We start from the raw sequence: 56,512 nt of genomic DNA, 5'->3' as shown, positions 1-56,512 counted from the left end.
TGTCGGTGCGGCTAGCCGCGTGGTCCGGTGAAGCGGCTGACCACCTTGGCGCCGAAGTACACGATCGCCACCAGGATCACCAGGGTCAGTGCACCGCCCCAGACCTGGTCGAAGGCACCGGGGCCGTTGTTGTACTGCTGCACCATCATCAGCGGCAGCGACTGCTGGTTGCCCGCAAACGGGTCCCAGTTCATCGCCCGGGTCGCGCCGACGAGGATCAGCACCGGGGCCGATTCACCCATCACGCGGGCGATGGCCAGCATGACGCCGGTGATGATGCCCGACATCGCGGTGGGCAACACGATCCGCGCGATGGTCTTCCACTTGGGGATACCCAGCGCGTAGGACGCCTCTCTCAGGTCCTGCGGAACGATCTTGAGCATCTCCTCGGTGGAGCGCACGACCAGCGGGACCATCAGCAGCACCAGCGCGATCGCGACCAGGAAGCCCATCCGGGGCAGGCCCAGGGTGGTCCGCCAGACCGCGTAGACGAACAGGGCGGCGACGATCGACGGGACACCGGAGAGGATGTCCACCATGAAGGTGGTGAACCGGGCGAGGAACGACTTCCCGTTGCTGTACTCCACCAGGTAGATCGCGACGAAGATACCCAGCGGGATCGAGATCACCGCGGCCAGTGCGGTCTGCACGATGGTGCCGACGATGGCGTTGGCGGCACCGCCCTTGCGCTCGGGCAGGGTCCACCAGTCGACGTCGAGGATGGGGCCGATACCGCGGGCGACGAGCGTCACGATGAGCCATACCAGCGGGACGAGGGCGACGACCAGGGCCAGCACCACCAGCACCGACACGGACTTGTCGGTGACCCGGCGCCGCAGCGACATCGGGGTGAAGCCGGGTGGCCGGCGCTTGACGGGATCGTGTGCTTGATCGGTGGTCAGGGTCATGTCGCTACTTCCTTCCGGCGACCACCGCGCGTGCCGCGGCGTTGACGATGAAGGTCAGGACGAAGAGGGTGAGGCCGGCCGAGATGTAGGCACCGGTCTTGGCCGGCGAGTCGAACTCGGCGGCGTTGTTGGCGATCTTCGTGGCGAAGGTCTCGCCGCTCTCCATCAGGTTGAAGTTCATCGGGCCCACCGTGGAGATGATCAGCAGCAGGGCCATGGTCTCACCGAGCGCGCGGCCGAGGCCGAGCATCGCACCGGAGATGTAGCCGGAGAAGCCGAAGGGCAGCACCGCGATCTTGACGACCTCGAACTTGGTGGCACCGAGCGCCAGGGCCGCCTCGCGGTGGCCGACCGGGGTCTGGGTGAACACCTCACGGGTGACGGCGGTGATGATCGGCAGGATCATGACGGCCAGGACGATGCCGCCGGTGAGCAGCGTGCCGCCGGTGGACATGTTGGCCACCTGCGACGGTTCCTGGAAGAACGGCAGCCAGCCGACGTTGCCGACCAGCCAGTTGTTCAGCGGCACCAGGGCGGGGCCGAGCACGAGGATGCCCCAGAGGCCGTAGACGATCGAGGGCACCGCGGCCAGCAGGTCGACGGTGTAGGAGATCGGTCCGACGAGACGCTTCGGTGCGTACTCGGTGAGGAAGATCGAGATTCCCAGGGCCACCGGCATGGCCAGCAGCAGGGCGATCACCGAGACGACGACCGTGGCGTAGAACAGCTGCGGGATACCGAACTTGAGGCTGTCGCCGCTGGTCTCCCAGGGACCGGTGTAGGTGAAGAAGTTCTCGGAGTTCTTGGCCAGCGACGGGATCGCCTGCGCGAGCAGGAACACCGCGATCAGGAAGATCACGAGGGAGACCACGAATCCCGAGCCGACCGCGAGGGTCCGGAACACCTGGTCACCGACTCGGTGGTGCACGCTTCGATTCAGGGTGGCTTGGTTGTCGTCAGGCGGAGGCGGGCTCTGTGTGGGATCCCCACCTTGGGTCACCCCACCCTTGTCCAGCGTGGTCATGTGTTCCTCTGTTGGTTGTGCCTTGGTCATCAGATGCGCCCGTTCATCTTGTCCGCAGGTGACGATCGTCGCCGTGGTCCGTCCACGCCGGTGGCCGGCGACCCGTAGGGGTCGCCGGCCACCGGCGGGACGTCACACATCAGGACCCGGTCAGAGCGTCGACGGTGCCCTGCAGGGTGTTCTTGTAGGCGGTCGGCAGCGGGACGTATCCGAGGTCCGCCAGGCCGTCCTGCCCCTGGTTGAGGATCGTGGTGAACGCATCCTTCAGCGTGGTACTGATGGCGCTGTCACTGTATCCGGTCGAGCAGACGATCTCGTAGGTCGTCAGCAGCAGCGGGTAGGCACCCGGGGTCTTCGACGCGAACAGCGCCGGGGTGTCGACCACGAGGTTCTTGCTACCCGGGTTGGTGAACTTCACGGCGTCGAGCGCCGCGCCGGCCGACTCGGAGGTCAGCTTGACCGGTCCGGCACCGAAGTCGATCGCCGCGACACCGAGGTCGTTCTCAGCGGCGAAGCCCCACTCGACGTAGGTGACCGCGCCGGAGGTCTTCTTCACCGTGTCGCCGACACCGGTCGACTTGGAGGCAGCCGAACCGCCGGTTCCCTTGAACTCCTTGCCCGCCCCCTTGGTCCATGCCTGGGGGGCCGACGCGGTCAGGAACTTCTGGAAGTTGTCGGTGGTGCCCGACGAGTCGCTGCGGTGGACCGGGACGATGGCCAGGTCCGGCAGGGTCTTGCCCGGGTTGAGGGCGGCGATCTCCGGGGCGTTCCACTTGGTGATCTTCGAGTCGAAGATCCCGGCCAGAACGGTCGGGTTGAGATTCAGGTCCGAGACACCCGGCACGTTGTAGGCGATCGCGACCGGTCCGGCGACCAGCGGGATGTGCCAGGCGTCGTTGCCCGAGCAGCGCTCCTTGGCCTTGACGGCCTCCTCGTCGGACAGCGGCGAGTCCGAACCCGCGAAGTCGACGTCGCCGGCGATGAACTTCTTGACTCCGTCACCGGAGCCGCTGCCGGTGTAGTCGAGGACGATATTGCCGTTGTTGGTCAGGACATCGGCGAAGTGCTGCATGGCCTTCTGCTGTGCGGTCGAGCCCTCACCGCTGATGGTCCCGCCGCTGTCGCCGCCGCTGTCGCCACATGCAGCGATCAGCGAGACAGCCGCAACTGCGGCCGCGGCCGACAGAGCACCCTTCCGGTTGATGTTCACGCGTGTGTCGCCCTTTCAGTTCATTCGAGTCGGGACAGCACAATGCTGTCCGCAACGACCGAATTGACGCTAGGTCGACGCGATGGCCGACCTCTCTACCCCGGGTTAACCAGAGATGAATTGGGGGTTGACGATCGGGGAACCGACCTCGCGACATGCGATTAGGTAAGGCTTGCTAAACTCGCCGGGAGCATCATGGCGAGACAACAGAGCGGACAAACCGCACCAGAGCACGTGCGCAGCACCGCCGTCGACCGGCATCACAGTCGGTTGCGCTCGGCCTTCGTCCTCGGCCCGGTCGACGTACCGACCGTCGAGCAGGCACGTGATCGGTTGTGTGCCATGGCCGCCGCCGGACCGCACACCAGGGTCGGACTGCATCCCCGCGCCGACCGGCGGATCTGGGAACACGACCGTGATGCAGATCTCATCGTGGTGACCGAGGCCGACGACCCCGGAGACGATCCGCTACGTCTGCTCGACGCGGTCCGCACCGACGGCACCGAGCCGCTGCGGGTGGCATTCGGCGGTGACCACGTCGCCGTCGACTTCGATCACGGACTCGGCGACGCCGGAATGCTGCACACCCTGTTCGACGTCATGATGGGTGTCACCGATCCCGCCGATCCCGGTTCCTGGCAACGTTTTCGGCATCGGGTCCCACCGCTGGCCCTGGCCGCGGCGCGGGTCGGCGCCGATCCGCGCCGGCTGATCGCCCTGGCCCGGCTGCTCCGCAAGCAGCCCGACCTGCCGCAGGCGGGTGAGCCGGCCTCGGAGTCCGGCGCGATGCCCGGTCCGGTCCTGGCCTCGCTGCGGCCCCGGGGTGCGGGCGTGGGGATCGACGCCGACACCCTCACCGCGGTCCGCGCGGCGCGCGACACGACCATGCCGGGCGTGAGCCTCTACACCCTGACCACCGTCGCTCTCGTCGATGCGCTCACCGAGGCGGGCGTACACCTCGCCCCCACCGTGACCGCCCCCTTCGACGCCCGGGTGTATCTGCCGAAGTCCTGGGACACCCTCGCCAATTTCTCTGCGGGACTGGCTTTCCCGGTTCCCGCGGGCAGTGACCCGGCGGATTTCCAGAACGCATTGCGTACCGCGGCGGAGATCGGGCGACCGGTGGCGAACCTCCTGATCACCACCGTCAAGACACTGCGGGCGGGTACCTCGCCGGCCCACCTCGCCGAGGCCGCGCCGGCCCCGGCGACCGGTACCACCGACCTGTTGCACTCCAGCGTCGGGTACGTGCCGCGTGCGGGCCGGTGGCGCTGGCTCGACGACGACCGCGCCCAGGTGCTCGCCGTCGCCGATCCGCCACACCGGTCGGGGTTGACCGTCACCTCGGCCCTGGTCGGCGGGCGGATGTGCCTCGCCGCCGCCTTCCATACCGAACACCTTGCCGCCGAGACCATCTCGCGGGCCCTGTCCCGGGTTCCCGACCATCTGCTTCGGCTGTCCGGGGCACGCCCGGAACCGACCGCCAACGATCCCACAGGAGGTACCGGCGAATGACCCGCTGCCAGGTCGCGATCATCGGAGCGGGGCCGGCCGGCCTGACCCTCGCCCACATGCTCGCCCGCCAGGGCATCGACGCCGTGGTGATCGAGGCACGCTCGGAGGAGTACGTGCGGGCCCGCGTGCGCGCCGGGGTGATCGAGAACTCCACCGTCGACGTCCTCACCGACCTCGGCGTGGCCGACAGGCTGCACCGGGAAGCACTGGTACACAACGGTTTCTATCTCCGATTCGACCGGACCACCCATCACCTCGACTTCCATCGGTTCGACGGGCGGCATGCCTATGTCTACGGCCAGGCGCAGATCGTCGCCGACCTGATCGACGCCCGCAAGGCCGCGGGCCTGCCGCTGGTGTTCGAGGCATCCGACGTCACGATCGACGGCATCGACACGGCGACCCCGGAGGTGTCCTACACCGTCGACGGACGCCGGGAGCACATCGTCGCCGACGTCGTCGCGGGTTGTGACGGGTTCCACGGGATCTCGCGCACCCTGCTGCCTGCCGACGTCCGCACCCTGGAGCGGGTGTATCCGTTCGCCTGGCTCGGCATCCTCGCCCACACCACCCCGGTCACCGAGGAGGGCATGTACTGCGCCCACCCCGACGGGCTGTCGGTGCACAGCATGCGCGGCGAGCACATCACCCGGCAGTACCTGCAGGTTCCGGCCGACACCGACCTCGCCGACTGGTCCGACGACCGGATCTGGGCCGAGCTCAAGCACCGCAGCGCCTCCGACGACCACCCGGAACTGGAGACCGGCGAGATCTTCGACCGGAGCCTGGCCCCGCTGCGCAGCGTGGTCACCGAACGGATGCAGACCGGGTCACTGTTCCTGCTCGGCGACGCCGCCCACATCGTCCCGCCCACCGGCGCAAAGGGTTTGAACCTCGCGGTGTCGGATGCCTGTGTCCTGTCCCACGCCCTGGGGCAGTTCTACCGCAGCGGCGACCGCTCGTGGCTGGAGTCCTACACCGACACCGCACTGCCGCGGATCTGGGCGGCCCAGAACTTCTCCTGGACCCTCACCTCGATCCTGCACCGCTTCACCGACGACCCGTTCGACGAGGGCCTGCGTCGTGCACGGCTGCGCCGCTGGGCGTCCTCCGACGCCGAACAGCAGGCCCTCGGCGAGGTCTACGTGGGACTGCCCTTCCCTACCCCGTGGCGGCCGGAACAAGGGTGATCCCTTCGAATCGGGCTGCAGTCAGCGGTATTCCGTCGATGTCGAGCCCGATCACCCGGGACAGCACATCCCGCGCGCCGGCGAGGTCGAGTTCGGAGGTGCGTCGTCCGGCGGCATCGGTGACCACCAGCCGGTAGACGCCCGGATCGTCGGCGTCACCGAGTGTCCAGCGCACACCGTCGACGACGAGGGTGCAGATCAGCGACCGGGTGAACCGTGATCGCGGAGAGGTGCTGTGCCACCAGGCCATCGCCTCGAACTCGACGAGGTCCCGACAGCGATCCTCCAGCACATAGGCGGCCGAGCCGACGTCGACCCGGAGATCGGTCTCGGATGTGAGATCGATGGGACGCCAGACCATCTCACCGCCGAAGCCGACGTCGACCAGCAACGGCGACCGGTGGCCGAACACGATCAGCGCCATATGCCCCAGGGGCGGACCGAGCCGGTCACCGGCGTCGACCCGGGCGCCGATCGCCGCGACGTCCACCCCCAGGGCCTGCAGGGCCAGCAGCAACAGCCCGTTGAGGTCATAACAGCAGCCACCACGCCGGCCGTACAGCAGCCGGGAGACGATCCGCTCGGGGTCGACCTCGTACGGAATCCCCAGGTGCACATCGAGATTCTCGAACGGAAAGACCGCGTGATGGGCGGTGGCGATGCGCTGCACCTCATCGGGCCCCACGCGTTCGGGGCGATCCAGTCCGATCCGCGCCAGATAGTCGGAGATCGGGAACGGGGCGGAAATGTCTGATTCGAACACTCTAAAAGGATAGGCTAACCTGCGTAGGTATGGCTCCTGAGGTCTTCTGGTACATCAATCCCGCCGACGGAGAGGTCCCCTGGGAACCCGGGCACCGCGTGACGCCCTCGTTGTCGACGCTCGTCGAGCAGGCACGCAACCTCGACTCCCTCGGCTTCGACGGAGCGCTGACCACCGCCCGCGAACCCATCGCGCTCGTTCCCGGCACCCGGGATCTGCGGTTCCTGATCCCGGTCTACCCCGGTGTCACCCCGCCCGCACTGCTCGCCGAGCAGGCGCAGGTCTTCGACCACTATTCGGGTGGACGCCTCATCTACAACCAGGTCAACGGTGCCGATCCGGTCCTCGCCCGTTACGGCCAGTTCACCTCCAAGGAGCAACGGTATCGGCTGTCGGCGGAGTACTGGCGGCAGGTGAAGCGGCTCTACGCCGACGAGACCGACGCCTACGACGGCGAGTACCTCTCCTACGGCCCGCGCTACAAGCCCGCGATACCGGGCCCCCGGCAGCCGGGCGGGATCGAGGTCTGGGGCACCGGGGCGTCCCCGGAGGGCATCGAGCACGCCGCCGAGGTCCTCGACGCCTACCTGGCGTTCCTGTCCACCCCCGACCAGCTCGCCGGATTGTTCTCACGGGTCCGTGCGGCCACCGCCGAACGGGGCCGGACCGTGCGGTTCGGCGCCCTGGCCAGCGTGATCGTCCGTGAGACCGAGGAACAGGCCTGGGATCGGTTCGCCGAGCAGCTCGCGGCCACCTCCCCGGACACCGTCCTGGCCACCGCCGACCGCAATCTCCGCAGCTTCGGTTTCCCCGGCCTCGACGAACTCGTCGCCGACGACCCACAGGTGCAGGCCCGGATCGACGCCCTGCGCGCCGGCCGCATCCCGGACATCGACTCGCTGCGCTTCGGTCCCAACATGGCCGCCGGGCTCACCACGTGGACGGCGGCCGAGCCGCCCTTCGACATCGCGGGCAAGGGCACCGGGACCTATTTCGTCGGCAGCGCCGAGAACGTCGCGGCCACGATGAACGCCGTCGCCGAACAGGCCGGGGTGGACATCTGGTTGCTGTCGGGGTGGCCGTTGGCGTCGGAGGCACGACATGTCGCCGAACTGCTGATCCCCCGGTTGCGCTGAGCGACCGCCGTTCCCGGATCAGGCCGGGCGCACCGTCGCGATCACACCACGGTGATCCGATCCGGGCAGCGCCACGGTCCGGAACGACGTCGGCTGCGGTCCGCCACGGGTGAGGATGTGATCGATCGCGATCAGCGGCGGCAGCGTCGAATTGGCCGGGTAGGTGGGCGCGAATCCCGCTCCGACCCGCTCGGCGGCATCGATCAGCCCCGGGGTGTCGGAGGTGACGTCGAGCAGGTCGCGGTAGCGGCTGTGATCCCACGTCGAGTTCATGTCCGCACCGATGATCAGCGGCAGCCGTTCGGCGGTCAATCGCTCACTGAGACGGTCGAGTTCGGCATACCAGCGCCATGCCTCCTCCGGCCACGGCGGCAGCGGGTGCAACGCATACAGTGCGTGGGTGCCGTGTCCGGGGAGCTCGATCTCGGCCCGGATGTTGCCGAGCCGATACCCTTCGAGCAGTTCGCCGTCGGTGATCGGATACCGCGCGAACACCCCCACCCCGCGACCGTCGGGCCCGGGCGAGGTGAACGAATACGGCAGGGTGGCAACGAGTTCGGACGCCTGAATCCGTTCGAGCGCCGCCGGGGTCAGCTCCACCACGGTGAGCACGTCCACCCGGTTCTCGCGAACCGTGTCGGCGAGTGCGGCGGTGTCGGCGCGACCGAGGTAGACATTGGCCTGCATGACGACGAGATCGCCGTCGGCAGGCGAACTCTCGCCGATGTAGAGCGGTGCCTGGGTGACGATCCCGACCGCCAGCACCAGCACCCCGACGATCCCGAGCACCCAGCGCCGGGCCACCAGCAGGATCACCGTCCCCACCGCGCCGACGACGATCAGCACCGGGGTGAACGCGGCCACCCGGCTCGCCGTGGTGGAGACCCACGACGCATAGTGGGCGGCCACCGCGAGAATCCCGACGCAGACCCCGGCGACCCCCACGAGGGTCGCCGCCCAACCGACCACCGCACGCAGGCCCGAACGCTGCCCCGCCGGTGCGACCCCCGGATCAGCCATAGGCGACGTCGACGGCGTACCGGGTGAACCCGAGTCGCTCGTAGGTGTGTAGTGCGGCGGTGTTGTCCCCCTCGACGTAGAGCAGGACCTCGTCCACACCGCGTTCGGCGAAGTAGTGCAGACCCGCCAGGGTCAGCAGCCGTCCGAGCCCGCGGCCCTGCGCCGCCGGATCGACGCCGACGATGTAGACCTCACCGAGCCCGGGGCCCTGACGCTTGGTCCAGTGGAAGCCGAGCAGGGTGTCCGGGTCGGCGGCATCGAACGCCAGGAACAACCCGGCGGGATCGAACCAGTCGGCGGCCGTCCGCTCGGTGATCTGCCCGAGGTCCCAGCCACCCTGTTCCGGATGCCAGTCGAATGCGGCGTTGTTGACCCGCAGGATCTCCGCGTCGTCGGCCGGACCGGCATACACGCGCAGCACCACGTCGTCGGCGACGACGATCGGGCCGAGCCCGGCCGAACCGCCGGTTCGCCTCAGCTGCAACAGTTCTCGACGCTTACCCAACCCCAGGGAGGCGGCCAGCGCGACCGCTCCGGGAAGGTCGCCGTGCGCCCACGCCCGTGGACCGTCACCGAGTTCCCCGGCGACGGCGAATGCCGCGGTCAGCAGCGCACGACCGTGACCGGCGCGGCGTGCCGCGGGATCGACGACCGCCTCGATCATCGGCGGCTCGCCGTCACGACCGGGCGTGACGTTGGCGTATCCGGCCGAGGACACCACGTGCCGCACCGTGCCCGGCGGGGCGTCGACGGCGTGCACCGACTGCTCGGACAGGGGTGCGACGCCGTCGGCGGCGGTGGCGGCGTCGACGACGCGGTGGACCCACGCCCTCTGGTCTGCGGTGAGTGCGTCGAGCACCACCGGCGCGTCAGTGGGCACTGAACTCCTCGTCGAAGGACTCGTCGTCGGACAGACCGGCATCCTCGGGCGCATCGTCGGCAGCGGTGTCACCGGCGTCGGCCCGACCGCCCCGCGAGGCGGGTCGCACGGCCTTGTAGCCCACGTTGCGCACGGTACCGATCAACGACTCGTGGTCGGCGCCGAGTTTGGCGCGCAGACGCCGGACGTGCACGTCGACGGTACGGGTACCGCCGAAGAAGTCGTATCCCCAGACCTCCTGCAGCAACTGCGCGCGGGTGAACACCCGACCTGCGTTCTGCGCCAGGTACTTCAGGAGTTCGAACTCCTTGTAGGTGAGGTCGAGCGGACGGCCACGCAGCCGCGCCGTGTAGGTGCCCTCGTCGATGACCAGCTCACCCAGGGTGACCTTGCCCGACATCTCCTCGGTGCTGACCCCGCGGGTCCGCACCACCAACAGTCGTAGACGTGCATCGAGTTCGGCCGGTCCCGTTCCGGGCAGCAAGAACTCGTCGAGACCCCAGTCGGCGTTCACCGCCACCAGGCCACCCTCGGTCAACACCGCAGCCACCGGAACCGCCGATCCTGTACTGCCCAGCAGGCGACACAGCCCGCGTGCAGCGGCGAGATCGGACCTCGCGTCGACGATCGCGACGTCGGCGTTACCGGCCTCCATCAGCGACGACACCTCGGTCGGTGCGACCCGCACCGTGTGTGCCAACAGCGACAACGACGGCAACACCGATTCCGGATTGGGGTCTGCGGTCAACAGCAGGAGATCCACGAATCACTCCGATCTTCTACGCTCCGCTTCGGTTATCCACCCCGTCCGACCGGCCTCGACGCTGAGGCGAACGATCAGCTCGCACCCACTCGGCGGATGTTTACGCCGCCTTACCAACGTGTGCGCGATAGATGACAGAATAACCGCAATGCCGGGACACGCTGTTAACAAGGCGGAGCCGCACGGCCCCGCCGCCGATGCCACTGCCCCGCCGCCGACCCCACCACGACTGCGCCGCGCCGTTCTCGTCGCAGTGGCCGTCGTGGTGGCGGTGTGTGCGGGCGGACTGGTCGCCGACACCGTCGCCGCCTCTCGCGCCGAACACCGACTGTCCGAATCGCTCGCCGCGTCTGACCTGCCCGGTTCCGCCGGTCTGCCCTATCACCCCGAGGTCACCCTCGGCGGTTTCCCGTTCCTCACCCATGCCCGTGACGGCGAGTTCACCGGCGCCACCATCACCGCCCGGGGCGTGCCCGCCCCGGGCTGCACCCACACCGGCGGTGATGTGCCGGGCTGTTTCGCGGAGCTGGGCGTCACCCTCGGCCCGTTCTCGGTCGGTGACGGTTTCGACATCGGCCCCGGATCGGTGATCCGCACCTCATCGGTGCAGGCGTACTCGTTGCTGAACTCGGTGAACCTGGGCCGCTTCCTCGGAATCCTGGATCTGACCGTCAACACCCCGGCCGCCGCCGACCGGGTCGGTGGCGGTGGGCCGCAGTTCGGCAACCTCGAGCGGACCTCGGGTGTGGTCCTGGCCGGGACGGTGGCACTCCCGCCGGGGTCGGCCCCGGCAGCCGACGGCCGGCCCACCCCGCAGAACTCGCCGTCGGCGTCGGGCTATGCCGGCCCCACCGTGCGGGTCAGCGTCAGCGTGGACCTGTCGGTGGTCGACGGCCGGCTCCATCTGCAGGCCGTCGACTTCTACCGCGGCCCGGAGGAGCATCTCGACGTCCCCGATCTCGACGCGCCGCTGCGCCAGGCGGTCCTCGACCGCTTCACCGCAACCCTCCCGCGGCTGCCGATGCCGTGGGATCTGCCCGCCACCGGCGCCCACAGTGCGGGTAGCGATGTGGTGCTCGAGGCCCACGCCGATGCCCGTGACCTGCAGGTCGACCGGTTCGCCGCCCCCTCGACGGCCACCGTCACACCCTGATCGGCCCGCCGCGCGCGAAAGGCGGGCCCACACGTCGAGCCACCGCGATCGCTGCTGTAGGCTGGCCTCCATGCAACTGCGCCGTGAGTTCTTGCTCACCCGCCGCCGGGCGATCGACTTCTGTCGTGTCGCCGACTGTTGTTGTCGCTAGACGGTGATCGTGGCGCATTCCTGCCGGCGCGTTCACCGATAGATGCCGGCCGGCGCCAGCGCACCCTCACAGGCCTCCTGTGCCCCGAGCGAACGTCATCCGTCATCTTCCGCCGAGGTCCTCGGCTCCTGACGCCGAGATCCTCATCTCTCGTTCCCACCCCTTGAAAACCCATTCCGGGAGGAAAACCCATGGCACGTTCCGACGTCCTGGTCAGCGCTGATTGGGCTGAGCAGAACCTGCACACCGACAAGGTCGTTCTCGTCGAGGTCGACGAGGACACCAGCGCCTACGACGGCGGCCACATCGAGGGCGCCGTGAAGATCGACTGGAAGACCGATCTGCAGGATCCGGTTCGTCGTGACTTCGTCGACCGCGAGCAGTTCTCCAAGCTGCTCTCCGAGCGCGGCATCGCCAACGACGACACCGTCGTCCTCTACGGCGGCAACAACAACTGGTTCGCGGCCTACGCCTACTGGTACTTCAAGCTGTACGGCCACGACGACGTGAAGCTGCTCGACGGCGGCCGCAAGAAGTGGGAGCTCGACGGCCGCCCGCTGTCGACCGAGTCGGTCGCCCGCCCGGCCACCGAGTACAAGGCCGCCGACCCGGACAACACCATCCGCGCGTTCCGCGACGAGGTCGTCGACGCCATCGGCGTGAAGAACCTGGTCGACGTCCGGTCGCCCGACGAGTTCTCCGGCAAGATCCTCGCCCCGGCCCACCTCCCGCAGGAGCAGAGCCAGCGCGCCGGCCACATCCCGACCGCGATCAGCGTGCCGTGGAGCAAGGCCGCCAACGAGGACGGCACCTTCCGCTCCGACGACGAGCTCGCCGAGCTCTACAAGGAAGCCGGTCTGGACGGGGCGAAGGAGACCATCGCCTACTGCCGCATCGGTGAGCGCTCGAGCCACACCTGGTTCGTGCTGCAGGAGCTGCTGGGCCACAAGAATGTCAAGAACTACGACGGCAGCTGGACCGAGTACGGCTCACTCGTCGGCGTTCCGGTCGAACTGGGAGAAGGTAAGTAATCATGTGTGCAGCACCCAAGCAGGGGCAGAACCTGCCCGCAGGCGTCGACGTCGAGAAGGAGACCGTCCTGACCGGACAGGTCACCGACTCGGCCGGCAGCCCCGTTGCCGGTGCCTTCGTCCGGCTGCTCGACTCGACCGGTGAGTTCACCGCCGAGGTCGTCGCCAGCCCGACGGGTGATTTCCGCTTCTTCGCCGCCCCCGGCACCTGGACGCTGCGTGCGCTCAGCTCGGTCGGCAACGGTGACACCACCGTGAGCCCCGAGGGCCCGGGCGTGCACACCCGCGACATCACCGTCGCCAAGTAAGGCATCACCGAAGGTCCCACAGGGCCCCGATCACCATCCCGGTGATCGGGGCCCTGTGACGTTCACGGCGTCGTGCATCACAGTCGTGGTCACCGCCGGCGCCAAACGGGTGGCCGTGGTGAGCGGCCACGAGCCGGAGCGGTAAACTGTCCGACGTGGTCATCTTCTTCGAGGTTCTGCTCGCACTGGCGTCGGTCCTGATCATCTGGTTCGCGCTCTACGTCCTCTACCGCCTGGTCACCGACGAGTCGTGACCCTTCCCTCCGAAGGGCCCCGACCCGACCCGGACGACGCCACCCCGGCGTCCCGGCGGTCGGGTGACGAGGCGATCGGTCAGGCCGAGGCACGCGCCGTCGAGTCCGGCAGCCGCGAACGCAATCTGCCGACCTGGGACGACATCCCGCTCCCCCCGGACACCGCCAACCTGCGTCTGGGCGCCGACCTGCATCCGGGTCTGCTCGCCCTGCTGCCGATGGTCGGTGTGTGGCGCGGTGAGGGCGAGGCCAACGATCCCGAGTCCGGCGAGGACTATCACTTCGCCCAGCAGATCGTGGTCAGCCACGACGGCCAGAACTTCCTGAACTGGGAGTCGCGGTCGTGGGTGATCGACGAGGACGCCAACTATGTGCGCCCCGACCTGCGCGAGACCGGGTACTGGCGGATCGGTGAGGACGACACCATCGAGCTGCTACTGGCACACGCCGAGGGTTCGGTGGAGCTGTTCTACGGGACACCGCTCAACCAGACCGCGTGGGAACTGGCCACCGACGTCGTGATCAAGTCCGAATCCGGCTTCCGGACCGGCGGCGCCAAACGTCTCTACGGTCTTGTCGAAGACGGCGACCTGGCCTATGTCGAGGAACGCGTCGACTCCGACGGCGACCTCATCCCGCGGCTGTCGGCCAAATTGCGCCGCCACGTCGGCTAGACCGGCCCACCCGGCCGGTCGTCGGCGACGAAATGCAGGGGGCGGCGCACCTCCAGGACGGCATCGTCACCAGCAGGCAGGCTTACACCGCGGCCGGCGACCGGTCGACGGAACCGTTGTACGCGTTGTGGATCCCCAACGGTGAACGCGTCGTATCGGACGATCACCGGTCCACCGAAGTCGCTGATCGCATGCAGCGCCACCAGCAGTGCCCCACCGAGGACCGCCGGGGCGATCCCGGGCCCGGTGGTGCGCAGGAAGGCCACCACGGTGTGCAGCCGAGGGTGCGGGCCACATCCTCGGCCGAACGCCCCGTCCCCGACAGCGCCGCAACGGCCGGGAGCATGACCAGCGGATAACAAGTCATGGTGAGGATCAGCACGGCGGCACCGAATCTCTCGAACCCGGGAATCAGCCGGCCCCAGGCGAATCCGGCGATATAGGAGGGGATCGCGAGCGGGGCGGCCGGCATCGTGACCCAGATCGGTCGGCCCCGGGAGACACCGCGGCTCACCCCCACCGCCAGGCCCACCCCGATCAGCACCGACAGCACCGTCACGGTGAGCGCCAGCCGGGCCGTGTTGGTGACCAGATCGAGGGTCCGCGTCCGGAACACCGCGGCTCGCACGGTGTCACCTCCGGCACCGCCCGCGCGGATCACCAGGTACACCACGACGAGCGTCACCAGCATCGCCACGGCGATACCGGTGACGCCCGCGAGGACTCGGATGCCCCGGTCGGCACGCGACCCCGACGAGACCGAGTACCTCAGACCGCACCCACCTCGGTGAGCATCCGTTCGGTCCCCGCGACATCGGCGAGGTCGTCGAGATCGACGGTCGGCGGATGCAGATCGGCGAGCAGCGGCGGGATGCCGGCCACCGGGATCGGGATGTCACCGGTGATCGCATACTCGCCGACCTCGGTGGTGAAGTACTTCTGGTTGTCGGCGGTGAACATCGCCCGGACGAAGTCGAAGGCCTTCTGCTTGTTCGGCGAGCTCTTGAGCACCGCGATGCCTGCGACGTTGACCAGCGCTCCGGGGTCGCCGTCGGCGAAGAAGTGCAGGCGCGAGGCCACCGCGTCGATCCCCTTCTCCTCCACCTCCTGCACCCAGTAGTAGTGGTTGGTCAGTCCGGTCGCGACGGTCCCGTCGTCGACCGCCTTGACCAGCGGCCCGTTGCCGTCGAATGCCTTGGGCTCGTTGGCCATGAAGCGGGTCAGCCAGTCGCGTGCGGCGTCGTCACCGCGGATCAGGCGCAGTCCGGTGACGAAGGACTTGAACGACGGGTTGGTCGGCGCATAGCCCACCTGGCCGCGGAAGCGCGGATCGAGCAGACCGTCGATCCCGGCGGGCAGGTCGGCGGCCGGCACCTTCGACGGGTTGTAGAGCAGCACGCGTGACCGTGCCGACGTGGCCGCCCAGCCATCCGACTCCGACCGGTAGGTCGCCGGAACCCGGTCGACGATGTCGGCCGGCAGCGGTTCGAGCAGCCCGGCCATCGCGAGGGCGCCCAGTTCGCCTGCGTCCTGCGCGAAGAACAGGTCGGCCGGGGAGTGCTCCCCCTCCTCGAGGATCTGTGCGGCCTTCTTGTCGTAGGCGGGGGTGACGGTCACGCCGACGTCGACACCCTCGACGAGCGGACCCACCAGGGACTCCGACCGGCCCGAGTACAGCGTCAGCGAGCCGTCACCGTCGCCTGTCCCGCCGCCCTCGTCCGACCCGCCGCTGCAGGCGACGGTTCCCGCCAGCACCACCGCCAGCACTGCGGCCACCAGGCCCGCTCGTCTGGTTCGCTTCATCGAATCCCACTCCCATCGGTCAATTCGGACAGCGCGATGACAGTAAAGAGAGCCTTGCCTCACACGAGGTCCCGGCGCTCAGGACGTTTCAGCGTTCTCACAGGCTCGCTGTGAAGCAGCAGGTCAGGCGAATACCTGCAGCACGTCGACGACGACCGGCCGGCGGCGGTGACGAGCCGCCTGCACATAGTGCAGGCCCGGACCGGGTGGGATCGGGATGCGCTCTCCCGGTCGGGCGACGACCAGATCGAAGGCTCCGCCGATACCGGTCATCAGCACCGCGACGCGGGCGCAGCCGTCGTTGTGGACCACCACCATCCCCCCGACGTCGGTGTAGTGCACACCCACATCGGCCAGGCACAGGCGGTGATCGTCGCGCCCCGGCCGCGGGGCGGTGCCGGGGGTCCAGAACTCGTCGGCCCCGGGCATCTGCGACCAGTCGACCGCCTCCGGCCGAGGCGGGTGCACGAGCACGATGGGGTCCTCGTCGGCGCGGACCGGGTCGTCGACGATTTGGCCGACCAGCACCGGTCGGCCATCCAGCCGTTCCCCTTGCAGGATGTGGAACTCGCTGTCGGGCAACGCCGCCGACGACCCGCTCGGAAGATGGGTGAACCGTGTGCCGGTGGTGCCGGTGAATCCCGGCAGGGACAGTACGGCCAGGTCACCGCACCCGCGGTTGTGCAGGGTCAGGCGCGAGTCGGCGCGCCCCGGGGTGCAGGTGTAGGTCAGTCCGCCGGCGTGCCCGGTCAGCCAGGTGGCGGCGCCGTCGTCGGTCCACTCCGGGTCGCCCGGGGTGAGAAAGCGGTCGGCGACGCGTCGAGGTGCGCCGATCTCGGTGGTGATCACGGTCATCGCAGTACTCCTCGTTCCGGACGCCGGATCGGTTTGGTGCCGCCGGCTGTTCCAGTGCACCGCGCACGGGCGGGCCGGACACGAGTAGTGCGCTACCCGCAAAACGTGAAACGGCCCCCGCACCGCCCGAGGCATCGGGCGTGTCGACCGGACGGGTCGGGTGCGGGGGCCGGGTGACCACCTGGTATTCGCGGTGCAGAGACCTCCTGAGCGGATATCAGATGGCACTCCGCGTCAGCGGATGGTCACCTCACATGTCCCTGAGTAACTCAACTCGGACCACCTCCTTCCTCGTGTACTCCCGAAGTTACGCCCGATCTTCGGGGCGCGGCAACGGGTTTTCGCGAAGCGGCCCGCACGGCTCATCCGAGGACGGCCGGCTCCAGCCGGATGACGTCGGCGGCCGCGCCGTCGGGCAGCTGGTGGGTGACCACGATGACCGTCCGGTCGGGCCCGAACAGCGCGTCCGTCGGGTCGAGCAGGCGGTCCAGCAGACGCTGCGCGTCGGCGGTGTCGAGATGCTCGGTCGGTTCGTCGAGCAGGACCACCGGTGCGCGATGGATCAGGGCGCGCGCCAGCAACACTCGCCGACGCTGCCCGCCGCTGAGGGCCTCCGCCCCGCCGGTGAGATCGGTGTCGAGCCCCTCGGGCAGCCGCGCCACCCAGCCGTCGAGGCCGACCTCGGTGAGCGCGGCATCGATCTCGGCGTCGGTGACGTCGCCGCGGGCGACGCGCAGGTTCTCCCGCACCGACGTCGAGAAGATATGCGCCTCCTCGGCGAAATAGCAGGCGGCCGAACGGAGTTCGACCCGATCTCCGTTCTGCGCGCCGGTCGCGGCGGCGGTCACCGTGCCCGCGCACGGGGTGAGCAGCCCGGACAGGGTGAGCAGCAGCGTCGATTTCCCCACCCCGCTGGGACCGACGACGGCCAGCCGGGAACCGGGCGGCAGGGTGCGGGTGAGACCGTCGGCGGGGCCGAGGGTCTGCTCGGTCGACCACCCCCAGCGCATACCCCGCAGGTCGAGGGCGACCGGTCCGGGATGTACGGCGACGTCGTCGATCTGCTCGATGTCGTCCGGCTCGCCCGGATGTGCCCGCCCGTGGCCGGCGGCGCCGTCGACCAGTGTCATCACCCGGGCCGCCGCCTGGCGGCTGCGTTCGAGTTGGATACCGGCCTCGGTGAGCGGTGCCGTCGACTCGAAGGACGAGAGCGGGAGCAGGATCAGCACACCGAGCAGCATCGGGGTGAGCGCTCCGGTCACCGAGGACACGTCGGCCAGCGATCCGGTGACCTGCCCGGCCAGACCGATTCCGATCAGGCAGGCCGCCAGCAGGGAGACACCCAGCGACAGCGGGGTGGCGGCTCGCGCCGCGGCCTCGATCCGACGGCCACGGTCGGTGGCCACGATCGCGTCGGCATCGGCACGGCGGGCGGCGTCGAGCACGCTCTCGCGGCGACGGGCCACGACGAGTTCGGACGCATGCCACAGCGCGGTGGTGGTGGCGTCGGCGGACCGGTGCACGGCCTGCGCACCGTCGGCCAGTGTGCGGGCCGATCCGCGGGCCGCCAGCCAGGGCGCGATCACCCCGGACACGATCAGGGCCACGGCCAGCACCACTGCGGCCCAATCGGATACGAGGGCCATGATCGCGACCGCCGACGCGGAGGTGGTCAGTCCCACCCCGATCGGGATCATCGCGCGGATCAGTGCATTGCCGATCTCGTCGATGTCGTCGCCGGTGCGGGTCAGCAGTTCGCCGCGGCGCAGGGTCACCGAGTACGCGGGTGAACCCGACGCCAGCGCCAGATAGACACGCTCGCGGGCGGTGGCCATCGCGCCGAGCGCCAGATCGTGGGTGGCGAGGCGTTCGAGATAACGGAACAGGCCGCGCGAGATGCCCAGTGCCCGAACCGCGGTGATGGCGATCGACAGGTACAGCACCGGCGGCATCTGCCAGGCACGGGTGATCAGCCAGGCCGACAACGCGGCCAGCCCCAGCGCCGACAGCGCCCCGGCCACGCCCAGGATCAGCGGCAGCACGATCGCCCGGGCCCGCAGGCCCAGCAACCCCAGTGCGCGGATCAACGGGTCGGAACGCAGTTCAGCCCACATGGACGACCTCCGGGAACTCGATCACCTCGTCGGCGAGGCCGCGCGCGACGTCGCGGTGGGCGACGACGATGACGGTGTCACCGGCGCGGGCACGGGCGGCGAGGGCCTCGAGCACGGTGCGTTCGGCGGCCGCGTCGAGGTGGGCGGTCGGTTCGTCGAGCAGCAGCAGCGGTGCGGGTGCGGCCAGCACGCGGGCCAGCGCCAGGCGTTGTCGCTGACCGGCCGACAGCCCCACTCCCCCGGCACCGAGCACGGTGTCGGGGCCGTCGGGCAGGGCGGCGAGCACCTCGTCGAATCCGGTGGTGGCACAGGCCCGTCGCAGACCCTCCGGGTCAAGGGCGCCGAACAGGGCGAGGTTGTCGGCGACGGTCCCGGGGACCACCACCGGATGCTGTGGGAGCCAGGCGATCTGTTCGTGGTAGGCGCCGGGCTCGAGTTCGGCCACCGAGATCGGACCGACGAGCACAGACCCCTCCTCGGGGGCGAGCAGACCGAGGATCGCGGCGATCGCGGTGGACTTGCCGGAACCGTTCGGTCCGGTGAAGACCGTCAGCGCACCCGGATTCGCCGTCGCCGACAACTCGTGCGGCGCCCATCCGTCCCGGCCGTGCACGCCGACATCGAGCAACCGGATCGGTTGTCCGGCAACGGTGCACGTGCGATTGCGGGCGTGTGGCGCATCGTCGTCGCCCGACTCGATGAGGTCGAGCACCTCGCGGGATGCGGCGACACCGTCGGCGGAGTTGTGGAACTGCGCACCCACCTCACGCAACGGCTGGTAGGCCTCCGGGGCCAGGATCAACGCGAGAATGCCTGCGTACAGACTCATCTCGCCACCCACCAGACGCAGGCCGATACCCACTGCGACCAGTGCCACGCACAGGGTCGACAGCAGTTCGAGCACACCGCCGGACAGGAATGCCACCCGCAGCGCCGACATCGTCGAACGCTGATGTGCGCGTCCGAGTTCGGCCACCTGGACCGCCGGGGCGCGGGCCCGGTTGAGCGCACGCAGGGTGGGCAGACCGGCGACCAGGTCGAGGAGTTGGCCGGTGAGCCGGCTCATCGTGGCCAGCTTGCGTTCGGTGCGATCGCGGGTCATCACCCCGATCAGCACCATGAACAGCGGGATGAGCGGGAGGGTGATCAGGATGATCACCGCCGACAGCCAGTCGGTCAGCGCGATCACCGTCACGACGGTCGGCGTCACCAGCACCGTGACGATCAGCGCCGGCACGTACCCGGACAGGTACGGGCCGAGCGCGTCCAGTCCGCGCAGCAGCGTGGTGGTGGCATGGTCGCGGCGCCGCAACAACTCTCGCGGCGACGTCTGGTCGGGGTCGGTGAGACCCTCGAGCGCCCGACCCCGCAGTTCGGCGATCGCCTGCGCCGACGATCGGTGTGCATACCGGTCGTGGGCATAAGAGGCGCCGACGCGGATGGCGAGGGCCGCCACCAGAATCCCCAGATGCCAGGCCTGGGCACCGAGGCTGCGACGGCCCGGATCGGTGATCAGCTCGGACAGGATCGACGCGGTCATCGCCGCGGTGACGATCACCGCAACCACGGTGACCGTGGCGAACAACGCCGTCACCACCACATAGTGACGCGTGGTCCGGGAGTACCTCAGCAGTCGCGGGTCCAGCGGCGGCGCCGCACGTCGGGCGCCGCCGCCGGCCGCTTCGGTCACCACCGGTGAGCGAGTGGTGATCGCTGGTGGCACATGCCTACTCCCCCACGCGCAGGGACGGCAGGCCGGCCGGCTTGGGGATCTGCTCGACGCTGATCCGCTTGCGGAACACCCAGTACGTCCACCCCTGGTAGCAGATCACCACCGGGGTGATGATCACCGCGGCCCAGGTCATCACGGTGAGGGTGTAATTGCTCGACGCGGTGTTGTCGATGGTGAGGTTCCAGGCCGGATTCGTCGTCGACGGTAGGACATTCGGGAACAGCACCGAGAACAGGGTGGCCACGGTGCCGGCGATCGCGATACATGTCGCGGCGAAGGCGATGCCCTCCCGCTGCACCTGGGTGGCGGCCACCATCACGACCGCTGCGACGGCGGCGATCAGCACCGGAATCCAGGTCCAGCCGTTGCCGTAGGCGAACTGCGTCCACAGCAAGAACGCCGCCGCGACCACGAGGGTCGGGATCGCGAGGAGCTTCGCGTACTTCATCGCGTCCTGCTGCAGCACACCACTGGTCTTGAGGCCCAGGAAGATCGCGCCGTGGGTGAGGAACACCAGCAGCGTGGTGAGCCCACCGAGGAGCGCGTACGGGTTGAGCAGGTTGAAGAACCCGGCGGTGTACTGGTGGTCGGCGTCGATCGGCAGACCACGGACCACGTTGGCGAAGGCCACGCCCCACAGGATCGCGGGAATCCACGAGCCGAGCCCGATCCCGATGTCACACCACTGACGCCACTTGGGATCGTTGATCTTTCCGCGCCATTCGATGGCGACGACCCGGGTGATCAGGCCGATCAGGATGATGAACAGCGGCAGGTAGAACGCGGTGAACATGGTGGCGTACCAGCCACCGAACGCGGCGAACAACGCACCGCCCGCGGTGAGCAGCCACACCTCGTTGCCGTCCCAGACCGGACCGATCGTGTTGAGCAGCACTCGTCGTCGTTTGTCGGGGTCGGCGGCCTCGTCGGAGGCGGCGACCCGGTCGTCGCCTCCGGTGTGGGTCCGGCCCAGGAACGGCATGAGCATGCCGACCCCGAAGTCGAAGCCCTCGAGCACGAAGTAGCCGATGAACAGGACGGCGACGAGGATGAACCAGAAGTTAGCCAGCATCAGTCGTCACTCCTCAGTACGCGAACGAGAGTTGTTTGGGCTCATCGGCATCGGAGTCGTCGTCGGACCTGATCTCCGGGGCGATGTGGTCATAGGCGGCCGGTCCCTCCAGCGCATAGCGGCGTTGCAGCATGAACCACACGACGCCGAGCGCACCGTAGAGGATGGTGAAGCCGATCATCGTCACCCACAGCACCGGTGGCGTGTGGTTGGAGACGCCGTCTTGCACCATCATGCTGATCTGGCGCGGATCGAGGTTGTCCTGGAAGTTCGGGGCGACGACCCACGGCTGGCGACCCATCTCGGTGAAGATCCAGCCGGATGCGTTGGCCAGGAACGGGGTCGGGATCATCCACAAGGCGAGGATGCCGAACCGTCTGGACTCCACCACCCGCTTCTTCCGGGTGAGCCACAGGCCACCCAGGGCGACGACCACCGAGCCCAGCGCCCAGGTGATCATGGCGCGGAATCCCCAGTAGGTGACGAACAGGTTGGGTGCGAAGTTCTGGCCCGGCATGTCGAAGTACTCCTGGTATTGCGCCTGGAGTTCGTTGACGCCCTGCAGGTCCGCGTCGAACCGGTGGGTGGCCAGGAACGACAGCATGTTCGGTATCTCGATGACGTGATCGATGTTGTCGCAGTTGTTCTGCCGGCCGATCGACAGGACCGAGAAGCCGGCACCGGTCTCGCTGGTGCACAGCGACTCCGCCGAGGCCATCTTCATCGGCTGCTGCTTGAACATGATCTGGGCCTGGAAGTCACCGGTGATGAACAGTGCGACCCCGGCGACGATGGTGACCCACAGGGCCAACCGGGTGACCGGTCGCCACAGTTGGTGCGCGTCGCGTTCGAGGTCGTCGGCGGCGGCGTCGACCTGGCTGGGCGCGGTGGTCGGCGGCAGATCCGGGGTCTCACCGGTCTCGGCGGCAGCACGCAGCTTCTCGGCGCGCCACATGTTCCGCGACATCCACCAGATGCCGATCGCCGCGACGAAGGTGGCCGCGGTCAGCCACGCACCGGCGAGGACGTGCGGGAACGCGGCGAGGGTCGTGTTGTTGGTGATCACAGCCCAGAAGTCGTTCATCGCCGGACGATTGCGGGTCTCATCCCAGGCCACGCCGACCGGGTGCTGCATCCACGAGTTGGCCGCGATGATGAAGTACGCCGAGGCGGTGACACCGATCGCGGCCAGCCAGATGGTGGCCAGGTGCACCTTGCGGGGCAATCGATCCCAGCCGAAGATCCAGAGGCCGAGGAAGGTCGACTCGAGGAAGAAGGCCACCAGGCCCTCGAGTGCCAGCGGCGCCCCGAACACGTCGGCGACGAAGCGGCTGTACTCGCTCCAGTTCATGCCGAACTGGAACTCCTGCACGATGCCGGTCGCGACACCGAGCGCGAAGTTGATCAGGAAGAGCTTCCCGAAGAACTTGGTCGCGCGCAGCCACTGCTCGTTGCCGGTCTTGTGCCAGACGGTCTGCATGATCGCCACCAGGGGCGCGAGCCCGATGGTCAGCGGCACGAAGAGGAAGTGATAGACGGTGGTGATGCCGAATTGCCACCGGGACAGATCCAGAGCGTTCAAATTCGCCTCAAATCGCTTGGCCGCGCCTCGGGCTGCGAGACGCGAACAGGGACGCAAGCATAGGCACTGACGCAGCGACACCGGTGCGACACCACTGACGCCTTAGTACTACGGCGCGTAGTACCTATGTCGGCGACGTTACGCCGGCCCGAATAGCCCGACAAGCGACCAAGGTCCCGCCACCGCGGATTCAGTTGTGGGCCGAGTCTCTCTTGTGGTAGGAGTCACGCATTCCGGACTCGACTTTATTCTGGCAGAACCGAAATCGCGCGGTTGACCAAATCGACGAATTTCTTCGCATGCTCGGGCTCCGGCATCGCACGGCCGTTGAGCGCGGTCACCCGCGCGGCCAGGGTGACGCTGCTGATCAGCCACACCGAGTCGGCGACCAACAGGTCGGCCGGCCGCAGCACCCGGGTCTGCGTCGCCCACCCCTCCGACTCCGCGAGCGCGAACGTCGCGAGCTGTGTGGTCCCGGGCAGGATGCCCACCTCGACCGGAGGCGTGACCAGTGTCTCGCCGGTGACGGCCACCACGGTCGACCGCGGACCCTCCAGAACGGCCCCCTCGCTGCTGACGTAGATCACGTCGTCGTGGCCGAGTGAGTTCGCGTACCGCAGCGCGGCCATGTTCGTCGCGTAACTCAGTGTCTTGGCGCCGAGCAGCTGCCAGGGTGCGGCCTCCGCCAGGTCGAGGGAGAAGCCACGCTCCAGGGTCACCACCGACACCCCGGACTCGCGCGCGGCGACGGCGCGCGGGGCGACCTCGCCGACGGTCAGGTAGGCGGTCGGCGGGCCGGCCGGAGTGCTCTCCCGGCCGCGTGAGTACACAAGGCGCAGCAGGCCTTCGGTCCGGCTCCCGGCACGCTCGGTCCAGGTCGTGGCGGCCAGGTCGATCGCGGCCTGCCAGGCGGCACGATCCGGGGCGGGCAGGTCCAGCATGACGGCGCTGCGGGCGAGCCGGTCGAGGTGCAGGTCGACGCAGCGCGCGTGGCCGTCGCGGATCAACAGGGTCTCGAAGATGCCGTCGCCCCGCACCGCCGCGAGGTCGTCGGCATGGAGGAACGGGGTGTCCGGATCGAGAACCGTGCCATCGAGGGTCACCAGGATCGACTGCGCCATACCGCCAAGGGTATGCGGGCAGGCACGGCGGTGTGGCATCGGCATCGAAGTGTCTAGACTCGAGGCGTGACCCGCTCACCCATCCTGACCAGGTATTCCGGCGAGGGAGCGGTCGGTTCGGCCGTCGCTGCCGATCCCGCAGGCACCGGCAGTCCAGAATCCGACAGCTCCCCGCACGAGACCCCGGGGTACGAGACCCCGTGGCACTACGGCGACCCGCTGGGCGAACAGCGTGCCGCGATCACCGGTGCGATCGTCGTCGACCGCAGTGACCGCGCGGTGCTCGAACTCACCGGCCCCGAACGGCTGACCTGGCTGCACACCATCTGCAGCCAGTACCTCACCGATCTCGCCGACCGCCACAGCGCCGAGGCGCTCTCGCTGGACACGAACGGCCGGGTCGAGGACCACTTCGTCCTCACCGACATCGACGACGTCACCTGGATCGACACCGAGCCCGCGCGCGGCCGGGCACTGCTGGACTTCCTCACCAAGATGGTCTTCTGGGCCAAGGTGGAGCCTGCCGGCCGCCCGGATCTGCGAGTGCTCACCCTGATCGGCGCCGACGCCGTGCGCGGACCGATCGCCGACGTGCTCGGCATCCCCGCCGACGCCGCGGTCTATCAGGCCGGAGACCTGCCGGAGACCCACCACGACGACGAACCGCTCGGGTTCTGGCGGATCATGCCGCCGCTGTCGGAGGGACCGCACTCCGACGCCCTGCTGCCCGTCGTCGACGTGGTGGTGCCCGAACCCGATCTGCTGACCTGGTGGGCCGAGCTCGTGGCGGCCGGCGCCCGGATGGCCGGCAGCTGGGCCTTCGATGCGCTGCGCGTGGCCGGGCTACGGCCGCGTCTGGGTGTCGACACCGACGAGCGCACCATCCCGCACGAGGCGCACTGGATCGGCGGTCCCGCCGAGTTCGGGGCGGTCCACCTCGACAAGGGCTGCTATCGCGGGCAGGAGACGGTCGCCCGGGTGCACAACCTCGGCAAGCCGCCCCGCCAACTGGTCCTGCTGCACCTCGACGGCTCCAGCGACCACCGGCCCGCACCGGGTGGCCCGATCACCGCGGGCGGACGCACGGTCGGCCGGCTCGGGACCGTCGTCGACCACTTCGACCTCGGTCCGGTGGCGCTCGGTCTGGTCAAGCGCGGGATCGGTGCCGACATCGATCTCGTCGTCGGCGACGAGGACGCCATGGCCGCGCGGATCGATCCCGATTCGGTGGCCGCCGACGAGCACGTCCAGGCCGGGCGGGCCGCCGTCGAACGACTCCGTGGACGGGCCTGAGGTGGGCGGGACCGACGCACTGCCGATGGGCCGGGTCCTCGCCGTGTGCGTGGCTACCGACGACGTCGACCTCGGTGCGGTCGGGGTGAGCGCCATCGACAAGCGCCCGCAGCCGGATCGCGTCGTCGTCGGGGAGCTGGGCCCGGTGACCGACCACGTGTGTGACACGAAGCACCACGGCGGTGCCGATCAGGCGGTCTACGCCTACGACGACGCCGAGGCACGGCGCTGGGCCGGAGAGCTCGGGCGTGAGCTTGCTTACGGCTGGTTCGGCGAGAACCTCCGGATCGAGGGGATGCCGGTGACCGACGCCATCGTCGGTGAGCGCTGGGCGGTCGGCGACGACGGCCTCGTCCTGGAGACCACCATCCCCCGTATCCCGTGCCGGACCTTCGCGGCGTGGGCGGAGGAACCGCAGTGGGTCAAGCGGTTCATGCAGCGCGGTGATTCCGGCGCCTACCTGCGTGTTCTGACACCGGGAACGGTCGGCGCGGGCGACGAGGTGCGGGTGGTCCATCGACCCGATCACGGTGTGAGGGTTCGCGACCTGATCTTCGGCACGTCCGCGGCAGACCTGCGGGCCCTGCTCGCCGGCGACGATCTCCCGCCCAAGGTACGGCGCGAGGCGACCAAGCATCTGGCCCGTGCCTGACCGGGTCGGCGTGCCGTAACCAGGGGAGTCAACGGAATCGGCAAGAGCGCGCTAGACTGGTCCCCACGACATACTCAACTACCTAGAGAACGGGGCCGCCACACATTGGCCGCCCCGTCATTGTGCGAGGGGGTCCCATATGGGCCGCGGCCGGGCTAAAGCAAAGCAGACGAAGGTTGCTCGTCAGCTCAAGTACTCCACTCCCCACACCGACTTCGAGAGCTTGCAGCGCGAGCTGTCGGGGTCGGGGGATTCGGTTGATCATCACCCGGATCCTGTGGTGGAGGAGTGGGCCGAAGAGGACGAGTGGCGCCACGCTTGACGGCGTGGAGTCGAGTGCCTCTTGACCTGGACCTGACGTCGACCACCCCGACGCAGGCACGGTAGCTTCCGAATCGCAAGCGACGACGCCGGTCACCGGTTGTGAGCCCCTGCCCGGGCCACGCCGGTGGCCGGTGCCGTCGCTTGTGGTCGTTGCCCGGCGGCTGTTGCCGCTCCCCTGTCAGTCGCGCTCCCGCCGCGCCTGAAACTAGGGGAAGGTCCCGCTGTTCCTGAAACTAGGGGAAAGCGACTTTCCCCTAGTTTCGTCACCTTCCCCGTGTTGCAACCAGGGGAAAGCCACGAATCTAGGGGAAGGACACCTTCCCCTAGTTTCGGGCCGTCCCCTGGTTTCGGGCCGTCCCCTGGTTTCGGGCCGTCCCCGGGTTTCAGGCCGTCCCCGGGTTTCGGGGCGTCCCCGGGTTTCCCCACAGACATACGACAGAGCCCGTCGACACCGATCTCTCGGTGTCGACGGGCTCTGTCGTTATCGTGTCTGTGTTGCCGTGGCCGGCAGGCACTCAGAAGCGCGGGTGCTCGCCGACCAGTGTCGCGCGCGGGGCGGCGTCGGAGGACCGCTTGATGGTGCCCAGCACCCAGTTGTCGACGTGGCGTGCGGTCAGGACCGCCTGTGCCCGGTCGGTGTCCTCGGGGGCGACGACGGCGACCATGCCCACACCCATGTTGAAGGTGCGCTCCATCTCGGCCTGCGCCACGCGACCGCGCTGCGCGATCATCGCGAAGATCGGTGCGGGGGTCCAGGTGTTGCGTTCCAGTTCGGCGACGAGTCCTTCCGGGATCACCCGGGCCAGATTCTCCGCCAGTCCGCCACCGGTGACGTGGGCAAAGGTGCGCACATCGGTCTCGGCGGCCAGGGCCAGGCAGTCGCGGGCGTAGATACGGGTCGGCTCGAGCAGCTCCTCACCGAGGGTGCGGCCGAACTCCTCCACGTGCCCACCGAGATCCATGTGACCCCAGTCCAGCAGGACCTTGCGGGCCAGCGAGTAACCGTTGGAGTGCAGTCCCGACGCACCCATCGCGATCACCGTGTCGCCGGCCCGGACCTTCTCCGGCGACAGCACCTGATCGGCCTCGACGACGCCGATCGCGGTCGCCGACAGATCGTAGTGGTCGTCACGCATCAGACCCGGGTGCTCGGCGGTCTCACCGCCGAGCAGGGCACAGCCGGCGATGACACAGCCGTCGGCGATACCGGCGACGATCTCGGCGACCGTCTCGGGCACCACCTTGCCGATGGCGATGTAGTCCTGCAGGAACAGCGGCTCCGCACCGCAGACGACGAGGTCGTCGACGCACATGGCGACGAGGTCCTGGCCGACGGTGTCGTGCTTGCCGACCGCCTGGGCGACGGCGAGCTTGGTGCCGACGCCGTCGCTCGCCGCGGCGAGCACCGGCTCACGGTAGTTGCCCTTCAGGGCGAACAGACCGGAGAAGCCGCCGAGTCCGCCGAGTACCTCCGGGCGCGTGGCCCGCTTGGCGTGACTCGAGATCAGCTCGACAGCGCGCTCACCGGCGTCGATGTCCACACCTGCGGCCGCATACGACAGGCCCTCGGGCGTGGTGTTCGTGTTCTCGGTGGCCGAATCCTGTTCGCTCATCTCCGGCGAAGCACCCCTTGTTCGAATCAGGTCAGGAAGATCGCCGCCGATCGGCGATCTCGTCCCTGGCGGACCAATCCGCCGGATATACGCTACCCGAGACCGAGGTCAGGGCCGCATCACGGCACTGACGTTGTCGTTCTTTGCGCTCAACGGGTTGCCGCGATCCTCGCCGGCCGCATTCGCGAGCATGTGCTCGAGGACCGCCTTGCCCATCGAGGTCTCCTTGGGGAGCTCGATGGGATAGTTGCCGTCGAAGCAGGCCGCGCACAGATTCGAGGCCGGCTGATCGGTGGCCCCGATCATCTCCTCGATGCTGATGTAGCCGAGCGAATCGGCACCGATCGCCTGCCGCACCCCCTCGACCATGTGCTCCTCGGAGTCCATGCCGTTGGCGATGAGTTCGGCCGGCGACGCGAAGTCGATGCCGTAGAAACAGGGCCAGCGCACCGGGCTCGAGGCGATCCGCACGTGGATCTCGGCCGCACCGGCCTCCCGGAGCATCCGGATCAGCGCCCGCTGGGTGTTGCCACGCACGATCGAGTCGTCGACGACGACCAGGCGTTTACCGCGGATCACCTCACGCAGCGGATTGAGCTTCAACCGGATACCCAGCTGGCGGATGGTCTGCGACGGCTGGATGAACGTGCGCCCGACGTAGGCGTTCTTCATCAGGCCCTGCCCGTAGGGGATGCCCGATTCCTGGGCGAACCCGACCGCGGCCGGGGTCCCCGACTCCGGCACCGGGATCACCAGGTCACCGATGGCCGGATGTTCCTTGGCGAGGCGGCGGCCGATCTCGACCCGGGTGGAGTGCACCGACCGGCCGTGGATCACGCTGTCCGGGCGGGCGAGGTAGACGTACTCGAAGACGCAGCCACGCGGGGTGGCCGGGGCGAACCGGGTGCTGCGGACGCCGTCGGCGTCGATCGCGAGGAGCTCACCGGGCTCGATGTCACGGACGAAGGACGCGCCGACGATGTCGAGGGCGGCGGTCTCCGAGGCCACCACCCAACCGCGGTCGAGACGGCCCAGCGACAGCGGACGCACACCGTGCGGGTCGCGGGCCGCGTACAGGGTGTGCTCGTCCATGAAGGTCAGGCAGAACGCACCGCGCAGGGTCGGCAGGAGCGCCATCGCGGCCTGCTCGAGGCTGCTGTCGGCGGCGCCGTGCGCGAGCAGTGCGCCGACGATGTCGGAGTCGGAGGTGGCGGCGGTGGACTTGATGCCGAGTTCACGGGCGCGGCTGGCGAGATCGGCGGTGTTGACCAGGTTGCCGTTGTGCCCGAGCGCGACGCCGGTGCCGGCGGCGGTGGTGCGGAAGATCGGCTGGGAGTTCTCCCAGGTGGTGGAACCGGTCGTGGAGTATCGGCAGTGGCCGATCGCGACGTGCCCGGACATCGAGCCGAGGGTCTGTTCGTCGAAGACCTGACTGACCAGGCCGAGATCCTTGAAGACCAGCACCTGCGAGCCGTCGCCGACAGCGATTCCGGCGGCTTCCTGACCGCGATGCTGCAGCGCGTAGAGGCCGTAATAGCTCAGCTTGGCGACGTCCTCACCGGGCGCCCACACTCCGAAGACACCGCACTCCTCGCGCGGCTCGTTCTCCATCTCCTCGGCCGGTTCGGGACCGTGGCCGGGTGACGTGTGGCAGGGCGGGGTGGGTACCGGGTGGTGGCCGGCTGGCGACATTTCGGTCATCGACGAGCTCCCTGGGGCTGGGCGGCGGGGTCGGACATACGGCGCTACCGCGATCCCGTGGATCAACGGGTCGATGTGGATCCAGGGTCGATGCAACGTCGGGCTGGGAGACCTCCCCGGAGTTTACCGGCCGTCACCGACCGAAGGCGAACCGTTCACCATCGTGGCGCGGTCCGAAATTCCCCGGCCAGCGCCCGTGCGGGGCGCGGCGTGATGTGTCTCACCGCAGATCGAGCGGCACCAGCGGCATCCAGTGGGCCACCTCACCGGCCCGGCTGCCCGATGCGCTCACGGTGCCGTCCTCGACGAGATCGTCGAATCCGACGGCACCGACGACGAGCAACAGCCATGACCGCGGGTCGGTCTCGACGACGTTGGGCGGGGTACCGCGGGTGTGCCGCGGCCCCTCGATGCACTGCACGGCCACGAACGGCGGCACCCGCACCTCCACGGAGTTGCCGGGGGCGACGTCCTCGAGGGTGCGGGCGGTCAGGCGCACGGCGGCGGCGAGCTCGGCTCGGGCCGGGGCGGGCAGGGACCGATCCCGCAGCCACGGCCCCACGGCGACGACGGCGGCGCGGGCGGCGGCGGGATCGATGGGTTTACGCGCGGGCACGCCAGTGATCATGCCCCGGCATGCGGGACATGATCACCGGCGCCCTCCCCCACACCGGGCCCCCACCCGGTCAGGCCAGGGTGATCTCCACCGGAACCCGGTTGCCGATGGTGTGTCCCACCGGGGAGCTCGCCTGGACCTTGGCATGCAGGGCCTCGAGCTGCTCGCGCGGCGCGTCGGAGTCGATGGTCACCGTCGCCGTGACCGAGTCGAAGCCCGCGTGACCCTCCCCGAGCCCGAGGAACACCGTGAGGTCGACGTCGCCCTTCACGTCCACCCGCAGATCCTTCAGTTCGATCCCGGCGACCGTGGCATTGGCGGCGTAGCCCACCGCGAGGCAGTTGCCGAGCGCGCCCAGCAACTGCTCGACCGGATTCGGTGCGGTGTCGGCGCCGCCCAGTCCGGCGGGCTCGTCGGAGGCGATCGGGTCGAATCCACGCACCCTGGCCTGCGAGGCGAACGCACGATTCCACTGGACCCGGGCCGCCCAGGTGGTCCTGGCCTTGGCGGGATCGGCCTGGATCGATTCGACGAGCCGGCCCACGGCCGCGATGTCGACGTCGTTGAGCGCGGTCAGTGATTCTGTGGTCATGCGCCGGACACTAGGTGCCGTCGGGGCGGAGATGACCTGTCTGCCTCACGTCGGGTTCAAGTGTGGACACACCTGCCAAGACGTGGTCAAGATCCGGCCACGACGCGGATTATCCGTCCGGCGCACGGATTCGGGCCAGGTTGTGGACCGTTCTGGGCGACGATTGACCCATGGGCACCGACGTCAGCCGCCAACAGTTCACCGGCGCCGACCGCGTGCGGTTCCGCCGACAGGTCGGACGCGGCACCGAGGCCATCGCCCGCATGCTCGCCGACGGCCTGTTCACCGATCAGGGCCGGCCACCGCAACCGCTCCTCGGGATGGAGGTGGAGCTCAACCTCGTCGACGACGACATGGAACCGGCGATGGCCAACGCCGAGGTGCTCGACGCCATCGCCGACCCCGACTACCAGACCGAACTCGGCCAGTTCAACATCGAGATCAACGTCGCGCCACGACCGTTCACCACCGATGACACGATGTCGCTCGAGCAGTCGCTGCGGACCTCGCTCAACCGCGCCGAGGGCCACGCCGCGCAGGTGAACAGTCACCTGGTGATGGTGGGCATGCTCCCGACGCTGCGCACCGAACATTTCGCGCACCACTGGATCTCGGCCAACCCGCGCTACGACCTGCTCAACCAGCAGATCTTCGCGGCCCGCGGCGAGGACATCGAGATCGACATCACCGGCGTGCCGCTGGGCGATCACCACGACGTCGAGCGGCTGCACACCGAGACCGACTCGATCCTGCCGGAGGCGGCGTGCACGTCGCTGCAGCTGCATCTGCGGGTGGCGCCCGAGGACTTCGCCGCACACTGGAACGCCGCACAGGCGATCGTCGGAGTCCAGGTGGCCCTGGCCGCGAACGCGCCGTTCCTCGCCGGGAACGCACTGTGGCACGAGAGCCGGATCCCGGTCTTCGAACAGGCCACCGACACCCGGCCGCTGGAACTGAAGAACCAGGGTGTGCGGCCACGGGTCTGGTTCGGCGAACGGTGGATCACCACGATCTTCGACCTCTTCGAGGAGAACACCCGCTACTTCCCGGCGTTGCTGCCGGTGTCGACCGACGTCGATCCGCTCGCCCGGCTCGACGCCGGCGAGATCCCCGCCCTCGACGAACTGCGCCTGCACAACGGCACCGTCTACCGCTGGAACCGCCCGGTCTACGACGTCGTCGACGGCCATGCGCACCTGCGGGTGGAGAACCGGGTGCTGCCGGCCGGGCCGACCGTCGTCGACACCATGGCCAACGCCGCCTTCTATTACGGCCTGGTCCGTGGGCTGGTCGAGGCCGACCGCCCACTGTGGTCGCAGATGTCGTTCGACGCCGCGGCGGAGAACCTGCACGCCGGTGCACGACGTGGCCTCGACGCCCAGCTGTACTGGCCGTCGATCGGCTGGGTCCGCCCCGACGAGCTGACGTTGCGCCGGCTGCTGCCGATCGCCGATCACGGGTTGCAGTCGTTCGGGGTGTCCGACAAGGCCCGCAGCCGGTACCTGTCGGTGATCGAGGGCCGGTGCCTGAACCGGCAGACCGGGGCGGCGTGGCAGCGCCGAGCCGTCGCCGAGCGTGAACAGGCCGGTGACCACCGATCGGATGCACTACGTGGGATGCTGCGCGACTATGTCGGCCTGATGCACGAGGGCGAACCCGTGCATTCGTGGGGAATCTGATCCGGGCCGCCGATCTGGTGTTCCTGTCGGCGATGCAGATCCACCCGACCGACTCCACCCGCGGATACGACGCCGTGGCCGCACATTTCCCCACTCGGACATCTCGCCCGAGTACCTGATCATCCGATCTGGCCGCCTGGAGCTCGCCGCAATACCCACAGTCGTTGCGGTGCCATCGATCACACGTCCGGACCGTCCTGGTCCCGGCCGCGATGGCCGCCATCGGACACCGTCACCGGACGGCCATGGGGAGTTCCGACATCCACACCGATTCGGCGCGCCAGCACGCAAAGGCCAGCAGTGCCAACACAAGTGCCCGCACCACCGCCGCACCGCGCGGGCGGAGTCCACCCGCGGCGGGTATCCCCAGAGCGGCCAGTCCCGCGGCGGTCGCGGCATAGCCGGCGAACACCCCGGGACGCGCCGGACCGCCGTGTCCGGTCAGCCACATCACCAATCCGCCTGCGATCCAGGCCAGGACCGCGACGACGATCACCAGGGTCACCCGCTCCGGCCACCGCCCCCATCGCGGCACCACACCGGCCAGCGACCAGCATGCGGCGAGTCCGCACATGGCGGTGATGATCAGCGCAACCGACGGATTCATCCGCGGGGCTTCACGCGGGGGCCACCGATGCCGACTGCGCCCGATCGCGGGCCACCCGACGCCGACGTCGCGCCGTACGCATCCTGATCTGCCAGGTGCTCAGCCCGGTGATCAGCAACGCCAGCGGCGCCAACCCGAAGACGAACCACAGTGCGCGCCACCATCCGTTCACCGAGACCCCATAGTGCAGTGTGGGTTTCGCCCAGTCGTCGATGATCGTGTTGGACACCGTCGGAGGCGCACCGGCGAACTCCTTGATCAGGGTGGGATCGTGCGCGTCGACGCCGATCTCGCGGTTCGCGTGATAGGTGGCATTGGCCGACCACAGATCGGGCCCGCCCACGACGAGATCCACCGAGTAGTAGTCGCCGTCGGTGGGCAGGCCCACCCAGGTCGCCTGCGATCCGGGATAGTAGGCCTGCGCCGCGGCGATCGCCTCGTCCAGCGAGATCTCCGGCCCCTCGGCACCGGATGAGGGCATGTCGTAGACGTCGTCGGCGGGGGCCACCCCGCCGGTCGCGGCATACCAGACCTTCCCGACGCCGGGGATCTCGAAGTTCATCCCGGTCAGGCCCCAGATGAGCAGCGGGATCGCCGCGACGATCCCGATCACGTTGTGCAGGTCGGTGTCCCGCGCGAATCGACCCTTGCCGATACGGACCCGGAAACCGTTGCGCCACTTCCGTAGCCCCGGGAACCAGATGACCACCCCGGAGATCGCCAGGATCACCAGCAGCAGTCCGGTCAGCCCGAGGATCACCGCACCCCAGGTCATGTCGGCGGTGAACCATCCCCAGGTGGCCGGCGGTGCCGGCTGCGCCAGCCAGTCGATGTAACCCGGGTAGCCCTCACACGTGAGACCGCAGTCGTGCAGGTTCACCAGAAAGCCGAGCACCGCACCGTCGATGTCGCCGTGCCCGTTGACCTTTCCGGTCCCGGAGTCCACCGTCCAGGTGCCCGCCCCCTCGTCGGCGGAGTCGACGAAGTAGACGCCGTCCTTGTAGGACAGGTACATCGGGTCGAAGTCCGGATCGGCCGCGCGGACCGCCGCGACCGCGGCCGAGAACGACACCGGATGATCGGACGGGGTCGAGGCGAACAGCTGACCGTGGCTCGCACGTGCGAGTTCGGGCTCGTAGACGAGGACGGCCCCACTGGTGCAGATCACCACCAGCACGAGACCCAGCACGATCGACATCCATCGATGCGTGACGACGAGAGCACGCCGGACCGGCTTGCGGGCGGCTCGGCTGCGCCGCTCCGGGCGCGGACGAACCGCCGAATCTTTCGCCGGGACAACCTCTTCGGTGACCATGGTAGGCGAGGCTAACATAACCGGCCCGGCCACCGGCACCAGATGGGATGATGTCCGATTGGGCCGATTCCGTTGCCGGAACGGACATTTCAGGCCAAACGACCAGATGGATCGGCGAGGGCTACTCCGCGGCGGCCGACCCTGCGACCAGCCCCCGGCCGGTCACCAACGGCAGATCGAGGGCCGTGACCAGTCCGGGCGGCGCCGCCACCACCGCGGGAACCGAGTTCACCAGCCGCATGGCGGTGACGATCATGCCCGAGACATTGTGGTCGCCGTGCTCACCGTGGTGGCCGAACTCCACCTGCATCTGCGGTTCCCCGCTGATCTGGATGCGATAGCAGCCGTCCCCCTCGGCCGGGCGTGGCCACGCCGGACACTGGTCGGGGTGGGTCCGGGTGTAGTGCTCGAGCACCACGCGATCGACGCCGCCGACCTGGCCGACGACCTCGAACCGCAAGGCGGCCATGGTCCCCGCAGCGATCTCCACCGACACCGTCGAGTAGTCGCGGTCGGCGGCGACCCGCTCGACCCGTTCGACCAGCGGCTCGTCGAGCGTGATCGAGAGCCCGGCGGCGATCTGGCGGACCACACTCCCCCACGCCAGCGACAGCACGCCCGGGGTGAGCAGCATCGGCACCGAGTCCATCGGTCCGCCGAAGCCGAACAGGTCGGCCATCACGACCGGCTGATAGTAGGTGGAGTAGTCGGCGATCTCCTGGCACCGCACCTCGTCGATGCGCCGGGACAGACTGGTCATGGCCAGCGGCAGGACGTCGTTGGCGAATCCCGGGTCGATGCCGTTGACGTGCAGGCTCGCCCCACCCTGCTTCGCGGCGGCGACGATGTCGTCGACCATCCCGTCCGGCAGCACCCCGTGCGGGAACTGCAGCACCACCGGACCCGAGGAGACGACGTCGATCCCGGCGCGGACGAAGGCGGTGAGGTCGGCGATCGCCTCCACCACACGGTCGTCGGTCATCGCGGTGTGCACGATCGCATCCGGACGCAGGGCGAGCAGGGCGTCGCGGTCGTCGGTCGCGAGCACCCCGAGGTCGCGGCCGAGCCCAGCGAGTTCACCGGCATCGCGCCCCACCTTGGCCGGGTCGGAAACCCACACCCCGACGAGTTCGAGGTCCGGATGGGCATCGATCCCGGCGATCGCATGCCGTCCGACGGTTCCGGTGGACCACTCCACCACGCGCAAGGTCATGCCCTCAAACTAGAACACGTTACAGTTCGTCGTGGGGGTTTCGGCGGTAGTGTTCTGACCCGATGACCCGACCGGCACCGGTGGCGATCGACGTGGACGGCCACCGCACTCTCCTGAAGTGGCATCGGGGACGACGCACCGCCACCGATGCCCCGTTCACCCCGACCCGCATCGCCGACGGCCTGCGTGCCGGCGCGAGTGTGGAGATCGACCTCCGCGTGCACGCCCCCGATCCCGGTGGGCACGGCCACGGTTTCGTGGTGTTGCACGACGACCTGCTCGACCACGCGACCACCGGGACCGGCCCGGTCGCGCTCGCCACGTCGTCACAGCTACGCCGACTGCACCTGCGGGACAACGATTCCCGGCCGACCACCGAACCGGTCCTGCTGCTCGCCGACCTGGCCGCACTGATGACCGACACCGCGCTCGGTGACGGTGCGATGCTGCAACTGGATTTCAAGGACGATGCGTCGGTGCTCGACGCCGGCACGGTCGCGAACTTCGCGGACGCGGTCTCTCCCGTCGCCGACGCCGCGATCCTGTCGTGCGGCGACGCCGCAGCGGTCCGCATCCTCACCGATGCCGTTCCCGCGCTGCACGTCGGCTACGACCCGTGCCATCACGGCGCGATCGACCGGGTGTTGCGGTGGCGCACCTACCGTCGGTTCGTCGACGACGCGATCGCGAAATCGCCTCGCGCCGAGATGATCTACCTCGACAAACGCCTGGTGCTGACCGCCGCCGACCGCGGCGTCGACCTGATCGGCGCCTTCCATAGGCGGGAGCGGGCGGTGGACGTGTACACCGTCGCCGACGTCGATGCGGGGTCGGTGGCGATCATCCGGCGGCTCGGCGCACTCGGCGCCGACCAGATCACCACCGACGACCCGCAGCGCGTCGTCGAACTGTTGGGGTAGGAGCGGCGGTCAGCCGAAGAGCTTCGGCAGGGTGCCCTCGTGGACCTCACGCAGTTCGGTGAGCGGCACGTCGAACAGGTCCTGCACGCTCACCGAGTCGCTGCCCTGATCGACCACGCCGATCCGCGTCCACGGCATGCCGCGGGCGTCGAGCATCGCCGAGAAGCGGGACTCCTCGGTGCGCGGCACGGCCACCAGCACACGGCCGGTGGACTCGGAGAACAGCCACACGAACGGGTCGGCCCCCTCGGGCAGCAGCACGCGGCAGCCGGTCTCGCCGGCCAGCGCCGACTCGACGACCGCCTGGATCAGGCCACCCTCGGAGAGGTCGTGTGCCGCCGACACCAGGCCGTCGCGGGAGGCCGCGACCAGGATGTCCGACAGCAACTTCTCGTGGTCGAGGTCGACGGTCGGGGCGGCGCCGCCGAGGTGATCGTGGGCGACCTGCGCCCAGATCGAGCCGTCGAACTCGTCGCGGGTCTCACCCAGCAGGATCAGCGTCTCGCCGGGTTCGGTGCCGAATCCGGTGGGCAGTCGGCGGTGGACGTCGTCGATCACGCCGAGCACGCCGACCACCGGGGTGGGCAGGATCGCGGTGGAGCCGGTCTGGTTGTAGAAGCTGACGTTGCCGCCGGTCACCGGGATGCCGAGCTGGGCGCAGCCGTCGGCGAGGCCGCGGACGGCCTGCTGGAACTGCCACATCACGGCCGGGTCCTCGGGGGAACCGAAGTTGAGGCAGTTGGTGACGGCCCGCGGACTCGCCCCCGAGGCCGACACGTTGCGGTAGGCCTCGGCGAGGGCGAGCTGCGCACCGCGGTACGGGTCGAGGTAGGTGTAGCGCCCGGACGCATCCGTCGACAGCGCGATGCCGCGGCCGGTGGACTCGTCGATGCGGATCACGCCGGAGTCGGCGTTCTCGGCGAGGACGGTGTTGCCGCGGACGTAGCGGTCGTACTGCTCGGTGATGAACTTGCGGCTGCACAGCGCCGGCGAGGCCAGCATCTGCAGCAGGGTCGCGCGCAGTTCGTCGGCGCCGGCCGGGCGTGCCAGCGACGCGGTGGTCGAGGCGGTCACCTCGTCCTGCCAGTCGGGGCGGGCCACCGGACGCTCGTACACCGGGCCCTCGTGGGCGACGGTGCGCGGCGGGACGTCGACGACGGTCTCGCCGTGCCAGTCGATCACCAGGTGGTCACCGTCGGTGACCTCACCGATCACGGTGGCCAGCACGTCCCACTTGCGGCAGACCTCGAGGAAGGCCTCGACGTTGTCCGGGGTGACCACGGCACACATGCGTTCCTGCGACTCGCTGGAGAGCACCTCGGCGGGGGTCATACCCACCGCACGCATCGGCACCTGCTCCAGGTCGATGTGCATGCCGCCGTCGCCGGCGGAGGCGAGTTCGGAAGTGGCACAAGACAAGCCGGCACCGCCGAGGTCCTGGATACCCACCACCAGGCCGGCGTGGTAGAGCTCCAGACAGCACTCGATGAGCACTTTCTCGGTGAACGGATCGCCCACCTGCACGCTCGGCAGCTTCTTGCGGTTGGGTCCGGTGGAATCACCGTCGTCGTCGAAGGTCTCCGACGCCAGCACCGACACACCGCCGATACCGTCGAGGCCGGTCCGCGCGCCGAACAGGATGATCTTGTTGCCCGCGCCCGAGGCGAAGGCCAGCTGCAGGTCCTCGGTGCGCAGCACACCCGCACACAGTGCGTTGACCAGCGGGTTGCCCTGGTAGCTGGGGTCGAAGACCGTCTCGCCGCCGATGTTGGGCAGGCCGAGGGAGTTGCCGTAGCCGCCCACGCCGCGGACCACACCGTCGACGACGCGACGGGTGTCGGGGGCGTCGGCCGCACCGAAGCGCAGCTGATCCATCACCGCGATCGGGCGGGCACCCATGGCCATGATGTCGCGGACGATGCCGCCGACGCCGGTCGCCGCACCCTGGTAGGGCTCGACGTAGCTGGGGTGATTGTGCGATTCCACCTTGAAGGTGACGGCCCAGCCGTCGCCGACGTCGACGACGCCCGCGTTCTCGCCGATACCGGCGAGCATCCCGGCACGCATCTCCTCGGTGGTGGTCTCACCGAAGTAGCGCAGGTGCACCTTGGACGACTTGTAGCTGCAGTGCTCGGACCACATCACCGAGTACATCGCCAGTTCGGCGTCGGTGGGGCGGCGGCCGAGAATCTCCCGGATGCGCTCGTACTCATCGTCCTTGAGTCCGAGTTCCCGGTAGGGCTGCGGATGATCGGGGGTCTGGGCTGCCGCCGAGACGGTATCGAGTGCACTGGTGGCGGTCGCTGCGCTCTTGTCGCTCACCGGCCCATTCTAGCCGTCCAGGCATTACGCTTTCGGCGGGGACGGCGGGTAGGCGGGCACGGGGGAGGTTCGATGGCCGACATCGGCAAGGCGAGACAACTGTTCGAGCTGGGGGTGCTCTCGTCGGGCATCGCGATCGACGGCACCGAGCCGGTCGACGACGCCGCTCAGGCGGCCAAGGCGTTCACCCGCGCGAGCGAGTGGGACCCGCAGATGGCCGACGCCTGGATCGGCCGGCTGGCGTCCGGCGACACCTCCGACGAGGCCCTGCTCGGGCTCTACCGGGCCCGCGGTGCGATCGGCGTCGAACAGCGGCGACTGGGGCTTCCGCCGGGTCTGCTGGTGGGCCGCTGGTACACCGGGATGTTCCTCGACTATCCGCTCGTCGACGCGGTCCACGCGACCGCCGCCTACGCCTCGACGCTGATCCGCGGGCGCGATCTGGCCGGGGCCGCCGACGTCCTGGCCACCATCCCGCCGACTCCGCGGGTACCGATCGCCGAGTTCATGACGGCCGTGCTGCATTTCACCGCGCAGCGCTGGCCGGACGTGCTGTCGGCGTTGTCGGGGGCCGACGGCTGGAACGACCCGCACCTGGCGTGTGCCGCCGACTATCTGGGCGGGAGCGCCTGCATCCAGCTCGGCCTGTTCGGCGAGGGCGCCCGCCGGTTGCAACAGGCCGTCGACGGCCCGATCCCGACGTGTGCGACCCGCGCCATGTACGGCCTGGGTCTGGCCCTGCGCGAGCAGGGACAGGAGGACAAGGCCCGGGCCATGTTCGAGGCGGCCTTCGCCCGCGACCCGTCGTTCGTCGCGGCGGGCAAGGCCCTGCGCTCGCCGAGCGTCCGGCTGTCGGTGACGTCGGCCGAGGAGATCGCCCGGCGCAGCGATCCGTGGGATCCGGGGTCGGTTCCCGGGTCGGCGGAGTCGGGTACCCCCGGACCGGCCGGTTCCGGTGCCGACGGGGTGGGGCCACGGGTCGACGGCTCGCCGTCGGATCTGGTCGACACCGCGCAGACCGAGCTCGACGCGCAGATCGGATTGGAGTCGGTGAAGGAGCAGGTCGCACGCCTGCGCTCGGCCGCGACCCTGGCGCGGGTGCGCGCCGACCGCGGCCTGACCACCGCGGCCCGCAGCCTGCATCTGGCATTCACCGGGCCACCCGGCACCGGCAAGACGACGGTGGCGCGGGTGATCGCCAAGCTGTACTGCGGGCTCGGGTTCATCGCCACCGACAAGGTCGTGGAGGCCACCCGCCGCGATCTGGTCGGCGAGCATCTCGGCAGCACCGCGATCAAGACCGCCGCGCTGATCGACTCGGCGATGGACGGGGTGCTGTTCATCGACGAGGCGTACACACTGATCCAGCAGGGCCTGTCCGGCGGTGACGCCTTCGGCCGCGAGGCCGTCGACACGCTGCTCGCCCGGATGGAGGACGACCGTGACCGCCTCGTCGTGATCATCGCCGGCTACGACGCCGAGATCGACCGGTTCCTGGCCGCCAACGACGGTCTGGCATCCCGGTTCGCCCGGCGCATCCGCTTCGACTCCTACACCCCGGCCGAGCTGGCCCGGATCGGGTCACACCTGGCCTCGCGCCGCGACTCGGTCCTCACCGCCGAGGCCGCCGCCGAACTCGAACTGGCCTGCACTCCCCTGTATCACGATGTGCGCGAAGGGCCGTCGGGGTCACTGCGCGCCACCGACCTGGCCGGCAACGGCCGGTTCATCCGCAATGTCGTCGAGGCCGCCGAGGAAGAACGCGAGCACCGGCTGTCGGCGTCGTCGGATCTCGACGCCCTGACCCACGACGACCTCGTCCGGATCGAGGCGGTCGACCTGCGTGCCGCACTCGGTTCGGTGCTGTCGGGTTTCGCCGTCGGGCGCTGAGTCCACGACCGGACACCGGGCACGATCCGACACCGAGAACTGCGTGGAACCGCAGCCTGCGCGGGCGACTACCCCCTACGCGGTGGGCCTACCGCGCAGGGGGGTAGGTGGTGGGGATCAATCCCCTTGTCCCGTGCGCGACACGACGAATCACGCTGCGGCTCACACCGAGTGGGGATGAGTGCTGCACCGCGGAAACCGCTCGGGACCACGCGATTCACGACGGCGCCAGAACGTGTATTTCGACGTCGATCATCGAGAGGAACCCCAAGACGATGAGCTCGAGGAGATGGCACAGCTGATCGCAATCGACCTCGGGCGGTGAGGTAGATGCCCACGCAGTTGTCGTCGGACGGTCCTCAGCCCTGCGATGTCACCGCGATGATCGCCTCGCGCAGTTCCGGCCGGCAGATCACCAGGTCGGGCAGGTAGGTGTCGTCGTTGTTGTAGACCAGCGGCGAGCCGTCGATGCGTCCGCACCACAGTCCCTTGGCGGTGGCGACGGCGACCGGGGCCGCCGAGTCCCACTCGTACTGTCCCCCGGAGTGCACGTAGGCGTCGGCCTCACCGCGCACCACGGCCATCGCCTTGGCCCCGGCCGATCCCATCGACAGCACCTCACCGCCGATCGCGTCGGCGACGGGCTGCGAGAAGGCCGGGGGCCGTGACCCGCTGACGACGACGCGGGGCACGTCACCGCGGGCGGTGGCGGCCAGTCCGTGCGTCGGGGTGACCGGGTCGGCGTCGTCGACATAGGTGATCCCCAGGCCGGGCAGGGCGACGGCCCCGGCGATCAGGCCGTCGGTCTTCGACCACAGCGCCACGTGCACCGCCCAGTCGGAGTGGCCCGCCATGCCGTACTCGCGGGTGCCGTCCACCGGATCGACGATCCACACGCGCGCCGCGGTGAGCCGGGACTTGTCGTCGGCGGACTCCTCCGAGAGCACCGCGTCGTCGGGGCGTTCGGCGGCCAGGCGTTCCAGCAGGAAGTCGTCGGAACGCCGGTCGCCCTCCTTGCCGAGCGCCTTACCGCTCAACCCGCTGGTGGCGCGGATCTCCAGCAGCAGCTTCCCCGCCTCGGTGGCGAGTTGTCCCGCGAGTGCGCGGTCGTCCATCCAGACCTCCCTGGTCGTTCCTGTCGTTCCTGCCGGCCTCTACAGTCCCAGATTCCGCAGGACCGTGTCGGCGGCCTCGGCCGGGGTGCCGTCGGTCGGGGTGACCACGACGTCGGCGTTCTCGGGTCGCTCGTACGGCGAGTCGATCCCGGTGAACTGACTGATCTCACCGCGGCGCGCCCTGGCATACAACCCTTTGGGATCACGCCGCTCGCATTCGTCGAGCGGGGTGTCGATGAAGATCTCGTAGAACGGCAGGCCGCGCTCGGCGTGGATCTCACGCGCCCGGACCCGCTCGCCGGCGAACGGTGAGATCAGCGACACGATCGCCACCGCCCCGGAATCGGCGAACAGGGCGGCCACCTCGGAGGTGCGCCGGATGTTCTCGCGCCGGTCGTCGTCGCCGAAGCCCAGGTCGGAGTTGAGGCCGTGACGCAGGTTGTCGCCGTCCATCAGGTACGCCGGCCGCCCCTCGGCGACGAAGCGGCGTTCCAGTTCGATCGCCAGCGACGACTTCCCCGACCCGGACAGACCGGTCAGCCAGATGGTCGCCCCGTGATGCGGCCGGTGTTCGCGGCTCACCTTGGTGGTCTGCCAGACGATGTGGCTGTCGTGGCTGACCGGGGCGGTGATCATGCCCGCCGCGACGGTGGCATTGGTGGCCTCGTCGATCAGGATGAAGCTGCCGGTCTCCCGGTTGCGACGGTACGAGTCGAACATCACCGGCTGCTGGGTGCGCAGGGTCAGCCGGCCGATCTCGTTGAGCGCCAGCTTCTTCGATTCGGTGTCCCGGTGCAGCGTGTTGACGTCCAGGCGGTAGTTGACGCCGGTGACCTCGGCCTTGGTGGCGCGGGTGCCGGTGAGCAGGACATACCGCGAGTGCTCGGTGAGGGGTGCGTCGTCGGCGAACCAGCAGACCATCGCGTCGATGTCCCGGGCGACATACGGGCGGTTGTTGGGCCGGGCGAGCATGTCCCCGCGGACGATGTCGATCTCGTCGGCGAGTTCCACCGACACCGCCATCGACGCGAACGCCTCGTCGACGCGGGTGCCGCCGGGACCCCAGATGTCGGTGATGGTGGTGGTGAAACCGCTGGGCAGGACGACGATCTCGTCACCGCGGGCGAACACCCCACCGGCGACGGTACCGCCGTAGGCGCGATGGTCTGCGCCGTCGGCGGTCTGCGGGCGGATCACATACTGCACCGGCAGCCGCGCATCGATCAGGTTGCGGTCCGACGCGATGTGCACGTTCTCGAGATGACTGAGCAGCGGACGCCCCTCGTACCACGGCATCGCGGCGGACTTGTCCACCACGTTGTCGCCCCGCAACGCCGACAGCGGGATGAAGGTCAGGTCACCGACGTTCAGCTTGGCGGCGAAGTCGACGAATTCCGAACAGATCTCGTCGAACCGTTCCCGCGACCAGTCCACCAGGTCCATCTTGTTGACGCAGATGGTCAGATGCGGGATACCGAGCAGCGACGAGAGGAAGGCGTGCCGCCGGGTCTGCTCGAGGACCCCCTTGCGGGCGTCGATCAGGATGATCGCGAGGTCGGCGGTCGACGCACCGGTCACCATGTTGCGGGTGTACTGCACATGCCCCGGGGTGTCGGCGATGATGAATTTCCTTCGCGGCGTGGCGAAGTACCGGTAGGCGACGTCGATGGTGATGCCCTGCTCACGCTCGGCGCGAAGCCCGTCGGTGAGCAGTGCGAGGTCGGCCTGGGTGTCGCCGCGGGCCGCCGAGGTGGCCTCGATCGACTCCAGCTGATCGGTGAAGATCGACTTGGAGTCGTAGAGCAGCCGGCCGATCAGCGTCGACTTGCCGTCGTCCACCGATCCGGCGGTGGCCAGTCGCAGCAACTCCCCCGACCGGACGAGTGGTTGTGCGGCAACGGAATCGGTGCTCATCAGAAGTATCCCTCCCGTTTGCGGTCTTCCATCCCGGCCTCGGAGATGCGGTCGTCGGCGCGGGTGGCGCCACGCTCGGTGAGGCGGGTGACCGAGATCTCCTCGATCACCTCGGCGACGGTGACGGCGTCGCTGCGCACACAGCCGGTGCAGGTGGCGTCGCCGACGGTACGGAACCGGACCCGCTCGACATGCGACTCCTCCCCCGGTTTGCGCTCCAGGAATCGGGTGTCGGCCAACAACATCCCGTCGCGCGGTACCACCGCCCGCTCGTGTGCGTAGTAGATCGGCGGCAACTCGATCTGTTGTGCGGCAATGTATCCCCAGATGTCGAGTTCGGTCCAGTTGCTCAGCGGGAAGACCCGGATGTGCTCACCGGCGTGGTGGCGGCCGTTGTAGAGGTGCCACAGTTCCGGGCGCTGCGCCCGCGGATCCCAGGTGCCGAACTCGTCGCGGAAGCTGAACACACGCTCCTTGGCGCGAGCCTTCTCCTCGTCGCGGCGGGCACCACCGAACACCGCGTCGACGCGGTTCTCGGTGATCCCGCGGAGCAGCGCCGTGGTCTGCAGCCGGTTGCGGCTGGTGCCGGGACCGGTCTGCTCCACGACGCGCCCGGCGTCGATGTCGTCCTGCACCGAACTGACGATCAACCGCACCCCGGTCTCGGCGACGACGCGGTCACGGTAGGTGATCACCTCGTCGAAGTTGTGGCCGGTGTCGACGTGCATGAGCGGAAACGGGATCGGTGCGGGCCAGAACGCGCGGCGGGCGATGTGGAACATCACCACCGAGTCCTTGCCGCCGGAGAACAGCAGCACCGGCCGCTCGAAGGTGGCCGCCACCTCCCGGAAGATGTGGACCGACTCGGCCTCGAGCGCGTCGAGATGGCTCAGCTCGTAGTGCGCCCTGCCCGGTGCGGTCATGCCGCCTCCCTGCTCATGCCGTCCCCCTGCTCATGTCGCCTCCTGATGATGACGCCTCCTGATGCTGCTGTCTCGTGATGATGCCGCGTGTCGATGATGCCGCCGCGCCGGCCGCACCCATCCGATTGTCCCCCGGCGCGCCGGTGGTCCGTTCGACAGACAGCCTTGCTAACGATCTCATCGCCCCGACCGGTATTCCCTGTGAACCCGCTGGAAACCAGCTGCACCACACACAGGAGGATCGACATGCCCCGCACCACCACGCGCCGACTCGCCGGAACCGTCGCCGCCGCCATCACCGCGACCGGACTGCTCGGCACCGGCATCCTCGGCACCGGCACCGCCTCCGCCGAGACCGTCGCCCCGCTCGACCGATGCTGGGGGATCAGCCCCAACATCGTCGACCAGCCGTACAGCACCGCCCGGCTGTTCGTCAGCCCGGACGGCCCGGGACGCGTCACCGCCGCGGTCCGCGACATCTCCAGCTTCTGGCGCGGCGGATACGAGTCGGTGGGGCGCCTCGACTGGCACAACCTGCGCACCGGCAAGCGCGGTACCGCCGTCGACGCCGCGCCGATCCGCCTCTACGTCAACGGCCCCACCTTCCGCCTGAACACCGGGACCGGACCGGTTCGGGTGACGTTGTCGGCGGTCAATCGCAATGCACTGTGGTCGATCCCCACCACCTCGTGCAGCGGCACCCTGCAGGTGCGCTGAGCCCGGACCGCCGACGGGGTGCCGCGGGATCGCGATTCTTCACCCGGCTACCAACCAAGCACTTGCTAGGTTACGCTCGTGGGCATGAGCGACGCCGTCATCCCCCCACCCCTGGGTCCCGACGATCTCGGACCCGACACCACCCCGGTCGCATACGAGACCGGCGGCGACGCGAACGCGATCGCCTATGTGACGCTCAACCGCCCCGAGTACCGCAATGCACAGAACTCGGTGATGACCTATTCGCTCGACGCCGCCTTCCGCAAGGCCGTCGACGACCCGGCGGTCAAGGTCATCGTGTTGCGCGCCAACGGCAAGCACTTCTCGGCCGGCCACGACATCGGCACGCCCGAACGCGATTTCGACACCTTCTACGACAATGTCGCGGTGCTGCACTGGGATCACAGCGACAAGACCGGCGCCGACCAGCGCCTGGCCCGCGAGATGGAGGTGTACATGGGGATGTGCCGCCGCTGGCGCGACATCCCCAAGCCGCTGATCGCCCAGGTCCACGGCGCCTGCATCGCCGGCGGTCTGATGCTCGCCTGGACCTGCGATTTCATCGTCGCCTCCGACGACGCGTTCTTCTCCGATCCGGTCGCCCGGATGGGTATCCCCGGCGTCGAGTACTTCGCACACGCCTATGCGCTCGGCACCCGCCGGGCCAAGGAGATCCTGTTCACCGGTGAGCGTTTCACCGCCGCACAGGCCGCCGACTGGGGAATGGTCAACCACGTCGTCCCGCGCGACGAGCTGGCCGCCAAGGTCGACGACATCGCCGGACGTGCCGCCGCCATGCCGATGCAGGGACTGTTCCTGTCGAAGAAGGCGGTCAACATCTGCGAGGACCAGATGGGTATGCGCAATGCGATGGACTCGGTGTTCGGGTGGCACCACTACGCACACTCGGCCAACGCCGAGACCGGCGACTCGCTCGGCGGGATGGATGCCAGGTCGATGAAGGCGGCCGGTTCCGGGAACGGTGCGGGGGCCTGACATGGATCTGCTGTTCGACGACGCCGCACACGAATTCCGCGCCGAGGTCCGCGCCTGGCTGGCCGATCACGTTCCGGCACAGCCACTCCCGTCGATGGACACCGCCGAGGGATTCGAGGCACACCGGCAGTGGGAGGCCACCATGGCCGCCGACGCCATGTCGGTGGTGAGCTGGCCGGCCGAGTTCGGCGGCCGGGACGAGCCGCTGCTGCACTGGCTGATCTTCGAGGAGGAGTACTACCGTTCCGGGGCGCCCGGGCGGGTCAGCCAGAACGGCATCTTCCTGCTCGCCCCCACCCTGTTCGAGCACGCCCATCCCGAACAGTTGCAACGGATCATGCCGCGCATGGCACGCGCCGACGACATCTGGGGCCAGGCCTGGAGCGAGCCCGAGTCGGGCAGCGACCTGGCGTCGCTGCGGTCGACGGCCACCCGCACCGACGGCGGCTGGCTGCTCAACGGGCAGAAGACCTGGAGTTCGCGGTCGAGTTTCGCCGACTGGGGATTCGGGCTGTTCCGCACCGACAAGCAGGCCCAGCGGCACAAGGGCATCACCTACTTCATGTTCGATCTGCGCAGTCCCGGGGTCACCGTCCGTCCGATCGCCCAGCTCGACGGCGAGGCGGGCTTCGCCGAGTTGTTCCTCGAGGACGTCTTCGTCCCCGACGATCCCTCCGCCCCTGGCGAATCCGGGGTGATCGGCGAGGTGAACAACGGCTGGAAGGTGGCGATGAGTACCGCCGCCAACGAGCGCGGTCTCTCGCTGCGGTCCCCCGGGCGCTTCCTGGCCACCACCGATCGCCTGCTCGATCTGTGGCGGTCGCGGCGCGACGACGTACCGCCGACCGCGGGCACCGATGCCGCCGTCGCCGACGCCTGGATCGGTTCGCGCGCCTACGAGCTGTCGACGTATCAGACCGTGAGCCGGCTGGCCGCCGGCGGACAACTCGGCATGGAGTCGTCGATCAACAAGGTGTTCTGGTCGCAGTGGGACATCGCCGCCCACGAGACCGCCCTCGACCTGCAGGGCGCCGACGCCGAACTCGACGACGCCTGGCTGGACGGCTATCTCTTCTCGTTGTCGGGGCCGATCTACGCCGGCACCAACGAGATCCAACGCAACGTGATCGCGGAACGCCTGCTGGGCCTGCCGCGTGGGGACCGGTGAGGAACCGATGGATTTCCTGCTCTCCGACATTCATGACGACCTCGCCTCGAGCATCGACGCGCTGCTGACCAAGGCCGACTCGCCTGCCGTCGCCCGCGCCTGGGCCGACGGCGACCGCACCCCCGCCGAAGCGGTGTTCGCCCAGCTCGCCGAGACCGGCGTGTTCGGGCTGATGGTCGACGACGCCTTCGGCGGTGCCGGTGCCGGTGCGGTCGAGATGGTCGTCGCCCTCGAACAGCTCGGCCGTCACGGCGTTCCCGGACCGCTCGCCGAGACCATCGCCGTCGCACCGACACTGCTGAGAGCCGCCGGGGTGACCGACCCGCTCGAGGCCATCGCCGCCGGCGGTGTCGTGTCGGTGGCGGCCGCCCCGGTGCAGCCACGCGCCGCCGACGCCGACGCGGTCTCGACGGTGTATCTGCTGACCGGAGAGACACTCTCGGTGGGCACCGCCGGTGCGGCGCTGCGCACGGTCGACCCGGCGCGCACCGTGTCCGACGTCGATGCCGGGGCCCCGCTGGCCACCGGCGTGGACGGTTCGGCCGCCGTCGATCTGGGTGCGCTGGCGACCGCCGCACAACTGCTCGGTCTGGGCCGACGGATGCTGTCGCTGGCCGCGGAGTATGCGGTGGCCCGCAAGCAGTTCGGCCGGGCGATCGGTTCCTTCCAGGCGGTCAAACATCATCTCGCCGATGTCGCGATCGCCCTCGAGATGGCCCGGCCCCTGGTCCACGGTGCCGCCGTCGGCGTCGACGGTGGCGCCCCCGAGGGCACCGACGTCTCCCGTGACATCTCGGCGGCCAAGGTCGCCGCCGCCGACGCCGCCCACCTCGCGTCACGGCAGGCACTTCAGGTCCTCGGGGCGATCGGCTACACCCGCGAACACGATCTGTCGCTGTATCTGACCAAGACCAGGGCGCTGGTGTCGGCGTGGGGTACCCCGGCGGCGCACCGCGCCCGGATTCTGGAGACGCTGTGAGCACCACGACCGACCATGACGCGGCGACCATCTCCGCCGAAGACCGTGAAGCGTTGCGGGTTTCGGTGGCCGGGCTGCTCAAGCAGCGGTCCGGACCGGACGCCGTCCGCGCCGCCATGTCGAGTCCCAGCCGCATCGACCGCCCGCTGTGGCAGACCCTGTGCACCGAGATCGGTGTGGCCGCACTCCCCGTCCCCGACGAGTTCGGCGGCGCCGGAGCCGGCTTCGCCGAGACCGGTGTGATCCTGGAGGAGACCGGGGCGGTGCTCTGCCCGGTGCCGGTGTACTCCGCGGCCATCGCCACCGCGGCGATCCTGGCCACCGGCGACACCGACGCCGCCCGGCGCCTGCTGCCGGGTATCGCTTCCGGCGAGAAGTCGGTGGCGCTGTGCTGGGCCGGACCCGACGGGTGGGCCGCCCCCGGTGTGACCGCCGAGGCCGGATTGCTCACCGGCACCGCCCATTACGTCCTCGACGGCGAGTCGGCCGATCATCTCCTCGTCCTGGCGGGTACGAGTAGCGGCCTGACCGTCCACGACGTCGACGCGCACGCCGAGGGCATCACCATCACGCCGCGGCCCGTCGTCGACCCCACCCGGCCACTCGCATCGGTCACCTTCGACGACGTCGCCGCCACCACCATCACGGCCAAGGCCGACACCGAGGACACACTGCGCACCGCCGCCTGGGCGTTGCTGTCGGCGGAGCAGGTCGGCGGAGCCGCCCGCACCCTCGACCTCACCGTGCAGTACACCAAGGAGCGCTCGCAGTTCGGCCGGCCGATCGGATCGTTCCAGGCCCTCAAACACCGTATGGCCGACATGTACACGCTGGTCGAGACGTCCCGGTCGATCTCCCGGGCCGCACTCGACGCCGTCGCCGCCGGGGCGGCCGACGCCCCGGAGCTCGCCGCCGCCGCCCACGTCTACTGCTCGGAATCGTTCGCGACCGTCACCGGTGAGGCCATCCAGCTACACGGCGGCATCGGCATCACCTGGGAGCACGACATCCAGTTGTACTTCAAGCGTGCCCACGGCAGCGCCCTGCTGTTCGGCCAGCCCCACCGCGTCGTCACCGAACTGGCAAAACGCCTGCACGGGGCCATGACCGCTCAACCACCCACCAGCCGTTGATGATCGAGCCGAACCCACTTCGATGATTGAGCAGAGACTTCGTCGATGATTGAGCCGAACCTACTACGATGATTGAGCCGGGACCGAGCCGGAAAGGCGAGGACCCGAGTCGAAATCACCGCAACCCGAGTTGGCAACCACCAACCCGCCGTTGATGATTAAGCCGAACCAACTACGATGATTGAGCCGGGACCGAGCCAGAAAGGCGAGGACCCGAGTCGAAATCACCGCAACCCCAGCACGATAGCAACCACCTCCGAGGTGGTCACGCCGACAAATTCGGCTCACCGAGGTTTCGACACGCCTCGTCGCTACGCTCCTCATCGGCTCAACCACCAACCCGCCGTTGATGATCGAGCCAAACCAACTACGATGATTGAGCCGGGACCGAGCCGGAAAGGCGAGGACCCGAGTCGAAATCTCCGCAGCCCGACCACGTTGGCGACCATCTCCGACACCCCTCAGTGCAGCGCCACCACTTCCGCGAGACCCTCCCGAATGCAGTCGGTCAACAGTTCCGGGTCGATGACGGCGGCCGGGTCACAGTTGATCCCGAGGTAGGCACGCCCGGCATAGGACATGAGTGCGACGTTCACCGCCGCACCGCCTTTGGGGGCGAACGGCACGAGTGCGGTGACCTCGGCACCACCGGTGAACACTGGGATCGGCGGCCCCGGCACATTGGTGGCCGCGACGTCGACTCCCTTCATCAGCGATCCGGCCACTGAGGTGGTCACCTGCCGGGGCAGGAGGGTGAGCAACTGGTAGACGATGGTCGACAGGTGCAGTGCCGGATCGGTGCGTGCCTTGTGCAGGATCGGGTCGAGGCGCCGAATCCGTGACCGAAGGTCGTCGGGCTCGGTGGGCACGATGAATCGTGCCGGTACCCATTGGTTCCCGCCTTCGGCGTCGGCGTCGGTACGCAGGCTGATCGGCATGTTCACCCGGAACTCGGGCAGCGGGTGCCCCAGACGCTGGTGGTGGCGACGCACCGCACCGGCGACGGCTGCGACGAAGCAGACGTTGATCGTGGTGTCGGCGACCGTCGCCGCGCGTCGTAACTCGTCGAGCGGGACGTCGAGGATCGAGAACGACGACGACAGCGAGCGTTTCGTCATCAGCTCCGATCGTGGCGTGCTCTGCGGCTCGAGCATCCGGATCATCGCCGTTGTCGTCGTCGCGGCCGAGGTCACGGTGCGCACCGGGTGGGTCAGCCCGTCACGGGCGATCGCGAGGACGAACCCCGCGGCGGCCACGACGGAGGTATCACTAGAGCTGCTATCGACCGATAGCGGCTCACGCCGGTGCTACCAACACCTCGCGCAAGCCTCCGACGATACGAATCGAGAGTTCGTAATGCGCCGTGGCTCAATGCTACTTCAGGGTGCGATCATTTTCGCCCTCGCCTATCCCCTGCCCGTTGCCGCCCTCTGGGCTTGCGTCCGCCTCGGATGGCACGCATGACCAACACATGGGGACTCCACACCGGACCAGCCACCTACATCGGCATGAGCGGTCAACTCGCCATGCCGTGCCGGATCGTCCGATTCCGTCGGGATTGCGTGATGGTGCGTTTCGGTGACCGGCCCGCCGAACTCGTCCACCCCGACCACCTCCGGCAGGTGACCCGATGAGCGGCCGACACACCGTTGAACACGACTACCTCAACCCGCACCACTCCGACCTCCTCGACCGGTTCTACGACCGGTGGGGCCTCGGTGACGTCGAGGTCGCACGCCGATACCGGGGTGAGTGCCGGCACGCCCGGAACGAGGTGTCGGCGTGAACATGTCCGACTGGAATGCCGGCCACGAATCGGCTACCGAACTCCTCGGCCAGCTCCCCGGGCCTCTCGTGCCCGTCTTCGCCGCAAGACTCTTGCGCGTCCAGCCCGACCCCGAAGACAACCCGTCATACGACGGCGGGTTCCGCGCCGCCCTGTTCGCGGCACTCTGAGAGAAAGTCGATCTGTTGAACAACACCCCGATCACCACCCCCGGCGGACTGACCATCGTCGATATCGACATCGACAGTGACGGGCACGTGACCCACACCATGTTCGAGCGCACGTTTACCGGCCCCGGATACGGCAACGTCAACCGCACGATCAGCGTAGGGCGGTCGATCGACGCCGACACCGGGAAAGTCGATCCGTGGCTGTACATCGACACTTTCTGTCCGCCTGATCCGTTGGGGTTCGTCGCTGTGATCAACCGAGCCGCCGGCGTGTACGCCTCGTTGCTTGCCCGTTGACCTGAACGGCCCCGGACGGTTCAGCCGTAGCCGCGTCATAGCGGCACCGGGGCACTGAGCGCGCGTAACAGGTTTCCGACCTCGCGCCCGTCGTTTCTGCAGAGCCCGACGCAAACCAGCCTGCTCGATGTAGCTCAGTCCCTCACCGTCGATGAGGGCCACCGTTCCGAGTCTGATCAACGCGGCCCCGGTGCCACATGGTTACCGCCTGCCCTTCGGGTCGGGTGGCAATCGGTCGTGGTTCTACGCGGTAAGTGCTTGGTCCGTGGGTCGATTCGGCGATGGGGTTCAATGCTTGGCCACCCGTAGGGTGTCGATTGGCTTGTGCCGCTGCGACCTCTGGCTTGCGCGGGTCGCCGTTCATTGCCACGAGGTAGCACGCGAGCCGCGTCATGAGTACGTCAGCGCCGGGACGACCGCCCGTCGAGTTCTTAGTCGTAGGACTAAAAAGCCTGGTCACGTCCTCGCCCAACGCTTCGATCGTGATTTTCGCCCGGTCTATCACGGGGGAGAACTGCTGCCAGTTCGCATACCCCAACAGCGGCATCAGGTCACGCGCCGACCAGAACTCTGTCCCGTCCGGCATCGTTCGCCGAATCGCCGTCTTTTCTCCCACACGGGAGAAAGTGCCGGTCAGGGTAAGATGAGCCCCGGTGGACCGGGGCGGTAGCTTCGCCCCGGTCCCGTTCTTTACCGTAGGGGAAGAAAGCCTGTTCACGTCCGCTTGTGGCGGTCCGCCCGCAGTCTTTTCGTCGGCGCGGGCGAAATTGCTGGTCAGGGTAAGATGGTCAGTGGCGGACCGGGGCGCTACCTTCGCCCCGGTCCGTCTCACTCATAGCCCAGAAACACGAAAAACGCCCGGCACCGACCCAATCAAGGGCCAGCGCCGGGCGCTTCCATCTCTATTCAGTTGTCCGAGAACATCACTCAGTCTCGATCGACACCACACCACCCGGCCGCAGCACCGACACACCAAACCGGGATTCAGTACGAACCCGGATCACGTTCTCGGCGAAGTCGTTACCGACTGTCCCCCACTTCGTCAGGACGCCGGCCGAATCCACATCCACACGGACCGACGACTGATCGAGCAGCAGAGCCTTACCGGCCGGCAGAGCGGTCGACACCACGACCGGCACACCATGCAGACGCTGAGCCGCACGATCCACGGCAACGTTGCCCAGATCGAACGAGCCGCCCGTGTTGCGCTGAAGGCTGATCGCCTCCCACACCTGAGGCGCCATCGCAAACGCGTGAGGCACGAACGCGGCCGACTCCAAAGCAGTGATCGCCTTGCGGGTCGTGGTCACGAGGTCGGTAGCGAACGCCTGAACCACGATCCCGGACGTGTTCAGGATGCCCCGCAGATTCGGGGCAGTACCCGAACCGCCGATCACCTGAGCCTCCACAGCACGCCGCAAACCGTGCAGCATCTCCGCCTCAACGAACCCGGCGAGCTCGGCGTTATCCAGCACGTCGTACTCGTTCAGGCCGTCCGAGACGTGCGCGATCACGGTCAGCTCGGCATCCACCGACTCGATCCCGTACGAGGATTCCGGCTTGGCACCCGACGTCCACGGCGCCGCCTGATTGTCCCGCGAGGTCTGCCGCAGGTAGCGGTAGCGGGGCGTGCCGTGAACCTTGACCGGGAGCACGTCGAGCAGCGAGGTCGGGATACGCTGAAGCTCGATCGGGGACTGGTTTTCGAGTGGGGTGCCGGTCACTACCGACCCCGACGAGACGAGGGCCTTGGTACCGACGCCACCGAGCATCGCCTTGGACAGGTTGCCGGACATGGCGCGCGCCTTACGGCCACTGAACGCCAGGTACTTTCGGCCGGTCAGGGCCTCACCGGACTTCTCGCCGTCCTCGCCGGTCTTCGGCTCGCCGCCCAGAGCGGCCACCGCGTCGATCAGGGTCTTCGATTCGAGGGCCTTGCTTACGCGCTCGTCGAACGCCTTCACTTCCTCCACGAGGCCGGCCAGTTCGGTCTTGCCGGCGTCGTCGAGCTCGCCGGCCTTCGCCTGAGCCGCGAGTTCGTCGGCCTTGGACATCGCAGCGGCACGGTCCTGAGCGGTCTTCACGTTCATGCGGTCACCCTTCGGGTTGTGGTCGCCGGACTGTCCGGCGTCCTTGACATTGCTGATCGACGTGGCACGATTCGCACCAACTGGAACCACTGAAACCTACAGTAGCTCAACGTTTTTCAGCAGTAGATGGTCTGACTTCTGTTCACTGTCGCGGGTGATGTACCCGAACGACATTTCGCCGATCCGCCCGTCCGCGAGCATCCGGTGAGTCTGGATCGCCTTCGGTGAGTCCATGTCGAGCTGGCAGGACACTTTCAGCCCGTGATCGTCCTCGCCGGCCTCGACGACATGGCCGATGCACATTTCCGGGTCATCGGTGCGGTGCCCGTAGAACACGGGAATCCGCCGGCCTTTGGCCTTCCACTCGTTGAGGGTGTCGGCGAACGCGCCGGCCTGAACGATGTCGCCGTACGAGTCTTTGACTCCGAAAACGCTTGCGTAGCCGTCGAATCCGTTTTCTACGGTCGACTTCACGAGCGCGCCGGCCGCTTGCTTATGCTTCATCCGATCCCACCTTGTCGTCGGTTGCCGGCGCCTCGACGTCGGCCATGTTCAGCGGTGCCCGCAGGACGTCACCGCCGGGCAGGGCCGGCATGTTCAGCCGCGCCCGAACCTCGTTCGGTGTCATGTAGCCGGCACTCAGGGCGGACGCGAGTTGCGCGGCCTGTTCCTCGAAGTTGCCTTCGAGTTTTTCGCGAATATTGAACTCCACGTACATGTTTTGCGTGTCGCTGAACCGTGTCACGAGGTCGGCGTTCAGTCGTGCCTCGATCATCGCGATAATCGGCCCCAGAGTGTCGCCGTACAGGCCGCGACGGAACTCGCGAACGTTGCTGTAGTTCGCGTTGTCGAGCAAACCGATCATCGTCGGGTTCACGTGGAAGACAGACGCAACCGTAGTCAGGGCGAGCTTTGAGCCCTCGACATAGTCGTCTTCCTTCGCGCTGAATCCGACGCGCTTCAGTTCCATTCCGTCTTCGAGGACGGGCACGCCGCCGACCTTCGCACCGTCACCGGTATACGCTGCGGTCCAACCGGACTTGAACCGTTTCCGGCCCTCGTTCGACCACGCCGGCGCATCCTTCGGTCGGGTCAGGTACGAACCCACACGACCGCCGTTCTCCCACATTTGCCGGCGGAACGACTGAGCCTGAATCTGTTCAGCCAGAACCGATTTCAGGCACGGGATCGGCGAGGCCCCGATTCGCAGATCGGTAGGATTCCAACCGTGAAACTCGATCACGTCGGACGCCGGCACCGTCACCCGTGACTCCGGCGACGACTCCGGTTGCAACACATACGAACCCACCCGGAACGGTATCGAGTCCGTCGTTTCCACGATCCACGTCTCCGGGATGACCCGAAGTTCGGCCGGCTCACCCACCGCGTCCGGAGTCACCCACACCAGCGCGCGGTCGTACAGTGCCAGCGAGCCGACAAGCCTCTGGACGAAGTCGAACGTCGTGTCTTGCGGGTTCGGCCGGCTGATCAGCTTCGGCAACGCGTGGTCCCGGACCCGCTCACGTCCGCCGTCCTCGTCGATCCGGTAGGTGTGGACTCCGAGCTGGGCAACGTTGCGGGCGAGGAACGTGATCACGGTCCGTAGGTACGGCTGTTCCCGCCACAGGTCCTCTGGTGTCTTGTCGAGCACCGTCACCGCGTCCGTGGCGAGTGGTTCGTCGAGTTGCGGCGTGTGACGCCGCCACCATGCCATCAGCCGACCTCGATTTCGGACTGCACCGGCGCCGACACGCAGTGCCCGGCCACGCGGGGATGTCCGGCCCGGTCGCCCGGCACCGACGCTTGCAGCGCAAGCCCGGCCAACACGGCCATTACACGTTCCGGCGCGCCGTACCGGCCGTACATGCGTTTCTGAACATCAGCCCATCGTTTGGGGTCTTCGTCGACCACTGCCCTCAGTAGGTCGATCGCGTCCCGCTTGTCTTCACTCTGAACGGTCATAGACAGCCCTCATTTCAAAGGTGACGCGATTTCGCGTCGGAATGGATGGATTAGACGGACGTACGTCCCAAAGCCGTCAGAACGGCTCTCAGCCGCCTAGTGCCTCGCGCGATGGGGGCGGCCACGCGGGGGGAGACGACCACTACCGGCCGAATCTGTCCGTGGTGGGTTGGTCGTGGTGGCGGTGAGGCCCCTACCCCGGTGCGGGTTCTTCGACTACCTCGACGGGTTTCGGTGCCGGCGTGTACGTCTTACCGTCCGTGCCG

The 56,512-nt window shown here is 68.6% G+C and carries 54 protein-coding genes; 23 read left to right on the top strand and 31 right to left on the bottom strand.

Annotated elements, in window-relative coordinates; genetic code table 11:
- Window positions 1-11: 11 nt before the first annotated feature.
- The 3 genes from pstA to pstS all read right to left on the bottom strand — a co-directional run bounded on the left by pstA (window position 12) and on the right by pstS (window position 3,142).
- The gene (gene pstA / locus Q9K23_RS18250; RefSeq protein ID WP_020791563.1) at window positions 12-908 is read right to left on the bottom strand and encodes a phosphate ABC transporter permease PstA; all 897 of its coding nucleotides are present in this window, start codon (window positions 906-908) and stop codon (window positions 12-14) included.
- Between the two features lie 4 nt (window positions 909-912).
- On the bottom strand, window positions 913-1,932 hold the full coding sequence (gene pstC / locus Q9K23_RS18245; protein ID WP_053778275.1) for a phosphate ABC transporter permease subunit PstC: 1,020 nt from the start codon (window positions 1,930-1,932) through the stop codon (window positions 913-915).
- Between the two features lie 139 nt (window positions 1,933-2,071).
- Window positions 2,072-3,142, bottom strand: a complete 1,071-nt coding sequence (gene pstS / locus Q9K23_RS18240; RefSeq protein WP_020792743.1) for a phosphate ABC transporter substrate-binding protein PstS — start codon at window positions 3,140-3,142, stop codon at window positions 2,072-2,074.
- A gap of 195 nt (window positions 3,143-3,337) precedes the next feature.
- Between pstS and Q9K23_RS18235 the strand changes: the two genes are divergently transcribed.
- Window positions 3,338-4,657: a hypothetical protein gene (locus tag Q9K23_RS18235; RefSeq protein WP_187343575.1), complete on the top strand. Its 1,320-nt coding sequence runs from the start codon at window positions 3,338-3,340 to the stop codon at window positions 4,655-4,657.
- Window positions 4,654-5,847, top strand: a complete 1,194-nt coding sequence (locus Q9K23_RS18230; RefSeq protein ID WP_020791800.1) for a 4-hydroxybenzoate 3-monooxygenase — start codon at window positions 4,654-4,656, stop codon at window positions 5,845-5,847. The genes Q9K23_RS18235 and Q9K23_RS18230 overlap by 4 nt, the downstream gene beginning before the upstream one ends.
- Here the strand turns inward: Q9K23_RS18230 and Q9K23_RS18225 are convergent.
- Entirely contained in the window at window positions 5,819-6,610 is a 792-nt protein-coding gene (locus tag Q9K23_RS18225; RefSeq protein ID WP_020791798.1) for an arylamine N-acetyltransferase, read from the bottom strand. The two genes, Q9K23_RS18230 and Q9K23_RS18225, sit on opposite strands and share 29 nt — an antisense overlap.
- Window positions 6,611-6,639: 29 nt before the next feature.
- Here Q9K23_RS18225 and Q9K23_RS18220 point away from each other — a divergent pair, with 29 nt between their 5' ends.
- Complete coding sequence (locus tag Q9K23_RS18220) at window positions 6,640-7,746, top strand: LLM class flavin-dependent oxidoreductase (protein WP_053778265.1); 1,107 nt, start codon at window positions 6,640-6,642, stop codon at window positions 7,744-7,746.
- Window positions 7,747-7,764: 18 nt separating this feature from the next.
- On the opposite strand, the gene Q9K23_RS18215 is transcribed toward Q9K23_RS18220, so the two are convergent.
- Genes Q9K23_RS18215 through Q9K23_RS18205 form a run of 3 tightly spaced genes read right to left on the bottom strand, consistent with a single transcriptional unit; the run spans window position 7,765 to window position 10,409 of the window.
- Complete coding sequence (locus tag Q9K23_RS18215; RefSeq protein ID WP_053778264.1) at window positions 7,765-8,766, bottom strand: endonuclease/exonuclease/phosphatase family protein; 1,002 nt, start codon at window positions 8,764-8,766, stop codon at window positions 7,765-7,767.
- A complete protein-coding gene (gene mshD, locus Q9K23_RS18210) occupies window positions 8,759-9,646 on the bottom strand; it encodes a mycothiol synthase (RefSeq protein ID WP_053778263.1) in 888 nt (295 codons plus the stop codon). The genes Q9K23_RS18215 and mshD overlap by 8 nt, the downstream gene beginning before the upstream one ends.
- Window positions 9,636-10,409, bottom strand: a complete 774-nt coding sequence (locus tag Q9K23_RS18205) for a response regulator transcription factor (protein WP_020791925.1) — start codon at window positions 10,407-10,409, stop codon at window positions 9,636-9,638. The genes mshD and Q9K23_RS18205 overlap by 11 nt, the downstream gene beginning before the upstream one ends.
- Before the next feature lie 148 nt (window positions 10,410-10,557).
- On the opposite strand from Q9K23_RS18205, the gene Q9K23_RS18200 reads away from it, so the two are divergent.
- The 4 genes from Q9K23_RS18200 (at window position 10,558) to Q9K23_RS18185 (ending at window position 13,980) form a co-directional block, all read left to right on the top strand.
- Window positions 10,558-11,562, top strand: a complete 1,005-nt coding sequence (locus tag Q9K23_RS18200; RefSeq protein WP_305950227.1) for a DUF2993 domain-containing protein — start codon at window positions 10,558-10,560, stop codon at window positions 11,560-11,562.
- A 342-nt stretch (window positions 11,563-11,904) separates the two neighbouring features.
- Entirely contained in the window at window positions 11,905-12,744 is an 840-nt protein-coding gene (locus Q9K23_RS18195) for a sulfurtransferase (RefSeq protein ID WP_020792211.1), read from the top strand.
- A gap of 2 nt (window positions 12,745-12,746) precedes the next feature.
- Entirely contained in the window at window positions 12,747-13,052 is a 306-nt protein-coding gene (locus Q9K23_RS18190; protein ID WP_020792210.1) for a DUF1416 domain-containing protein, read from the top strand.
- A gap of 250 nt (window positions 13,053-13,302) precedes the next feature.
- Entirely contained in the window at window positions 13,303-13,980 is a 678-nt protein-coding gene (locus Q9K23_RS18185) for an FABP family protein (protein WP_020792208.1), read from the top strand.
- Between the two features lie 163 nt (window positions 13,981-14,143).
- On the opposite strand, the gene Q9K23_RS18180 is transcribed toward Q9K23_RS18185, so the two are convergent.
- The 8 genes from Q9K23_RS18180 to Q9K23_RS18145 all read right to left on the bottom strand — a co-directional run bounded on the left by Q9K23_RS18180 (window position 14,144) and on the right by Q9K23_RS18145 (window position 24,259).
- A complete protein-coding gene (locus Q9K23_RS18180) occupies window positions 14,144-14,677 on the bottom strand; it encodes a hypothetical protein (RefSeq protein WP_053778261.1) in 534 nt (177 codons plus the stop codon).
- A 71-nt stretch (window positions 14,678-14,748) separates the two neighbouring features.
- Entirely contained in the window at window positions 14,749-15,783 is a 1,035-nt protein-coding gene (locus Q9K23_RS18175; protein ID WP_053778260.1) for an extracellular solute-binding protein, read from the bottom strand.
- Between the two features lie 123 nt (window positions 15,784-15,906).
- Entirely contained in the window at window positions 15,907-16,638 is a 732-nt protein-coding gene (locus tag Q9K23_RS18170; RefSeq protein WP_187343574.1) for a hypothetical protein, read from the bottom strand.
- Window positions 16,639-17,000: 362 nt separating this feature from the next.
- The gene (gene cydC / locus Q9K23_RS18165; protein ID WP_305950226.1) at window positions 17,001-18,752 is read right to left on the bottom strand and encodes a thiol reductant ABC exporter subunit CydC; all 1,752 of its coding nucleotides are present in this window, start codon (window positions 18,750-18,752) and stop codon (window positions 17,001-17,003) included.
- Window positions 18,742-20,442 carry a thiol reductant ABC exporter subunit CydD gene (gene cydD / locus Q9K23_RS18160; protein WP_305950225.1) on the bottom strand — a complete coding sequence of 567 codons (1,701 nt, stop codon included), beginning with the start codon at window positions 20,440-20,442 and terminating at the stop codon, window positions 18,742-18,744. Before cydD ends, cydC begins: the two co-directional genes overlap by 11 nt.
- A 37-nt stretch (window positions 20,443-20,479) precedes the next feature.
- Entirely contained in the window at window positions 20,480-21,559 is a 1,080-nt protein-coding gene (gene cydB, locus Q9K23_RS18155) for a cytochrome d ubiquinol oxidase subunit II (RefSeq protein WP_053778259.1), read from the bottom strand.
- 10 nt (window positions 21,560-21,569) lie between these two features.
- Window positions 21,570-23,138, bottom strand: a complete 1,569-nt coding sequence (locus Q9K23_RS18150; RefSeq protein WP_053778258.1) for a cytochrome ubiquinol oxidase subunit I — start codon at window positions 23,136-23,138, stop codon at window positions 21,570-21,572.
- A 245-nt stretch (window positions 23,139-23,383) separates the two neighbouring features.
- Window positions 23,384-24,259 (bottom strand): aminodeoxychorismate lyase, encoded by an 876-nt coding sequence (locus Q9K23_RS18145; RefSeq protein ID WP_053778257.1) that lies wholly within the window; start codon window positions 24,257-24,259, stop codon window positions 23,384-23,386.
- A 66-nt stretch (window positions 24,260-24,325) separates the two neighbouring features.
- On the opposite strand from Q9K23_RS18145, the gene Q9K23_RS18140 reads away from it, so the two are divergent.
- The 3 genes from Q9K23_RS18140 (at window position 24,326) to Q9K23_RS18130 (ending at window position 26,526) form a co-directional block, all read left to right on the top strand.
- Window positions 24,326-25,552, top strand: a complete 1,227-nt coding sequence (locus Q9K23_RS18140) for a folate-binding protein YgfZ (RefSeq protein WP_053778256.1) — start codon at window positions 24,326-24,328, stop codon at window positions 25,550-25,552.
- Between the two features lie 25 nt (window positions 25,553-25,577).
- Window positions 25,578-26,204: an MOSC domain-containing protein gene (locus Q9K23_RS18135; RefSeq protein ID WP_053778273.1), complete on the top strand. Its 627-nt coding sequence runs from the start codon at window positions 25,578-25,580 to the stop codon at window positions 26,202-26,204.
- Between the two features lie 139 nt (window positions 26,205-26,343).
- Window positions 26,344-26,526, top strand: coding sequence for a DUF3073 domain-containing protein (locus Q9K23_RS18130; protein ID WP_053778255.1), 183 nt, complete (start codon window positions 26,344-26,346; stop codon window positions 26,524-26,526).
- A gap of 517 nt (window positions 26,527-27,043) precedes the next feature.
- On the opposite strand, the gene purM is transcribed toward Q9K23_RS18130, so the two are convergent.
- The 4 genes from purM to Q9K23_RS18110 form a co-directional block, all read right to left on the bottom strand.
- Entirely contained in the window at window positions 27,044-28,141 is a 1,098-nt protein-coding gene (purM, locus tag Q9K23_RS18125; RefSeq protein ID WP_020791128.1) for a phosphoribosylformylglycinamidine cyclo-ligase, read from the bottom strand.
- Window positions 28,142-28,249: 108 nt separating this feature from the next.
- The gene (gene purF / locus Q9K23_RS18120; RefSeq protein WP_053778254.1) at window positions 28,250-29,842 is read right to left on the bottom strand and encodes an amidophosphoribosyltransferase; all 1,593 of its coding nucleotides are present in this window, start codon (window positions 29,840-29,842) and stop codon (window positions 28,250-28,252) included.
- A 220-nt stretch (window positions 29,843-30,062) separates the two neighbouring features.
- On the bottom strand, window positions 30,063-30,458 hold the full coding sequence (locus tag Q9K23_RS18115) for a sterol carrier family protein (protein ID WP_187343572.1): 396 nt from the start codon (window positions 30,456-30,458) through the stop codon (window positions 30,063-30,065).
- Between the two features lie 70 nt (window positions 30,459-30,528).
- The gene (locus tag Q9K23_RS18110) at window positions 30,529-31,050 is read right to left on the bottom strand and encodes an OsmC family protein (RefSeq protein ID WP_020790910.1); all 522 of its coding nucleotides are present in this window, start codon (window positions 31,048-31,050) and stop codon (window positions 30,529-30,531) included.
- A 170-nt stretch (window positions 31,051-31,220) separates the two neighbouring features.
- Here Q9K23_RS18110 and Q9K23_RS18105 point away from each other — a divergent pair, with 170 nt between their 5' ends.
- Window positions 31,221-32,729, top strand: a complete 1,509-nt coding sequence (locus Q9K23_RS18105; protein ID WP_053778252.1) for a glutamate-cysteine ligase family protein — start codon at window positions 31,221-31,223, stop codon at window positions 32,727-32,729.
- Window positions 32,717-32,848 (top strand): hypothetical protein, encoded by a 132-nt coding sequence (locus tag Q9K23_RS18100; RefSeq protein ID WP_020790908.1) that lies wholly within the window; start codon window positions 32,717-32,719, stop codon window positions 32,846-32,848. Before Q9K23_RS18105 ends, Q9K23_RS18100 begins: the two co-directional genes overlap by 13 nt.
- 113 nt (window positions 32,849-32,961) lie before the next feature.
- On the opposite strand, the gene Q9K23_RS18095 is transcribed toward Q9K23_RS18100, so the two are convergent.
- The 3 genes from Q9K23_RS18095 to Q9K23_RS18085 all read right to left on the bottom strand — a co-directional run bounded on the left by Q9K23_RS18095 (window position 32,962) and on the right by Q9K23_RS18085 (window position 35,864).
- On the bottom strand, window positions 32,962-33,336 hold the full coding sequence (locus Q9K23_RS18095) for a hypothetical protein (RefSeq protein WP_053778251.1): 375 nt from the start codon (window positions 33,334-33,336) through the stop codon (window positions 32,962-32,964).
- A 10-nt stretch (window positions 33,337-33,346) separates the two neighbouring features.
- Window positions 33,347-34,651, bottom strand: coding sequence for a PepSY-associated TM helix domain-containing protein (locus tag Q9K23_RS18090; protein WP_082366049.1), 1,305 nt, complete (start codon window positions 34,649-34,651; stop codon window positions 33,347-33,349).
- 121 nt (window positions 34,652-34,772) lie between these two features.
- Window positions 34,773-35,864 (bottom strand): dihydrodipicolinate reductase, encoded by a 1,092-nt coding sequence (locus tag Q9K23_RS18085; RefSeq protein WP_020793397.1) that lies wholly within the window; start codon window positions 35,862-35,864, stop codon window positions 34,773-34,775.
- Window positions 35,865-35,926: 62 nt separating this feature from the next.
- Between Q9K23_RS18085 and Q9K23_RS18080 the strand changes: the two genes are divergently transcribed.
- Window positions 35,927-36,784, top strand: a complete 858-nt coding sequence (locus tag Q9K23_RS18080; protein ID WP_020793396.1) for a glycerophosphodiester phosphodiesterase family protein — start codon at window positions 35,927-35,929, stop codon at window positions 36,782-36,784.
- A 9-nt stretch (window positions 36,785-36,793) separates the two neighbouring features.
- Here Q9K23_RS18080 and purL read toward each other — a convergent pair whose 3' ends face one another.
- Complete coding sequence (gene purL / locus Q9K23_RS18075) at window positions 36,794-39,106, bottom strand: phosphoribosylformylglycinamidine synthase subunit PurL (RefSeq protein ID WP_059035952.1); 2,313 nt, start codon at window positions 39,104-39,106, stop codon at window positions 36,794-36,796.
- Between the two features lie 72 nt (window positions 39,107-39,178).
- Here purL and eccA point away from each other — a divergent pair, with 72 nt between their 5' ends.
- Window positions 39,179-40,996: a type VII secretion AAA-ATPase EccA gene (eccA, locus tag Q9K23_RS18070; protein WP_053778249.1), complete on the top strand. Its 1,818-nt coding sequence runs from the start codon at window positions 39,179-39,181 to the stop codon at window positions 40,994-40,996.
- A gap of 359 nt (window positions 40,997-41,355) precedes the next feature.
- On the opposite strand, the gene Q9K23_RS18065 is transcribed toward eccA, so the two are convergent.
- From Q9K23_RS18065 to cysD, 3 genes are read right to left on the bottom strand one after another with little or no spacing between them, the layout of a single operon-like run.
- The gene (locus tag Q9K23_RS18065) at window positions 41,356-42,111 is read right to left on the bottom strand and encodes a 3'(2'),5'-bisphosphate nucleotidase CysQ (protein ID WP_059035956.1); all 756 of its coding nucleotides are present in this window, start codon (window positions 42,109-42,111) and stop codon (window positions 41,356-41,358) included.
- 39 nt (window positions 42,112-42,150) lie between these two features.
- Window positions 42,151-44,025, bottom strand: a complete 1,875-nt coding sequence (gene cysC / locus Q9K23_RS18060) for an adenylyl-sulfate kinase (RefSeq protein ID WP_020793879.1) — start codon at window positions 44,023-44,025, stop codon at window positions 42,151-42,153.
- Window positions 44,025-44,948, bottom strand: coding sequence for a sulfate adenylyltransferase subunit CysD (cysD, locus tag Q9K23_RS18055; protein ID WP_020793877.1), 924 nt, complete (start codon window positions 44,946-44,948; stop codon window positions 44,025-44,027). Before cysD ends, cysC begins: the two co-directional genes overlap by 1 nt.
- Before the next feature lie 246 nt (window positions 44,949-45,194).
- Between cysD and Q9K23_RS18050 the strand changes: the two genes are divergently transcribed.
- The 5 genes from Q9K23_RS18050 to Q9K23_RS18030 all read left to right on the top strand — a co-directional run bounded on the left by Q9K23_RS18050 (window position 45,195) and on the right by Q9K23_RS18030 (window position 49,941).
- On the top strand, window positions 45,195-45,665 hold the full coding sequence (locus Q9K23_RS18050) for a hypothetical protein (RefSeq protein WP_053778248.1): 471 nt from the start codon (window positions 45,195-45,197) through the stop codon (window positions 45,663-45,665).
- Window positions 45,666-45,749: 84 nt separating this feature from the next.
- Window positions 45,750-46,661 carry an enoyl-CoA hydratase gene (locus tag Q9K23_RS18045; protein ID WP_053778247.1) on the top strand — a complete coding sequence of 304 codons (912 nt, stop codon included), beginning with the start codon at window positions 45,750-45,752 and terminating at the stop codon, window positions 46,659-46,661.
- 1 nt (window position 46,662) lies between these two features.
- Window positions 46,663-47,829 (top strand): acyl-CoA dehydrogenase family protein, encoded by a 1,167-nt coding sequence (locus Q9K23_RS18040; RefSeq protein ID WP_053778246.1) that lies wholly within the window; start codon window positions 46,663-46,665, stop codon window positions 47,827-47,829.
- A gap of 7 nt (window positions 47,830-47,836) precedes the next feature.
- The gene (locus tag Q9K23_RS18035; protein WP_059035972.1) at window positions 47,837-48,808 is read left to right on the top strand and encodes an acyl-CoA dehydrogenase; all 972 of its coding nucleotides are present in this window, start codon (window positions 47,837-47,839) and stop codon (window positions 48,806-48,808) included.
- A complete protein-coding gene (locus Q9K23_RS18030; protein WP_053778245.1) occupies window positions 48,805-49,941 on the top strand; it encodes an acyl-CoA dehydrogenase family protein in 1,137 nt (378 codons plus the stop codon). The genes Q9K23_RS18035 and Q9K23_RS18030 overlap by 4 nt, the downstream gene beginning before the upstream one ends.
- 461 nt (window positions 49,942-50,402) lie before the next feature.
- On the opposite strand, the gene Q9K23_RS18025 is transcribed toward Q9K23_RS18030, so the two are convergent.
- Window positions 50,403-51,197 carry a WS/DGAT domain-containing protein gene (locus tag Q9K23_RS18025; protein WP_020789867.1) on the bottom strand — a complete coding sequence of 265 codons (795 nt, stop codon included), beginning with the start codon at window positions 51,195-51,197 and terminating at the stop codon, window positions 50,403-50,405.
- Between the two features lie 204 nt (window positions 51,198-51,401).
- Here Q9K23_RS18025 and Q9K23_RS18020 point away from each other — a divergent pair, with 204 nt between their 5' ends.
- The 4 genes from Q9K23_RS18020 to Q9K23_RS18005 are packed head-to-tail and all read left to right on the top strand — an operon-like array spanning window position 51,402 to window position 52,194.
- A complete protein-coding gene (locus tag Q9K23_RS18020) occupies window positions 51,402-51,575 on the top strand; it encodes a hypothetical protein (RefSeq protein WP_160319624.1) in 174 nt (57 codons plus the stop codon).
- On the top strand, window positions 51,572-51,727 hold the full coding sequence (locus Q9K23_RS18015; protein ID WP_020789856.1) for a hypothetical protein: 156 nt from the start codon (window positions 51,572-51,574) through the stop codon (window positions 51,725-51,727). Before Q9K23_RS18020 ends, Q9K23_RS18015 begins: the two co-directional genes overlap by 4 nt.
- On the top strand, window positions 51,724-51,897 hold the full coding sequence (locus tag Q9K23_RS18010) for a hypothetical protein (protein WP_020789861.1): 174 nt from the start codon (window positions 51,724-51,726) through the stop codon (window positions 51,895-51,897). Before Q9K23_RS18015 ends, Q9K23_RS18010 begins: the two co-directional genes overlap by 4 nt.
- Window positions 51,898-51,912: 15 nt before the next feature.
- On the top strand, window positions 51,913-52,194 hold the full coding sequence (locus Q9K23_RS18005; protein ID WP_020789859.1) for a hypothetical protein: 282 nt from the start codon (window positions 51,913-51,915) through the stop codon (window positions 52,192-52,194).
- 923 nt (window positions 52,195-53,117) lie between these two features.
- On the opposite strand, the gene Q9K23_RS18000 is transcribed toward Q9K23_RS18005, so the two are convergent.
- From Q9K23_RS18000 to Q9K23_RS17985, 4 genes are all read right to left on the bottom strand, one after another.
- A complete protein-coding gene (locus tag Q9K23_RS18000; RefSeq protein WP_152972859.1) occupies window positions 53,118-54,284 on the bottom strand; it encodes a phage major capsid protein in 1,167 nt (388 codons plus the stop codon).
- A gap of 96 nt (window positions 54,285-54,380) precedes the next feature.
- Window positions 54,381-54,788: an HK97 family phage prohead protease gene (locus Q9K23_RS17995; protein WP_053778244.1), complete on the bottom strand. Its 408-nt coding sequence runs from the start codon at window positions 54,786-54,788 to the stop codon at window positions 54,381-54,383.
- Entirely contained in the window at window positions 54,778-55,998 is a 1,221-nt protein-coding gene (locus tag Q9K23_RS17990) for a phage portal protein (RefSeq protein WP_020789858.1), read from the bottom strand. The genes Q9K23_RS17995 and Q9K23_RS17990 overlap by 11 nt, the downstream gene beginning before the upstream one ends.
- Window positions 55,998-56,246, bottom strand: coding sequence for a hypothetical protein (locus Q9K23_RS17985; RefSeq protein ID WP_053778243.1), 249 nt, complete (start codon window positions 56,244-56,246; stop codon window positions 55,998-56,000). Before Q9K23_RS17985 ends, Q9K23_RS17990 begins: the two co-directional genes overlap by 1 nt.
- Window positions 56,247-56,512: the final 266 nt, after the last annotated feature.

Source organism: Gordonia sp. NB41Y (genome assembly GCF_030718915.1).
Classification (GTDB): domain Bacteria; phylum Actinomycetota; class Actinomycetes; order Mycobacteriales; family Mycobacteriaceae; genus Gordonia; species Gordonia desulfuricans.
Note: the sequence above shows the minus strand (reverse complement) of the source record. Positions and strands in the feature narration are given on the sequence as shown.

Excerpts from the sequence above, each read along its gene's own strand:
- pstA (WP_020791563.1), bottom strand. The coding sequence starts at position 908 with ATGACCCTGACCACCGATCAAGCACACGATCCCGTCAAGCGCCGGCCA.
- pstC (WP_053778275.1), bottom strand. The coding sequence starts at position 1,932 with ATGACCACGCTGGACAAGGGTGGGGTGACCCAAGGTGGGGATCCCACA.
- Q9K23_RS18235 (WP_187343575.1), top strand. The coding sequence starts at position 3,338 with ATGGCGAGACAACAGAGCGGACAAACCGCACCAGAGCACGTGCGCAGC.
- Q9K23_RS18230 (WP_020791800.1), top strand. The coding sequence starts at position 4,654 with ATGACCCGCTGCCAGGTCGCGATCATCGGAGCGGGGCCGGCCGGCCTG.
- Q9K23_RS18220 (WP_053778265.1), top strand. The coding sequence starts at position 6,640 with ATGGCTCCTGAGGTCTTCTGGTACATCAATCCCGCCGACGGAGAGGTC.
- Q9K23_RS18215 (WP_053778264.1), bottom strand. The coding sequence starts at position 8,766 with ATGGCTGATCCGGGGGTCGCACCGGCGGGGCAGCGTTCGGGCCTGCGT.
- Q9K23_RS18200 (WP_305950227.1), top strand. The coding sequence starts at position 10,558 with ATGCCGGGACACGCTGTTAACAAGGCGGAGCCGCACGGCCCCGCCGCC.
- Q9K23_RS18195 (WP_020792211.1), top strand. The coding sequence starts at position 11,905 with ATGGCACGTTCCGACGTCCTGGTCAGCGCTGATTGGGCTGAGCAGAAC.
- Q9K23_RS18190 (WP_020792210.1), top strand. The coding sequence starts at position 12,747 with ATGTGTGCAGCACCCAAGCAGGGGCAGAACCTGCCCGCAGGCGTCGAC.
- Q9K23_RS18175 (WP_053778260.1), bottom strand. The coding sequence starts at position 15,783 with ATGAAGCGAACCAGACGAGCGGGCCTGGTGGCCGCAGTGCTGGCGGTG.
- Q9K23_RS18170 (WP_187343574.1), bottom strand. The coding sequence starts at position 16,638 with ATGACCGTGATCACCACCGAGATCGGCGCACCTCGACGCGTCGCCGAC.
- cydC (WP_305950226.1), bottom strand. The coding sequence starts at position 18,752 with ATGTGGGCTGAACTGCGTTCCGACCCGTTGATCCGCGCACTGGGGTTG.
- Q9K23_RS18145 (WP_053778257.1), bottom strand. The coding sequence starts at position 24,259 with ATGGCGCAGTCGATCCTGGTGACCCTCGATGGCACGGTTCTCGATCCG.
- Q9K23_RS18135 (WP_053778273.1), top strand. The coding sequence starts at position 25,578 with ATGGGCCGGGTCCTCGCCGTGTGCGTGGCTACCGACGACGTCGACCTC.
- Q9K23_RS18130 (WP_053778255.1), top strand. The coding sequence starts at position 26,344 with ATGGGCCGCGGCCGGGCTAAAGCAAAGCAGACGAAGGTTGCTCGTCAG.
- purM (WP_020791128.1), bottom strand. The coding sequence starts at position 28,141 with ATGAGCGAACAGGATTCGGCCACCGAGAACACGAACACCACGCCCGAG.
- purF (WP_053778254.1), bottom strand. The coding sequence starts at position 29,842 with ATGACCGAAATGTCGCCAGCCGGCCACCACCCGGTACCCACCCCGCCC.
- Q9K23_RS18110 (WP_020790910.1), bottom strand. The coding sequence starts at position 31,050 with ATGACCACAGAATCACTGACCGCGCTCAACGACGTCGACATCGCGGCC.
- Q9K23_RS18105 (WP_053778252.1), top strand. The coding sequence starts at position 31,221 with ATGGGCACCGACGTCAGCCGCCAACAGTTCACCGGCGCCGACCGCGTG.
- Q9K23_RS18095 (WP_053778251.1), bottom strand. The coding sequence starts at position 33,336 with ATGAATCCGTCGGTTGCGCTGATCATCACCGCCATGTGCGGACTCGCC.
- Q9K23_RS18090 (WP_082366049.1), bottom strand. The coding sequence starts at position 34,651 with ATGGTCACCGAAGAGGTTGTCCCGGCGAAAGATTCGGCGGTTCGTCCG.
- Q9K23_RS18085 (WP_020793397.1), bottom strand. The coding sequence starts at position 35,864 with ATGACCTTGCGCGTGGTGGAGTGGTCCACCGGAACCGTCGGACGGCAT.
- Q9K23_RS18080 (WP_020793396.1), top strand. The coding sequence starts at position 35,927 with ATGACCCGACCGGCACCGGTGGCGATCGACGTGGACGGCCACCGCACT.
- eccA (WP_053778249.1), top strand. The coding sequence starts at position 39,179 with ATGGCCGACATCGGCAAGGCGAGACAACTGTTCGAGCTGGGGGTGCTC.
- Q9K23_RS18065 (WP_059035956.1), bottom strand. The coding sequence starts at position 42,111 with ATGGACGACCGCGCACTCGCGGGACAACTCGCCACCGAGGCGGGGAAG.
- cysC (WP_020793879.1), bottom strand. The coding sequence starts at position 44,025 with ATGAGCACCGATTCCGTTGCCGCACAACCACTCGTCCGGTCGGGGGAG.
- cysD (WP_020793877.1), bottom strand. The coding sequence starts at position 44,948 with ATGACCGCACCGGGCAGGGCGCACTACGAGCTGAGCCATCTCGACGCG.
- Q9K23_RS18050 (WP_053778248.1), top strand. The coding sequence starts at position 45,195 with ATGCCCCGCACCACCACGCGCCGACTCGCCGGAACCGTCGCCGCCGCC.
- Q9K23_RS18045 (WP_053778247.1), top strand. The coding sequence starts at position 45,750 with ATGAGCGACGCCGTCATCCCCCCACCCCTGGGTCCCGACGATCTCGGA.
- Q9K23_RS18040 (WP_053778246.1), top strand. The coding sequence starts at position 46,663 with ATGGATCTGCTGTTCGACGACGCCGCACACGAATTCCGCGCCGAGGTC.
- Q9K23_RS18035 (WP_059035972.1), top strand. The coding sequence starts at position 47,837 with ATGGATTTCCTGCTCTCCGACATTCATGACGACCTCGCCTCGAGCATC.
- Q9K23_RS18020 (WP_160319624.1), top strand. The coding sequence starts at position 51,402 with ATGACCAACACATGGGGACTCCACACCGGACCAGCCACCTACATCGGC.
- Q9K23_RS18015 (WP_020789856.1), top strand. The coding sequence starts at position 51,572 with ATGAGCGGCCGACACACCGTTGAACACGACTACCTCAACCCGCACCAC.
- Q9K23_RS18000 (WP_152972859.1), bottom strand. The coding sequence starts at position 54,284 with ATGAACGTGAAGACCGCTCAGGACCGTGCCGCTGCGATGTCCAAGGCC.
- Q9K23_RS17995 (WP_053778244.1), bottom strand. The coding sequence starts at position 54,788 with ATGAAGCATAAGCAAGCGGCCGGCGCGCTCGTGAAGTCGACCGTAGAA.
- Q9K23_RS17990 (WP_020789858.1), bottom strand. The coding sequence starts at position 55,998 with ATGGCATGGTGGCGGCGTCACACGCCGCAACTCGACGAACCACTCGCC.
- Q9K23_RS17985 (WP_053778243.1), bottom strand. The coding sequence starts at position 56,246 with ATGACCGTTCAGAGTGAAGACAAGCGGGACGCGATCGACCTACTGAGG.